The organism is Marinobacterium halophilum (assembly GCF_003014615.1).
Classification (GTDB): Bacteria; Pseudomonadota; Gammaproteobacteria; order Pseudomonadales; family Balneatricaceae; genus Marinobacterium; species Marinobacterium halophilum.
Genome location: NZ_PYGI01000002.1, coordinates 1 through 57671 on the forward strand (window position 1 = coordinate 1; position 57671 = coordinate 57671).

The window sequence follows — 57671 nt, forward strand, 5'->3', positions numbered from 1 at the left end:
TTTGATTAACGCGCGACCAAGAAAAGCGTTAGAGTATATTTCTCCGTTGGAATATCTGGCGGGCAGGCGTGTGTCACTTATGATGGCAATCTAGGAAATACTCCATTATTACGCTTATGCAATGCAACAGACTAAGTCTCAAAAAATAACTTTTATTAAAGTAGGAATGAATATTTTAACTTTATATATTAAAATTTCACCAACAGCAAATCGTTGTTTTTTTTTATTTTCGACCTAGTATTATATTTTTTCTCTCTCGCTTATCGGAAGAATAGATATTGATATGGTTTATTTCGTTTTTTTGGTGGTAATCATCCACCCTCCCCAAAATACGAGCAGGCACTCCCGCTAATATAACATCTGAAGGGTAGCAGCCCTTTAGTACACTACCGGCACCAATCACAACATTGCTACCAACTTTAGTCCCTGGCAACAATATACTATTTACGCCTATAAACACATTATCCCCAATTTCTATTTTCCCTAAAACCACTTTTTTCCCATATACATCATCAACATCTATTCCTTTTTTTATATAGCCAACTTGTATTCCACCGTCATGGTTTATAAATTTAACACCATTGGTTATAGTACAACAACTTCCTATCTTTATTAAATAAGGCTCCGTACCAAACTCGATTTCTCCAACAAACTTAGTCTTATCGCCAACAATCATTCCATCACTAACAGCTGTCAAAATTTTATATTTTCGCGCAGAGAAATTAAAAACCTTGTAGATTAAAGAAAGAAATATATATATGTATTTCAAACCCTTTTCCTTTTTACTTTTAACCTGAAAATAAAACTCCTAAAGAAAACACCACCCCCCACTAGAAAAACAAGCAGATACAATGCATTAAAAACATACCCCACCAATGAAAAAACAATAACAGAAAGACATATACAGGTTGTAACCAATGTCACATAATTATTAGAATCAGTCATCATCAAAAAGAAACCATTAGGTCCCATGCCAACAGATGCAGCATAAAATAAAACAAGCACAAGAACAAAAACAAAATATATAAATTCATATGATTTTACATATCCATATAAAACACCAAAAGTAGAAACAAAAACAAAACCAAACATCGAAATAAAGAAAGAAATTTTATCTAGTTTATTTTTAAACGACCAAACCTCATCTATTTTACCCGCAGCCCACATTTTAGAAAACCGTGGAGCTGAGTATGAATCTATAGTAATTCCAAAAAAACTAATAACGGTTGCTATCCTGTTTGCGACCGAGTAATAGACGATATAGTCCGAATTTTCATAGCCACCAAACAAAAAAATAGGAAACCACTGTGAAAGATAGCTTGATACTTGATTTAACAAATAAACCCATGACGAACCAAAAATTAATCGAATATTAAAAATAGCTTTATCTTTTTCTAAACTTAAAAAAATAATTAAAAAAGAAAAAACAAACGAAAACCAAGAAACAGTCGCAAAATACCATCCTATTTCAAGATCCACAACCAACCATCTTGGTATGATAAACAATACCACCGCAGTAACCAAGGAAACAATACCAACCTCAGTTATCGCCCCCCATAAATCCTTACCTTTTGATTTTAAAAGGTTAGATATAATACCCAAGCATGAAAAAGCAGGCAGCGATATTAAAACCCAATAATAATTATTCAACATCCCCATGAATACAAACGTATTCAATAAAAAAAATACTATAAAAAAAGAAAAAGACAAAAGAAGTGGAATTAATAAAAAAGCTCCTTCTTTACCGAAAATATAAAATTTTCCGTTACATTCTTCAGAAGAAGACTCCCTTAACAAATGAAGATCAATCCCTACCCTTGATAAAATTGACAGTAGATATAAAGCAGTAAAACCTTTTAGAAAAATTGCAGCCTCATATAGCCCAAACATTAGCGGGACTATTAATGTTAACAGGATGGTTCCAGAAGCAGAAAGGCATCTAAAAAAAAATATTAACGAAATATTTCTAAACATTTAAATAAATAAACCCGGTTTTTTTATAAAAAACAAATCGAATATTATATTTCAATCAAAAATATAGAATTTTAAATAACTCACGCGCGCGCACAATATTTATATTATTGTCCAATAAATTATATGACTGTACTGATAATAAGTATGCATCCAAAAAATTCAGGAGCCATTCATCTTGGTTGCTTACAAGACAACTATTGCAAAGCAAGTGTGCTTCACACACGCTACCGCCCGAAGGTTACTTAGGGTAATCCTCAACACCCTCGCACTCTCTATTTTCAACTTTGTTTCAATTGTTTTGTACACTACTTGCACGACTTCAATAGTATCAGTTTTCTCCAAGAATCGCCGCATAGCGGTAGTTACCAGAGGTTCGACGATCAATACCCTCCAAGTACAAAATTCAAGAAAATTTTAGCCTTGTGGCCTGTAGTATGATGATGGAACACTAAATTATGACGTTCGGCCACTGCTCTGCAATCAGCTATACTGGCCGCATTTCAATGCACAACCGGGACCTATTGATGACTGACCGCCTGACGATTACCCGCCCAGACGACTGGCACCTCCACCTGCGTGATGGCGAGGTGCTGCACCATGTCGTGCCTGCCACCGCCAATCAGATGCACCGCGCGATCGTAATGCCCAACCTGCGCCCGCCGGTAACCGATGCCGAGCAGGCATTGGCCTACCGCGAGCGTATTCTGGCCGCCGCACCTGAAGGCAGTGGGTTTGATCCGTTGATGACGCTGTATCTGACGGATAACACCACGCCAGAGATGATCACCGCCGCGAAAGCGACCGGCAAAGTGGCTGCCGTGAAGCTCTACCCCGCTGGCGCGACCACCAACTCGGACTCCGGTGTGACCGATCTGGGCAAGCTGGATGCAATTTGTGAGGCACTGACTGAAGCCGGTATGCCACTGCTGGTCCATGGCGAGGTGACCCATAACCATGTGGATATCTTCGACCGCGAAAAGCAGTTCCTGGACGAAATTTTGACCCCGCTGGCGGGCCGTCATCCGAACATGAAACTGATTGTGGAGCATATCACCACCCGTGATGCCGCTGAGTTCGTCAATGCACACGGCAATAATGTCGGCGCGACCATTACCGTGCAGCACCTGGCCTACAATCGTAATCATATGCTGGTCGGTGGTATCCGCCCACATCTGTTCTGCCTGCCGGTTCTGAAACGCAATGTACACCAACAGGCACTGCAGGATGCCGTTGTGAGCGGTAGCAAAAAGTTCTTCCTGGGAACCGATTCAGCCCCCCATGCCAAGGGTGCCAAGGAAAGTGCCTGCGGCTGCGCCGGTTGCTACAGCGCCTACGCGGCCATCGAACTGTATGCAGAGATCTTCGAAGACCTGGGCGTGTTGAACAAACTGGAAGGGTTCGCCAGCCATTATGGTGCGGACTTCTATGGCTTGGCGCGTAACACCGATACTATTACGCTGGTGAAAGAAGACTGGCAGGTGCCAGCAGAGATGCCATTTGGCAGCGATATTATCGTGCCATTGCGCGCCGGTGAAACCCTGCGCTGGAAACTGGAAGGTTAAAAACTTGCCGTAAATGATCCAGGAATCGAATGTTCACGTCGTCTACTGACGACGTGAACAGGCAACATAATATTTAATCCAGATCGTCTTCAGACACAACCAGATCATACTCATGCACGTTCACATCCCAGAAGGTGTAGGTATCACCATCTTCATCAGTCAAGCGAATATCGAATATCGGAGATGAGTATCCTTTAAGAGTCACTCGCTGCGTCTCGCCGTTGACCATTACATCATTACCCAGAACATCATCCTCCCAACTTTTTTTGTTGCCAGGACTAACATGCATGTAATTGATGATGTAACCGGTTTTATTGGTAATTTCGACATAGTAATCCGCCGCCATTGCAGGTAAGGAAAACAGTGCTGACAAAACAATAGGGAGCAAGAACTTGATTTGCATAAGAAAAATCTCTTCCTTAAGTTAAAAGTGCGCCACCTCCAGCCATAACAGGCTCTGCGTACACCCTGAAACGACACGCAGATGGCTTCCAAGTATTTGCTCCTGCCGGTATGCCGTCAAGTTAAATGTACCCACCATAATGAATGGCACGTGCCCCCCTACAAGAAGAGAACAAATACCAAATTATTATATGCACATGAACGGTAAATACTTCGGCATTTCATTGACCCAACTGCCTTCCCAAGCTTGGCGATTTTTTAGAAATCATACTGTTACACTTTACTCCGCCTCGCCAGCACCAGGCGATCAATCTTGCCCCGAACCTCATCAGGCTGACGCACGAAATCCAGACGTAGGGCATTATCCCCTCGCCCGGACACGATCAAGCTGGCATGACCACAAAGCCGCCCAAGCACTCCCTGCTCCAACGACACACCATCTACGCTGAGCAGGTAAAGCTGCTGTTCACTTCGCCCTAACAGCCCTTTGCAAGCCAGTACGCGCAATCCGCTTACTCGATAACGACTGCTCAGTTCATGCACCAACTGACGTACAGCGCCAAGACCGACCAATACCGCGACCAGCCCCAGCGCCATAGCAATCCAGCTGGCCGGAATACCCGCTCCCTCCCACAGGAATCGGGTGGCCAACGCACGATATTGTTCCATTAGCCACCAACTGTCCCAAAATGGCACCTCGGCAAGTGCATCCCAACATAGCCACGCCAAAGCCAGCGCAATAGCCAAATCACGCAACCCGTAACTCAGGGCCAGCGGTGAGCGTTTAATTTCAAACAGAATTTTTTCGTTCGGCAACATCTTTCATCCTTGTCAGCCATCCAGATAAAGCACGCTATTGTAACCGTTGGCGGGTGACAGTACTGACAAAAAAGAAAGACATTGATTCAGGGTGAGGTGCCGGCACTATGGCCGGCACGTACCGATCAGAAGGGAATGATGGTCTTGATCCAGAAAGCATCACCTTCCGGACGGTTCTCAACAGCAAGCTCTTTCTGGTACTTCAATGAGAAAAAGAATCCCCCGCCGTTGTCGTATTTAATGGATGGCCCGATGGCAAAAGCCTGGCCTTCATTGCCGATCTCAACACCATTCACCTTATCGGGTGTTGTCTGCTTGTAACCGTAGCCACCGACCCCCACCACCCAGTTCGGACTGACACCGTAACCAAGGGAGTAATCAAAATGCAGCTCCTGGCCCGATTGGTAGTCGGTATCATCATTTTCGAAGTTGTAGTCGTACATCACCTTGATATCAGCGTTCAGCCCCGTTGGGTTGACCCAAGAGGCAGCATAAGCTGCCTGCACGCCCCAATAGTTGCGTCCGATATTGGCCATTTCAGCCACATCATATTCGCCAATGGGAACGAACACGTCCATGCCTACGACCGAATGGAAATTGGGACTGTGATGGTAGGCCAGCGCAAACGCAGTCAAATCCAGGTCACCCACCCCCTGATTGCTGTCACTCATACCGTTCACCGACACATCCAGATCGACCAAGGGTAACAATGCGGCATGAAACAGCTGACCGCCGAGGATAGTCTTATCGGTCACCCATACCAGACGTGGAGCAACTACGCTGGCACGCAAACTAAAGTCGATCGGCAAGCTGTCACCGCCGTTGCCCTTGAAGTCATCTGCTTCATAGCGATTGGCGTAGATCAGCGAGTACACCCCTGGCGGCGGCAGAGCACCCATCAGGTAATTTTCGGCCCCCATCGCATAATTGGAGCCACCGCCTTCGGTCGCTTGAGCTTCCGTCGTGAGCATCAGTGCCGTTGCCATCGCGGCAAGCACACCGGGTTTGATCATGTATTTCATCATGTCGTCAGGTCCTTGTTATTATTGTTATCAGGGCGTCATCAAAAGCAACGCCCTGCGGAGGAGTTTAAGTTCCCAGCTGAGCAAACGCGCCGCGATAAAACAGCAGTGGCTCACTTGGCATGGTGTTCATCGCCTCCACCCGCCCAACGATCAACAGGTGATCACCCAGCACACGAGTGAATTCGACCGTACATTCCAGCTGTGCCTGTGCTCCTTCCAACAATGGCACCCTGTAACCGTTTAATGCATATTCCACATTCTTGAACTTGTCATCCGTCGGCCGGGCAAACTGTAACGCCAATGCTTCCTGCTCCCGTTGCAAGATATTAATGGCAAACGGCTGCCCTTCCGCAAAGGCATCGATGCTAGGCGAACGCAGCGCCAGACTCCAAAGTACCAGAGGCGGGTCCAGCGACAAGGACGAGAATGAATTGGCCGTGATCCCTATCGGTTGATCACCGCTGCCAGGAGCCGTCACAACCGTCACACCGGTGGCAAACAGACCCAGAGCATCGCGCAACTCTCGTGGATCGATTGCTGGCGCAAGATTCGCAGCTACAGTATCGCCTTCAACCGCGACATTTGTACTTACAGTGGTCATATCAGGCCGCTCCCGATTGCATGTGGGTCGTGATCACATCACGGGTGGCTTCATCGTCCATCCACCAGGGCATGTAGTCCGCCGGGTTATCGAATCCGTTTGCGATCCGCGAGGCCAGCGATGGCAACGCCTGTGCTGCGCCCAACAATTCAAGGATATGTTGCGGTGGCGGCAGCAGCATGCTGTTGGTCCATTCCACCACCTGCGATGCATAGGCCCAGTAGGTCTCGAAGGTCTGCTGCATCCAATCCTCGGTAAAGGGCTGATCGCCACGGGCCAGAATCAAATCTAGGTAGACACGGCTGCACTTGGCTCCGTTATTGGACCCCTGACCGGTGATCGGATCGTTGACAACCAGCGCATCAGCCATCCCCATCACCTTGCGACCGGACGGCAGCGTTGCCACCGGCATGCGCACGGTCGGCGCAAAACGTCCGGCCAACACACCACCATCATCGGTCAACTTAACATTATGACAGCGCTCAGCTTCCCAGGGCGCGTAGGTACGAATGATCTCGAGGCTCCGTTGCAGATGTTCCTGCGGTGTCGTGACATCACCCCAGCAGTCCATGGGTCCGCCCGGAATGCCCTCAAATACCATAATTTCGCAGGGTCCACTCAAGGTCAGGGCCGGGAAAACGAAATACTCGCCCACACCCGGGATCAGATTAAACGCCACGCGGGAGTAGGGTTTTTTCGGTGCCATACCGTGAACGTAAGTCAGTGCCAATGCCCGTTGCGGCTTGTCGAAGCGTGAGCGCTGTTCATCACGCTCGAACATGCTTACGATCTCACCCTTGCCAGCGGCTACCAGTACCAGCTCATACGTTGCTGCCAGTTCTTCCAATTCGGCTATACCCACATCACAGATTGTGAGGTTACCGCCCAAACGCTCGAATTCGTCCATCCAAACCGGCATTTTCAGGCGCTGGTCCACCGACTGCGCCTTGTGGTCAAGTGGTGCAGACCAGTCGATCAGCTTGTCACCCTGCTGTTCAAGATTGGGAACCGTTACCCCAATGCCTTCAACTGGCGGGCAGTCGTTCTCCCAAAAATTCAGCCCGAGGTCGCGTTCAGTCTGCAGCGCCTGATCGAACATGCATTGACTCGACATTACCTTGCCATTACGTATCTGCTCACCGGTGCGGTTGGACAGGATGGTAACTTCATAACCGGCTTTAAGCAGACCAATGCCGGTCTGCAGGCCCGACTGGCCCGCGCCTACAATTGCGATTTTGCGTGTCATAGAGAGACTCCGATCTTATTGTTATGGAACCGGTTGATGGTGGGAACAACCGGTTTTCAGGCATGTGCAGGGCTACACAACGTGTTATTCGGCAAGCTTAGGAATCGCAGGTTCTTGCTGCTCAGGCCCTAATGCCGAATAGCCGCCATCAACGGCATAGTCGGCACCAGTGACAAAGCTGGCTCTGGGCGAGCAGAGGAACAACGCCACTTCGGCGACTTCCTCGGGGCCACCCAGACGGCCCAGCATGTGGTAAGGAGCCGCCACACGGTCCGCCTTGGCGCGATCACCACCGCTGACTTCGTCGATGACTCGGGACCAGGTCCAGCCGGGCGACACCGAGTTGACACGGATACCATCACCAGCAAAATCCAATGCCATGCTGCGGGTCAAATGCTTGAGCGCAGCCTTGCTGGCCGGATAGATCCAACGCCCGGTTTGGGCAACCTGTGCCGAAATACTGGTGAAATTGACGATGGCACTACCCTCTTCCTTTGCCAACCAGGGGCGCACCGCTCGCGCAGCCATCACAGCACTGACCACATTGATATCCAGTGCCTTGAGCCAGTCACCCCGCTCGGATTCCGCGCCCTCATCAAGGTAACTACACGCGAGGTTAACCAGATAATGCAGACCACCAAAGTGGTCAGCCGTTGTCCGCACCGCTGCATTCAATTCAATGTCGTCGGTAATATCAGCCTCAATGAACAGAGCTGCCGGACCGAGCCGGTCAGCCAATCGGGCACCTGACTCGGCATCGATATCGAGAATCGCCACCCGGGCACCATTACGTACAAAAGCATCGGCCACAGCAGCACCGATCAGAGTCGCGCCACCTGTGATTAACGCGACTCGGTTGCTGAGTTCACTCATAACACAACCTCCTCAGTCTTTATCAGCACTGCTGGGCCAAGTCGGCATCAGTTCATTAGAGGGCAGGGTTTCATCCAACAGTTTGGCGGCTGTTTCACGACCGGCAACCGGCAATCCCGTTGGGTCAAGCACTCCAATCTGAACCAGCACAGAAGCCTGATCCCAGTAGATATGCTCGTGATAAAGCTTGTCGCCGCGGAACTTAACTACGGCTACGAAGGGAATTTCCACATGCTTTCCGGTTGGCGCTATACCTGGAAGCAGCCAGTCAATTTCACGGTCGTGGGTAAAACAGAACAACATCTCATCCACGATTTGGGTATCGCCGATGGTACGAGAGATCGGGATCAGCGTGGTATCAGCCGGGTTGGAGTCAACAAAGTGGTGTTTGTAGAAACGATACAAATCCTTATAGCCCACACCGCCCGTTAACGTCGGGATATGATTGACGTAGGGTTCAGCCACCATGGTCGCCATGGTGTCATCCACATTACGGGTATCGAATTCGTATTCGCAGTGTTTGTCCCAAAGGTAGGACAGGTTGTAGTGTGGCCCGATCGTTTTACGCAATACCGCCACTGAACGCTCATGAGCAACAAGAGCCGAAGGCTTGTGATAGTGCTCGGACCCTAGACGGGCAAAGGCATGCTCTACACCCGGATAGGTATAGAGTTCCACATTATCGCGCGCTTCGAGTGCCGCATGGATGTCATTACGTGCCGCTATCGGACAAAATTCGTCATCACCGGCAAAATGCAGCACCAGACGGCCGCGAATATTATCAGCCTCATCCAGGTGATTTTCGATGCCCATGCCATAGTAACCAATGGCAGCATCGACATCACAGCGACAGGCTGCCAGATAAGCCATACGCGCCCCAAGGCAGAAACCCAATACACCAGCACCGCTGGTGAACTCTTCACGCTGACGCAGCACACTCAGTGCCGCATCAATATCTTCGATTCCTTTGTCCTGGTCAAAGCCCTGAAAAAAGCCAAATGCTTTCTGCCAGGACTCATGGTCGTAGCCCAGCTCTACATTTGCCTCCTGTCGCCAGAACAGATCCGGCACCAAGACGACATAACCTTCTTCAGCATAGTAATCAGCGATTTGACGCATGGTGCTATTCACGCCGAAAATTTCCTGTAGCAGGATCAAACCTGGACCTTTACCCACTGCCGGTATTGCTAAATACCCGTTAAATGTACCGGAACCATCTTTTGCAGAAATTTCAATATGGATTCCCATGATGCACTCCTTTTTATTATTTTCATATCTTGGGACTCATACTATTTAAAACATACTTGGTGACGCGATCCGATTTCGGCAGTGACTATCCAAATAGTGCAAAAAAATAAAATCATTTATCCACTATGTGCAGCAAGCTTGTTTATACTGTTCACACCCCTGAGCAACCGCAGCTCCTAATGCGGACAGATAAAAATAACAAGGGAATTTCCCAATGCAATCAAGAATCCCACTTTCGCCTTTGCTGGCGAATGCTTTGCTGAACCAACCCAACATGCAGGTATTCAGCTCACACGACATGGACGAAGTACACAATAAAGTCGGTGAGGCCTTCAAGCCCCACCGTTTTGAGCCTTCAGGCAGTACTTCAACCCTGAATTCGCGAATGCATCAGTTCTCCATGGATCAGATTTCCTTCCACCGCCTCAAATACGGTGCTGCAGTCGAAGTCGACCCTGACTGTCTGGATGATTTTTTCCTGCTTCAAATGCCGGTTAGCGGTCAAGCCGAGATCGACTGCGGCGACTGCTCATTGATCTCTAACTGTCAGCAAGGTGTGGTGTTGAACCCTACCCAACGCCTGAGGATGCGTTACGACAATGAATGCGACCAATTGATGCTGCGCATAAGCCGTCAGGCGCTGGAGCAGGTCTGTAGTCGCTACCTTGGCCATAGCTTGAAACACCCCATCGAGTTTGATTGCCACTTGGACTGGCGGCGATCGCCGGTATGGTTGCATATGCTGGAATACATTACGCAACTGCAAAAAGACGCACCGACTTGCCTGCAACAACCCCTGATATCGCGACAATTGGAGGAGCTGATCATCAGCACACTGCTAAGCCAACAACCGAGTAATTACTCACAAGAACTGTCCCGAGACAGCCGCTCGCTGGCCCCGCGTCATGTCAAAAAGGTAGAAGAATATATCGAAGCACATGCGCAAAACCCACTGACTCCGGCCACCCTCGCCGAGCTGGCTGGCGTAAGCGTGCGCACACTTTATGCGGGCTTTCGTGAGTTCCGCCACATGACGCCAATGGAGTTTCTGCGCAACGTACGCCTGCAGCGTGTTCGTGAATCGCTCCAGCAGGCTCATATGACTCAGTCTGTCACTGACACCGCCATGTACTGGGGGTTTTCACACATGGGACGTTTCAGTCAAGAATACCAGCGGTTGTTCGGAGAAAAACCCAGCGAAACCAAACGCAGAGCGCAAGCGTAACCCCGCGCTCTGTTGTTTCTCAGAGTGGCTACATTACAGTAATACCAGCACTAACTCAGGTACGCCGCTTAACAACACCAGCGTGACCAACGTCGCCAGCAGAAATGGCAACAGCGCTCGGAATATCTGCATCGGTGGAATACCGGTCATGGACGATCCGATGAACAACCCAGCCCCTACCGGTGGCGTTAACAGGCCCATGACCAACGTCAGGCAAACCACAACGCCAAACTGATAGGCACTGATATCGAACTGCTGCTGCGCAATTGGCAACAGAATCGGCACCACCAGGATCAGCGCCGCAATGCCGTCAATCACCATTCCCACCAGAATCAGCACACCCACCACCATTAGCATGAACACGAAGGGATCTGATGTCTGGCTTGAGATCCAAGCCGCCGCAGCCTGGGGAATCTGCTCGTACACCACCACCCAGCCAAAGACACCGGCTGCTGAAATCAACATGATCACCATGCCGGAGTTCAGCGCTGTACGCCGCAGGATCTCAGGCATATGTGAGAATTTAAGATCCTTATAGATATACTTGCCGATCAGCAAGGCCGCCAGAGATGCCAGGGCTGCAGACTCTGTTGGCGTCGCCAGACCGGTCAGGATACCGCCGATAATGACCAGTGGAATAAGCCCCGCCGGTACCCCCATCAACACATATTCTTTCATCTTCTGTCTGTCTGGCCATTCACCTGGTGGATACTCCTGAACCAGTCCGACCAAGACGATCACAATGAAAAACAACCCCGCCATAATCAAGCCGGGCACTATTCCGGCAATGAACATCTCGGCAATCGGCACCTGAGCCAACACCCCAAAGAGGACGAACAGCATCGACGGTGGAATGATCGGTGACAATAGCCCGCCCGCAGCCGTAATGGCGGCAGCGTAAGCACCGGAGTAGCCCTCTTTTTCCATCGCCGGCACCATGGCACGAGACATGATGGCAATCTGTGACGCCGCCGACCCCATGATCGCTGCCATCATCATATTGGCTACCAGATTGATGTAAGCCAGTCCACCGCGGAAGCCACCCACAAAAATGCGCGCCATGTTAATCAACCGAGTGGTCAAGCCGCCTTCATTCATCAGCTCGCCGGTCAGCATGAATAGTGGAATTGCCAACAACCCATAATTTTCAATCGCCCCGAACAGCTGTTGAGGATAGGAATCAAAAAGAACGTTATTACCCGAAGTGGCGATATACCAGAGCGCAGTCAAAGCCAATACCAGCGCGATGGGCACGGCACAAAATAAAAGAATTGTGAAGAACAAAAAAGTCATTATGAGGCCCCCTTAAAATAGAAAGCCCTTTTTAAACTGATCAAGATATTGTTGGCAGCATGTACTGAAAGTGACAAAGAAAAAATAGGCAAGATAAACCATGGCCATATTTTCTTTATTCCCAAGGTGTTGGTCTTTTCCGAGTATACAAAATTGAATGTCTCCCCTTGAAAAACCTTGATATCAAAATCGGTTTTCGCCAGCGTCACGGGGTCAAGCCAGCGCCAGCAAAGCACTAATACTACCAGCGCAAATAATAAGATCATCAGATCAGCAAACAGCTGCATCCAAACCCGGGCACGTTTCCCCAGCAGATCTACCAAGAGGGTAACGGCAATCACCTGGCGCTTTTTCAACACTACTGAAGTCGCCAGAAAGGTGGTCCAGACCATCGCATAAATTGCCAATTCATCTACCCAGTAGATAGCCATACCCAACGTACGACTGACGATATTGAGCAATACCAGTAACGTAACTGCCGCCGCTAGAAGCGCTGCCAGTGCCATCTCAACGCGGACCAATCGATCGGAAATGAAATTCAACATCACAGTGTCCCCTACCCGCGGACGGAGGGCAGTCCGCGGGACTTATCGAGCGTGGATCAGCTGCCCTTGATTTCAGTCGCAGCCTGTCTCAAGTTTGGCAGAGATGTCGCCTTATTAGACCAGACTTTTTCCCAATCACTGATCGCGGTAGCAAAATCCTCTTTACTCGCCTCTTCAATGTTGATATCCAGTGCCCGCAACTGCCGCTCCTGCTGCCCTTCCTGCTGCTGGAAATGGTCGATCACCATGTCCAGCTGCTTACGCATGCTGGTCTGCAACAGCTTACGCTCATCCTGGCTCAAATCTTTCCAAACTCGACCCGAGACGACCCCCACCATGGGGAACATCATATGGTTGGAGATCAGCAAGTTGTCCGCTCGCTCATAAAACTTGAAGATCAGGATAGAGTCGAAATCCATATCGATGGCATCAATCTGACCGTTGGCCAACGCATCGTATACAGCCGGCAATGGCAGCGGTGTAGGGGCAGCACCCGTTGCCATGTAGAAATCCCGGATTGGTTCAAATGGCGTGATGCGCAATTTCTTGCCTGAAAGATCTTCCGGTCCCTTGGCAATTTCACGGCTCAATACCTGGCGCATCCCTGCCATGCCGTATCCCATTCCCACCAAACCGGCTTCCGCCGGTAGCTGGTTCAGCAGCTCGGTCGCCGCGTCCGAGCGCAGTAGCGCAGCAGCCTGATCAATATCCTCAACCAGATAAGGTGCGTACAGCGCACCGAAGTCGGGAACTCGGTTGGATATTTCTGCGATGGTCAGAAAAGCCATATCCAATGCCCCCGTCTGCAGCTGTTGTACCATCTGAGCTTCATTACCCAGCTGTTGAGCCGGAAAGACTGCAATACTGTGCTCACCGCCGGATTTTGCCTTCACTTCATCGGCGAAAGCATAAGCCGCCTGAGTCCATCTGTGTGGTGGCGGTGTAATCAGGCCTAGACGAAAATCGCGAGCCTGAGCCGGCAGGGCCATCATCAGCGCGAGCGCGCCAGTCATAACAGGTGTCAGTAAGCGTTTGATTGACATGGGCTAACTCCAACGTTTCTTATTTTTATCCAAGATAACCTATTGCATTCAACATCAGGCTCACGTCAAAACTGTCAAGAAACGCTCGTTGAGTTGACGGTCATGATAGAAAATCGCCTTGCCCAATTTGTCCGCATCCCAGGTGATCGGCTCATGATCCGGGTAGAAGCAGTCACCGCCGCAGAACACCTCGTTGCGGTTGCCGGACGGATCAAAGAAATAGATTGTCTGCCCGTGAGTGATACCATGACGAGTCGGACCGATATCGATGGAGGTATTGGTCATCGAGATCAAATCACCGGCACGCAGTACGTCCTCCCAGGTTTCCAGGAAGAAAGAGGCGTGATGGAAGCGATTCTTTTCCGGATGCTTAATGAAAGCCACGTCATGCGCCTTCATCGAACACGTCAAAAACTGGGCAACTCGGTTACCCTCAGAGTCCATGACTTGCTCGCACAAATCAAAGCCCAGCACGTCGCGAAACAAGCGATAGGTTTCGTCCAAGTCATCGCCATATAACAGGCAGTGATCGAAACGCTGTGCCTTCATACCTTTAAGGCCTCGTGGCCAGGCTTCTGGATTATGGTTGCCAACACCATAGCGGCCCGTCTGCACTTTGTCGGCAAAGAGTTCGAAGCTGTGTCCGGTCGGTGCAACAAAACGGATACGGCGACCACAGCCCTCCAGTTCCCCTGCCGGAATCCGTTCTACGTCACAGCCGAACGTAATCAAATCGCCATGAAGCTGCTCCAGCACGGCTTCGTTGAGTACCTTGAAACCCATGAAATCCATACCGGGCTGGTCCGCTTCACGCAGTACTACCGAGAACCGGTCGACCTCGGTCCAGCCTTTCAAATACACCCGCCCCTGAACATCGCGATCGACTTCAATCAAGCCCATCAAGTCACGGTAGTGGGCCAAAGCTTCATCTATATCCAGCACACGCAGCTGGACATGACCGGGACGCATTATGCCTTTCTTCATTGTGCATGCCTCATTGTTGTTATTGTGTTGGGTATCACGTTAGCTGGCGGAGAATTTCTCGAAGTAGATACTGGCGTTCTGCATCTGACGCTGGTCGAGCCAGCGTTTGACCGCCTCAACCATCGGCGGCGGACCACAGAGATAGGCATCCACCTCGCCATCGTTGAAATGTTGCTCCTCAAACAAGTCAGTCACTACGCCTTGCCGGCCCTGCCAGCCATCATCAGGCTGCATCACAATGCTGTGATAACTGAAACCGGGGATCGCCAGCTGATAGCGATCCAGTCGCTCCAATTCACACAGGTCCTGTGGCTTGGTCACGCCATAGAACAGGCTGACTGGCTGGTCGATGCGACTCGGACCGGACTCCATCTGATCCAGCATGCCGAGAAACGCCGCCAGACCAGTTCCACCCGCTACCATAATTAGAGGGCGCTTGACCTGCTGCAAATAGAACGCACCCAGTGGTGCTTTCAGACAGACACGGTCACCAGGCTGAGCATGGTTACGCAGGTAATTGCTCATCACACCATCCGGCAGCAGGCGGATCAGCAGCTGCAGCTGGTTGTTTTTGTTGGGTTCACAAGCAAAAGAGTAGGAGCGCCACGCGTCGGTGCCTGGCACCTGAACATGAGCGTACTGCCCCGGCAGGAAATCCAGCTGTCCTACACGAGAACTGGCGTCCAGATGCAGAGTCGCCGTCGAGTCGGACAGGATTTCAACCTGGGTGACCAGCGCGTCGACCTCTTCAGGCCCAGCGCTGGTGCAGAGCGAAGAGTCAAAATCGAAGCGCACTGCGCAGTCACTCTCGACCCGCATCTGGCAAGCCAGGATGCCACCGCGGGCCAGATCATCTTCGCTCAACGCATCTTCGTCAACGTAGTCCAGATCATATTTACCGGACTGGCAAGTGCCCTTACAGGAGGCACAGACACCTTCACGACAGTCTACCGGCAGGGTCAAACCATGGCGCATGGCCGCATCAATCAGGACTTCGCCAGGGTTGATGCCGATGAAATGGGTCCGTCCATCGCTGAAATTCAGTGCTACCTTATGCATACTACTCACCACTTCCATTAAACGTGTGCCAACACCTGTCGGTACTCAGACATGATAGAAATCCAACACGTGACGGATTTTGTCGTTCAGCACGATGGCGCGCTTGCTCGTGATTTTCCAGCTATCACCGTTCGCCCGCATCAAGTACTCGGACCAGCCAAAAAAGCTCTCACTCTCACCAAAGCGGAAGAAGTGGGTCACCCAATTAGCCTTAACCTTCCACAAGCCATCCTCCTGCTGCTCGGCCTGCACATTATCGATCAGATGCATGGTGCGCGGCATCGGCGTACAGGCCGCGCTCTTCCCTGTGCGGATACGAAATACGCGATCTTCAAGACCGGCGCGGGTCGGGTAATAGATCAGCGACATCTCGCGCTTGGGGTTGGTGGTATAAACATGTTCGGTATCCCATTGCGGGATGTGGAACATGGATTCTTCGTCAAACATATCGAGATATTCATCCCACTGCTGACGGTCGCAATACTCGGATACACGGTAGAGAAACTGCTCGATATTCTGGATGACATTACTCATGATTTACCCCTCCTTCTTCGCCTTGGCTGCCAGACCTTCAAGCAAATAACGCTGCCAGGTGGAGTGCTGGTTCACGTACAATCCTTCCTGGGTAAATTCGGTCCCGGTGATGACCGGCTCAATATCCAGAGCCCGGGTGTTCGCTGTCGGACCAAACGCCCAATGCTCACAACCGCGGGAGATATCATTCCAACGCTCGGCACGCCCTTCAAAACCCTTCTGTGCCTCACGAAATTCCACCAGATCATCCGGCGTGCCCATACCGGACACGTTGAAGAAGTCTTCAAATTGACGGATGCGGTTTTCGCGGTCGTCATCGGATTCGCCCTTCACCCCCAGACAGAAGCTGTGCACTTCTGTCTTATTCCAGGCAACCGGACGTACCACCCTCAGCTGCGAGCTGATTTGATCCATAAAGAACAGACTTGGGTAGACATTCAGGTTACGCAAGCGGTGCATCATCCACTCGGCACGGGCTTGACCATACTCTGCTATCAAACGCGGCATGACCGAGGCATAACCTGGACGCACCTCAGGGTTGGGCATATCACTGAAGAGGATGGTGTGGCCATTTTTAAACGCGAACCAGCCATCATCGGTTTCCTTATCACCTGCACCCAGCTTGCTGTAGTCCAGGGTTTTACTGCTCCCACCATGCTTGGCTGCTTCCTGCTGCTGCCGCTGCTGTACCGTCGCCACGTAATTGTAATGCACGGTACTGACATGATATCCATCAAGGCCGTTCTCGTTTTGTAGCTTCCAATTACCGTCAAACGTGTAGGAAGAGGAGCCCGGCAGCACTTCCAGCTCACCGGTAGATGACTGTGCTGCCATCATGTCGAAACCGATGCGGGCATCGCCGAGAAATTCTTCCAATGATTGCGTGCATTCGGTATTCAGGTTAATGAACACAAAGCCCTGATAGTTACTGACCAGTGCCTTGCGCAACCCTCGGGTCGATTTATCGAAATCCGCTGGGTATTCATCCGGGGCCTTGACCTTGACCAGCTTGCCGTCGGTCTTGTAACACCAGGCGTGGAACGGACAGGTGAACGTAGACTGGTTACCCTTGCAAACACGGGTTAAGGTCGCGCCACGGTGCTGGCAAGCATTCAGCAGCGCATGAATCTCTCCTTTGGCATCACGCGTAATAATCATCGGCTGACGGCCAGCCTGCATGGTGAAAAAGTCGTTGGGGTTAGCGATCTGACTTTCGTGACAGGCATAGATCCAGGTGCTCTCGAAGATGAACTCCATCTCGAGGTCGAACAGTTCACGATCAGTGAAAATTTCGCGAGCCACCTTGTAAGTCTTGTCATTGGGACGAAAGTCGAGAGCGGTCTCAACCTTCTCACGCCAACTTTCCAGAGTCTGTTTATTATTATTCACGATTAGGTCTCCATTGGTGGCAGGCCAGTCTCTGCCCACCTTTCTGTTCGTTGTATCCATAAGACCAGAACGAGACCTATGCCAGCTATCCGCTTTTTTCAGGAGTGCTATCCCCTTTTTCCTATTGAGTACGCAAAATGTTCCACAGATGGGAAAACGTTGACCAACAGCCTTATCTAGTGCTAATTTTAAGGGTGGTATTTAACTGCCAAGGCCCAACAAGCCAAAATCATATAATAATTAAAAAATGGTTATTCCATGCGGGAAAAAGAAATATTTCTCAGCGGCAAGCCGCCCAAGAAACTGATAGCCGACATCCATAACGCGGACGACGCCGAATCCTGGATGTCGAATATATGCGGACCTCATGACCTGACCGTATATGATGCCAAGAGAATGCATTTCAGACATATTGGTAATATATTAAACTCAACGACGACCGCAATTGGAAATATTGAATACGGCACAGATGTTACGATTAAAGTTGAGGACTTGAGCAATAGTTATAGCATAAGCTTACCCGTGAGCGGATTTCAGGAACTCAGCTGTAGTAACAGTAACAACGTACAGTCAAATATTACCAGCGGCGTCATCATCTCCCCCTCGGCCCCCTATGAACTGAATATCAGTGGCAACTGTCGTAAGACACTGGTGCGTATATCCCGCCAAGCCATGGAAATTGGACTGGAGGCCATGATAGGAAAGCCTGCTATCAGGCCCTTGATCTTCGAAGCAAAAATGGATGCAAAAGTGGGTGCGTCCAGCGCCTGGTGGCGTACTATTCGCTACATTGAAACCGAACTGAGCAGTGCTGACAGCCTTTACAACAGCCCCGCTTTTATCCGAGATATTGAACAAGCCCTGATTAAGGGAATTTTAACCTCACAGCCACATAATTATTCTGATGATGTCAAGAATTCACTCAGGAATCACCTGCCATCATATATGGTAAAAACCATTGACTATCTGAAAGAAAATGCTAAAAATGAAATTCATATGGATGATGTAGAATGGATTTCAGGCGTTTCAAGAAACAAACTTTACTCCGACTTCAAGCGTTATATCGGCATACCACCCACGGCCTATTTAAAGCGTATTCGTATGGATGGTGTCCGTACAGATATTATTAAAAGCTTAGGCGGAGAAAGCATATCAACCTTGGCCTTGAGCTGGGGCTTTAATCATTTGGGACGTTTTTCAACCGAATACAAGAAAATGTTCGGCGAAACACCATCGGAAACCCAAGCCCAAGCCAAGCTCAGTTTCTAATTGCCTACATAACTTTAAGAAGTAGAGCTTATGTTAAGCTCTACCATGCCATAAGCGGATACACCGGCTAATCCTTTAGCCGGGGATCGACTGCCACCAGCTCAGCCGGCATTTTGTAGTGCTGATGCCGATTGAGTCTTTTTTCCAGCAGACGGAAGCAACCGATCATCACCGCTGTAATCACCAGATAGAGCACACCGGCGGCAAAAAATATCTCCAGCGGCGTGTAGGTACGGGCGATGATGGTGCGTGCCGCACCGGTAATATCCAGCAGCGTAATGGTCGAGGCCAGTGAGCTGCTTTTCAGCATCAGGATCAGCTCGTTGCCATAAGCCGGCAACACGGTGCCGAACGCACGCGGCAGCACGATACGACGGATTTTCAGCATTCGGCTCATGCCAAAGGCATCTGCGGCTTCCAGTTCCCCTTTCGGAATCGCCTGAATGGCACCGCGGATCAACTCTGCCGTATAGGCCGCCGTATTCAGCGTAAAGGCGATAATGGCACACCAGTAAGGCTCCCGCAGGATCGGCCAGAGCGCCGACTCACGTACCACCTCGAACTGCGAAGCGCCGTAGTAGATCAGAAAGATCTGCACCAGCAGCGGCGTACCACGAAAGAAAAAGATATAACCGAACGGCAGCATCCGCAGCCAGCGGTTGTGCGATGCACGCATCAGTGCCACCGGCACCGCCAGCAGCAAACCCAGCAGCCCGGACAGAAATACCAGCTCAAGCGTTACCCAGACGCCATCAAGCAAACGCGGGTAATAGTCGATAATGACGTTCCAGTCCCAATTCATGTGACAGCCCTCGTTGAAGCTGGATCTGATCGGCGCTCAAGCCAGGAAGTCGTCGCCGTCGACAGCACCGTCAGGCCCAGATAAATCAGGGCGGCGGCCATGTAGAACGTGAAGGGCTGATTGGTGGAACCGGTGGCCACATACGCCTGGCGCATCAGGTCATCAAGACCGATCACCGAGACCAGTGCCGTATCCTTGAGTAACACCTGAAACAGGTTGCCAAGGCCCGGCAGCGCCAAACGCCATACCTGCGGCAAAATAATACGAAAAAAGGTTTTCAGCGGAGTCATGCCCAACGCTTGAGCCGACTCCCACTGCCCCTTAGGGATCGCCTGGATCGCTCCCCGCAATACCTCGGTTGAATAGGCACCAAAGGCGATTGACAAGGCGGCGACACCCGCCGCAAAGGCACTGATCTCGATATAGTCGGTATAGCCAAACTGTTCGGCAATCGCCATCAGGATGACCGAGCCACCAAAGTAGATCGTCAGCACCAACAACAACTCGGGAATGCCACGCACGAAGGTGGTGTAGAGTGTGGCCAGCGCACGCGCTGGCCAGAAACTGGACAATTTAGCTGCCGCGCCGATCAACCCGAAGAGCAAACCGAAGACAAGACTGGTCAGTGCCAGCTTGACCGTTACCCAGGCACCGGACAGCAGCAGGTCACCAAAACCAAGTAGATCCATGAACAGAGTATCCGCTAGCGGGGCCCGCCTGAGCTGACCCCAGGCTGTTGTCAGTAGATGGAGAACGGGAAGTAACGGGCGTTGATCTCTGCGTAGGTACCATTTTCAACAATGGCCTTGATCGCCGCGTTGAGTTTTTCCTTCAACGGATCACGTTTGCGTACGGCAATGGCCACTTGGTCACCCATATCAAGCTCTTCACCCCTGAACTCAAAGCCCTGGCCCTCTTCACTTTGCAGCCAGTTATACGCCGGAAACTTGTCAGACAACAATGCATCAAGACGGCCGCTGGCCAAATCCAGATAGGCGTTGCCCTGAGTCCCGTAGAGTTTGACGTTGACCTCGTCAGCCAGCTCGTCTTCCAGATACTGTCCCGCCCATGTCGCACGTTGCGCGCCGACGGTCAGCCCCTTAAGACCTTCCTTCGTGGTCTCCAGCGCCTTGTCCTTGGCCACCACGAACGCAAATACATTGGAATAGTAACGGTCGGTGAAATCAACCACACGCAGGCGCTCTTTGGTAATCGACATGGAGGCGATGATGGCATCGTATTTACGCCCCATCAGCCCCGGAATGATGCCATCCCAGTCTTGCGCCACGATCTCGCACTCGACCTGCATTTCGGCACACAAGGCTTTGGCGATATCGATATCGAAGCCAATCAGCTCGCCCTGCTCATTGATCATGTTGAACGGTGCGTAGGCACCTTCAGAGGCAATGCGGAGTTTATCCGCCGCCATGGCGGCCATGCTGGAAAAGGTCGTCAGTACTGCCAGCGCGGTCACTGTCAGGAGTTTGCTTATTTTCATAGCGTTTCAAGCCGATTCAGTTGTGTTGGACAATACCGGTGAAATCCTGGCGTTCAGCCTGCCATCAGGCATGGCTGGCCATGAAATCACGTACCCGCTGTGAACGCGGGCGGTCGAAAACTTCTTCCGGCGTACCGGACTCTTCGATCTGTCCCTGATGCAGGAACACCACCTGACTGGACACCTCACGCGCAAAGCGCATTTCGTGGGTCACAATCAACATGGTGCGGCCCTCCTCGGCCAACGAACGCATGACGGCCAGCACTTCATTGACCAGTTCCGGGTCCAATGCCGATGTCGGCTCATCGAACAACAACACTTGCGGGTCCATCGCCAATGCGCGAGCAATCGCTACACGCTGCTGCTGCCCACCCGACAGGTTAGCCGGATACGCGTCACGTTTGTTCAGCAAACCAACCCTGCCAAGCAGTTCTTCGGCGCGGCTGATCGCCTGGTCGCGAGGCTGCTTGAGGACTTGGGTTGGCGCCTCAATAATGTTTTCCAGGATGGATTTGTGCGGCCAGAGATTAAAGTTCTGGAACACGAAACCAATGCGCGAGCGCAAGCGTTCGAGCTGACGGGCGTTGGCGGCACGCAGATCACCACCTTTGCCCGACACCAGCTCCAACGTTTCACCGGCTATACGGATCTGACCCTGGCTAGGCTGTTCCAACAGGTTGATACAGCGCAGCAAGGTACTTTTGCCGGAACCGCTCGAACCCAGTATCGAGATCACTTCGCCATCACTGGCACGCAGGGAAACACCCTTGAGGACTTCCAGCGAACCATAGGACTTATGGATGTCGATCAGTTCTAGTGCGGTATTTTTTTCGGTCATAGGCTCAACGCTAGGAATGCGACCATCAATAAAGTAAACGATCAATTCTACTACCAAAGTATAAAATCGTCATCTTTTGGTCTATGACGGCAACTCAGAATGCCACTGCCAACATCCTGAGTACCTGACCTCAACGTTCCGCGAGCGCTTCCAGCGCGGCCCCACTCAAGCGATAAACCGTCCACCCGTCCATGGGCTTGGCACCAATGGACTGGTAAAACCCGATCGCCGGTTCGTTCCAGTCCAGCACCGACCACTCAAAACGACCACACCCCCTGGCCACAGCCAGTGCAGCGAGGTGTTTCAAAATCGCTTTCCCGGCACCAAACTTGCGATACTCCGGCGACACGTACAGGTCTTCAAGATACATGCCATTGCGGCCTACCCACGTGGAGTAGTTGTAAAAATACACGGCAAAGCCGATCGGTTCGCCATTCATCAGGCAGATAATCGCATCAACCGTTGAGTCCGCGCCAAAGATACTGCGGCGAATATCCGCTTCCGTTGCCACCACCGCTTCCGGCTCTTTCTCGTAGGTGGCCAACTCATTGATAAACCGAAGAATCAGAGCCGAATCATCAATTCTGGCTTCCCTTATTTCAATTGAGTGCATGTTTTCTCCACAACATTACAGCGTGATCGTGCGGCGCGATAATGCGGCATTTCAGATCATCTTGCCACTGCTAGCCTTAAACGTGCTGAACAGCTGCTCAATTGGTCATAAGCGTCAATAACTGACGTTGGTCCACAGGATCGATCTGTGCGGGACTCAAATAACGCTCGGCATAACGCAGGTAGATGCCTGACGTCAGAAACAACGTAAACAGTTCAGGATCGAGATGACCATTACGCGCCATCAAGGCCATAATGCGCAGAGATTCTGACAGAGGTTTGGCGGTTTTATACGGCCGATCAGCCGCTGTCAGCGCCTCAAACACATCGGCCAGCGCCATGATGCGTTCGGGAATACCGAGGTCAGCGGCGGACAGACGACGGGGATACCCGCCACCATCCATGCGTTCATGATGGTTGCCGGCAATATCGGGTACCCGTTTCAGATTTTCAGGCCAAGGCAGCTGGTTCAGCATGCGGATGGTTTGCACGATGTGATTGTTGATAGTGAAACGCTCCTCGGGTGTCAGCGTGCCATAACGCTGGGTCAGGTTATACAACTCACCGAGGTTCCATTCCGCTTCCGGCAATTGCATATCAAATCCCCAGCTGTTGGCCGGGTTACCCACTTCCACCGGAGGCCGCGCCCCATTCCACGGTTGATAATGTTCAGGCCTGTCCGCCAGCAGCGTTTCCTTGACCGGCAAGGTTGTGGTGTCGTCCTCCGGCATCCGCTCCAGCTCCTCATGCGACAACCCCGGGCGGTTGTCGAAGTGTCGCCACCATTCCTGAGCACCGATACGGCGAATCTCGGCCACCGCCTCATCACTGAGTGATTCACCGCCCATGTTGATGTGGGCTACGTATTCGAAGTCCTGCTGCAGCTGTTGCTGCCGCTGCCGTTTGCGTTCACGCAACAGCACTTCGTCACCGGTTTCGATCACCCCTTGCAGGTACTCGATTTCAGCATCACGCCACAACACCTCGAAGCGGGTACGCACCTCATGAATGCGGTTGTACAGGGCATCCAGCTTGGTCGCCTTGTCCAGTACATGCTCTGGCGTGGTGATTTTGCCGCAATCGTGCAGCCAGGCGGCCAGATGAAATTCGTACCGCTCCGCTCGGCTCATGGCAAAATCGGCAAACGGCCCCTGTCGGCTATCCACCGCCGCGTCGGCCAGCATCTGCGCCAGTTCGGGAACTCGCTCGCAATGGCCGCTGGTATGCGGTGATTTGGCGTCAATCGCATCCGCCAACAGACGGATAATCGCCTCCATCAGCCGCTTTTGGGCTTCAACCAGCTGACGGGTTTCGATCGCCACGGCCGCTGAGCCCGACAGTTCGGCAACAAAACGATCCAGCGTTGCGTCAGCCCACTTACCCGCTGCCAACCGCAACGCCATGACGCCTGCCGGATGCGTTTCGCGCCCCGTCAGCGGCGTCATCAGCCACTCGTCGGCCTGCTCGCCCAACATTGTGCGCACGGCATCGGTCTGAGCCGTTGCGCTGGCCTGAGGACAGTCCAGAGCCTGTGGCACCCCCTGCTCACCAGCGGTATGTACATCGGTATTCAGGTGAAGTTGATGTGTATCACCATCATAGAGATAGATCACACATTCACGTGCTTCGATACTGGCCTTGAGGTGCGACGCCACCGTAGGCAGCATCTGGCTGAGTTCCCGCTCACGCGCCAGGGTGTGACTGATCGCCTGGAAATGCACGATGGCCGACGCCATTCGGTCCAGCACCCGCGCCAACATATTGACCTCATACACCATGGAGCGGCTGCTGACCCGATGACGGAAATCGAACCGTGACAGCGCCCCGACCTGATCGGCCAGTTGATCCAGTGGCCGTGCCAGACGCACTGAACCCCACCACCCCAGCAGCAGCATCACCAGTGCAGCCAGCAGCGACCAATACAGCATTGCGATCCCTTGCTGCCGTGCTCCGGCCAGCAGTTCGGCCGAGGGCACTGTCACCAGCAGCTCCAGAGCCTCGCCGTTCATCGCCAGCAACGGCATTCGAATGCCATACCAATCACGTTCGTCGAACAGGTAATGCACCATCTCTCCGCCCGCAGGTGCCAGACGTTGCAATTCGCTCAGTTCGGGTGCATCCAGCTCGCTCAGTGTGGCCAATCGCACACTCTGTGCCTCGGTACGGATCATATTCTGGACATCGGGCCAGGCTACGACCTGCCCCTGTGGAGTCACCACCGCCATGCGGTAATGCGAATCCGGCTTGAGGCTCTCAAGCTGTACCGATATGTCCTGTACCGAAGCGTCGATCCCCACCACGGTACGCTCAGGACCGGCGACCGACAGGGTTACGCCAACCTCGGCAGTGGTAAAAAACAGATAGGGCGGGGTCAATACCGGCTCGTCGCTGGACAAGGCTTGCCGGTACCAGTCACGCTGGTGCGGGTCGAAGGCATACTCCGGAACGTCTCGTGCCTCCAGCAGCTGAAGGGTCTCACTGTAAAACAGCCATTGCCTGCTGGCTTTATTGATACTCTGCAACAGCCAGGCCGACCCGACGGGTGCCGCCAGTGTTTGCTGAAAGCGGGGGTGACGCAGTTTGCGCAGTAACAGAAAATCATGATCGGCATAGCCAACATAAACGGCGCTGATCATGGGGTTGGCATCAAGGGTTTCCGCCAGTACCGGCAGGCGTTGCAGGCGCTGTTCCAGCGTAGCGGTCCGCAGCAGCGGGTCGTGGGTCAGCAGGCGAAGACTGCTTTTGAGGGGATGCAGCAGGCGAGTACTGGCACTGTCCAGGCTACCTGCCATCTGGTGCGCCATCTGCTCCGAGGCCTGCACCAGTACCTCACGATGGCTGAAGTAGGCACTGCTGATCAGTATTGCACTGAGCAACAGTGTCCCTGCCATGACGGACAGGCTGATAATCCAGCGCAGCCGCATGCCCGCATTCAACGTCCTGTTCATTGCCACCGCCACCTGCAGAAAACTCTACAGGCAGCATAGACGAGTTTCAGGACTGTCCGATCAATTCCCCAACATGATGGCGACCCAGCGGGTTGACGGGTTCTGTTCCAGCGCTATTTTGGCAATCATGGTGAGCGGTATCGACAAGAACATGCCCGCAGGCCCGAACATCCAGCCCCAGATCATCAACGACAGGAACACCACCAACGGTGATAACCCCAGCCCCGTGCCCATATAACGCGGCTCCAGCACATTCCCCATCAGCACGTTGACGGCAATATAGCCCACCGCCACCAGTGCCGCATCCGGCAGGCCCAACTGCACCACCGAGAGCAGCACCGCAGGCACCGCCGCGATGATCGAGCCGACATTGGGGATGAAATTCATCAGCGCAGCGACCAGGCCCCACAACGGTGCAAAATCAACACCCAGAATCCAGAGCCACGTGGTAATCAGGAAGCCGGTCAGCAAACTGACTGTAGTCTTGATCACCAGATACTTGTTCACCTTGCGCACAAAGTCACCGGCCTGCTCCATCGACTTTTCGGCATTCGGCAGCGCCTTGTGCAGCTTGTCGCCCAACAGCGTGGCTTCCAGCAACAGGAAGATCACCACGAACACGATCAGCATCAGGTCGGTCAGCAGACCACCCAAATTGGTCAACGCATTACCCGCCAGCCGCATCAGCGAACCAGGGTTGAAATGGTTAAGGAACTGTTCACGGGTGACCGGCAGTCCCAGCCGCTCGAAAAACGGCAGCAACTTGACCGCTTCATCCTGAAGCCGGGCCTGGTAGGTCGGCAGACGCAGCGTAAAGGTGTCGATCGCTGAACCGACGAACAGCACCAGCGCCCAGCTGAACACCATCAAACCGAACACCAAAAGCATGACCGCCAGCCAGGGTGGAACCTTGTGTGACGTCATCCAGGCCAGCGGGGGCGCACAAATTATGGCGATAAAAATTGCCAGCAACATGGGCACGACCACTGCTTCGGCAATTTTCAGGGCACCGAGAATGACCACCAGGGAGGCCAGACCGATCAGCCATTTGAAACCGGCCGAAAGTGCAACGGGATTGGAGTCGGACATGGACACTCCTTGTGAGTTGAATACCGGAAGTTGAGTACCGGCTTATGCGTCGGCCTTGAAATGGACATCGAGCATGCCTTTCTGCTCGTCGGTCAGGCTGATCGCCCGGCCGTTGGCAAAGTCATAACGCACCATAAAAGCCTTACCGCGGGCATTCATCTTGTCGTCCTGCCACGCTTCCTGCAACACCGTGAATGAGCTGTTACCGATTTTGCAGACATACGTGCGGATCTCGACGTCACGGCCGTAGAACAGCTCACCAAGATAATCCACCTCGACACGGGCCAGAATCAGCTGCCATTTTTTCATATCCAGATCAGGGGTGAAAATGCGAAACAACTCGTTGCGGGCCGCCTCAAACCACTGTGGCACCCGCGTGTTGTTGATATGGCCAAGCCCATCGGTATCATAAAATGCGGGGGCGATCGTCGAGCTATACATCGGACACTCCTGTTTGTCACTGAAATAGGCCCCGAGTATAACAATGGACGCTCACCACTGGTCCACTTTTCATCGCAACGTCAGAGTGCCGGAACCTTGAACCGTGTCTGTCGGTATTGCAGCACCACCGCACGCGGAACAATCGCCTCGATCCGCAACCCCGGACGCACGAAATCACCTTCACGCAGCATCTTGCCTTCGTATTTGACCAATCGGGAACTCGGCTCTGCAGCATAGATATGCACGGAGAAACGGATATTCTGCAATTCCCGCTGCAGCTCTACCGGCAACTGCCGCAGGTAAGGGATACTGGCGTAAGGGTCCTCTGTGGTCACCTCAACCTGAGCGTCCACCGCGTCAGCCACCTCCGCTTGCTCGTCCTTTGTCGCCGTGGCGGGTGTCGATGGAGAAACACCCGGCGAGACCTCCGGCGTCTCCCGAATCGAAATTTTGACCCCACTGAGATCAGGTGCATCCCCGGCAGGGCTCGGTGTTGGCGTCGACACACGCTCCACGGCCAATGGCGGCTCGCTTTTGGCAGGCGGCGGGCGGTCATATATCCGCCAGCCCCAGAACAACAGCAGCGCCAACAGCACCATCAACAAGCTACGTCCGAGCCATCCGACCCAACCAACGCTTCGGGCGGGCACACCTCCCCCGCCAACCGGTGGCAAGGGATCACCCTGTGCATGCTTACGCTGCTCGGCCGAGGCCTTGAGGGCATCGTGGATATAAGACATGATCGCCTCCTAGCTGTTCAGGCGTGGCAAATCCGCCAGTACCAGACTATTAAGCCGAATCAGCGTCAACGGTCCCGCTACGCCATCCACGGTAAGCCCCTGCTGCTGCTGAAACGCTTTAACCTGCAGAAACAGCTCCGCATCATATCGGGACTTGAGCGGCACATCGGTCGCCACACCGCGCTGACGCGCCAACTGACGGTGGAGCCAGTCCACCTCAGCGCCCTGCGCTCCGGGCCAAAGCGGTTCACGATAGCCCGGTGGCTGACGCCACAACAACGTAAACGACCCACCCCACAGCTGCTGCAACAATGCTCTGGATAGCCGCCGGGGTTGCGCATTGAACAGCACCTCGGCAGAGTCGGCATCCAGCGCCGTCAGCATGACCGCATATGGCTGCTGCTGATAACGCAGGGTAATCACGGCCGGGCGATCCAGCTGCTCCAGCAAGCTCAACTCACCTGCCAGGGTCAGACATCCCAACCCCTGACGGGCGGCAAACGTACAGACAACCGGTTCACGACGCGGATCATAGTCTTGCTGCCAATGTTGGAACAGATCACGAAACGCCAGCACTTCAGCCAGATCGGTATCCTCCGGCGGCCGCCAACGCTGAATGTCCTCAAGCGTTTCCAGTTTCGGTGCCGGTGGTTCGATCGGCACCGCAGCTACAGCTTCCATCGACTCGGCGTAGACCGGCTGCAACTCGGGCAGTCCACTGACGTGGACAGGCGCTTGAGCATCGGGCGGTACAGACACGGCGGGCACGACCGGCAACATGAGTTCATCCGGCACCATTTTTTCCCACGGGAACAGCTTGGCACGCAGCGCCTGCTGCTCCGCCGCTGTCATCATCGGTGCTGCCGGCGGTGATGCCGCGGATGAGAACGGCTGGCCGCTCAGCTGCCCATTGAACAACAGCGACAGCCCCAGACCAGCCGCCCACCCAAGCAGCCCCACCAGCAACGCAACCAACAACCAGACATACAAGGGGCGACGACCACTGACGGTGGCTACTCCGTCCTGCCCCAATACTTCACGCGCCGCACGCTGCAGGGTTTCCACACTGACTTCGTTGCGCGTCTGCACATAGGTGCCCAGCAATGCACGGTCACAGATCTGATTGATCACCCGCGGCAAACCCGCCGATAAACGATACAGACACTTCAGGGTCGCCGGTGGAAACACTGGCCGGTTCAGCCCTGCCACCATGAGCCGGTGATAAATGTAATTGGGCAGATCCGACTCTGCCAACGGCCCCAGATGAAAGCGGGCACTGATCCGCTGGGACAGCTGCCGCAAATCATCCCGTGCCAGGCGCTCAAGCAATTCTGGCTGCCCCAGCAGCACAACCTTGAGCAGCTTGGCTTCACTGGTTTCCAGATTGGTCAACAGGCGCAACTGCTCCAGCGACGCGAAAGGCAATTGCTGGGCTTCATCAATGATCAACAGCGTATTGCGCCCCTGCGCATGCTGCTGCAGCAGAAAGTGATAAATTCTGTCGCAGAGTACTTTCATTGACCCCCGTGGAACCGGGCCCGGATCGAGCTTCAACTCATCGCAGACCGCCTGTAACAGCTCCAGCGGCTGCAGGTGCGGATTGAGGATCAAGGCAAAGTCAGTCGTCTCGGGCAACTGTTCTATCAGCCGACGTGACAGCGTCGTCTTGCCCGTTCCCACTTCACCGGTTAACAGAATGAAGCCCCCATCCGCCTCAATACCGTACAGTAGATGCGCCAACGCCTCTTCATGCTGCCCGCTCATATAGAGATAGCGCGGATTGGGTGCTATCGAAAAGGGGGGTTCATGCAAACCAAAATATTCACAGTACATATACATGTCCGCCTGATTGGCTGCCAACCTGGGTTAACTATCTTGATTCCCTGTCATGAATCTGACTATTTTTATGTATAAAACCTGAACCAACATGAATAAAAAGAAACCTTTTAAACATATTGTTGACTATTAATACGTCTACCGACCCATTTTTATGACTACAATTTTCCTTAGTGTAGTCCAACCACTGCACCCGGTTGTAAATCAACCAAGGTGATGCATATGAATACTCCAAGCTCACAGGAGCACAAACATCCAGAGACGGAACGGCCCCTTGTATTACTCGACCTGTCCAGCCGGCCCAGCCCGGAACTGACGCCTGCCACCTTTCCGGGGTGGAAATTGCACCGGGTCGGCAGCCTGGCCGAAGCAGAAAAACTGCTGCAAACAGAATCCTTTGTTGTCGGACTGGCCTGCTTCGACTGGCTTGAAGATGACAACAACCAGGCCTTGACCCAGTTTTTTCAACGCCACCATCAAATCGCCTGGGTTGCTGCGATATGGCCTGACCAGCTACAGGATGTGGGGCTGCGACGGCTACTGTTCGAAAACTTCTATGACTACTGTTCCCTGCCGCTGGGGAGCAGTCTCGACCACCTGTCGATCATTCTGGGCCACGCCTACGGCCTGTATCATCTGCAACATCTGGACACTGATGCACTGGAGAATGACAACCAGTTCCAGATGGTGGGTGCCAGCCCGCAGATGCTGAAGATTTTCGACCTGATCCGCAAAGTGGCACAAACCGATGCCACGGTGCTGATCATGGGTGAAAGCGGCACCGGGAAGGAGTTGATCGCCCGTGCGATCCATCAGCGTTCCAGCCGCCAGGCGTTCCCGTTCATCGCGGTCAATTGCGGAGCCCTGCCCGAGAGCCTGATTCAGTCCGAACTATTCGGCTGTGAAAAAGGCGCGTTCACCGGCGCTCATCAACGCCGCATCGGACGCATTGAATCGGCGCATCAGGGCTCTCTTTTTCTGGATGAGATCGGTGACCTGGCCTCCAATCTGCAGGCACACCTGCTGCGCTTTCTGCAGGAGGGAACGATCGAGCGTCTGGGTTCAAGCCAGAGTATCGAGATCAACACCCGCGTGATCGCAGCCACCAATATCGATCTGGAGCAAGCTGTAAAAGAGGGGCGTTTCCGGGAAGATCTGTTTTATCGCCTGAGCGTGCTCAACATAAAAGTGCCGCCACTGCGCGAGCGGGGTGAAGACAAGGAGTTGCTAGCGCGTTTCTTCTTCAACAAATTCTGCAATGACCACAGCGGCCAGCTTAAAGGTTTCACCCAAGAAGCACTCGACGCCATCAACCAGCACCTCTGGCCCGGCAATGTCCGCGAGATGATCAACCGCGTTCGACGCGGCATGATCATGAGTGATAACCGTCTGATTACGCCACAGGATCTGAATCTGGAGCCCAGCCTTATTCGTACGCATACACCGGAGACATTCAAAACCCTTGATGAAGCCCGTGCCGAAGCCGAGCGGGTCGTCATCGAACACACACTTTCACAGTGTCAGAACAACGTATCCAGAGCCGCGAAAATGCTGGAGGTTTCCCGTGTCACCCTGTATCGCATGATGGAAAAACACCACCTGCATCACCACAAGGCGTCAGCCCATCATTGAACCGCTGAGCGGCCCCCTCTCAGCTGTATTGTTGCTCTCAGGTTACATTCTCCCCCTACACTGCCCCCGCATTCACGCCCCCGACAACCATTAACCAATTGTAATGGTTGATGTAATAAATTTATGGCCCAAATTCTGCTAATTACTAAGGAATCGTCTGAGGCCGCTGCCATGAAGCATTTGCGCAAAGCACTGTCCAACCACCGTCTGATCCGGTCACAGCCGGACAGTCCTGCTGCAGCGCACTCGGATTCCGCCACCACCGCGCATGACGAACTTCCGCTCACCTGGCAGCGACGCAAACCCAGCTTCGACACTCTTGACGCGCCCCTGCCACCGCAGGTTATTACCCTATGGGACGAAATAGACAAGACATATGAAAAAAAGGTCTAAATAAAATCCCGCCTTCGCCTCTGCCCATAAGTGTTAATTTAATGTAACAACCCTATAGCCTCCTGTTCTTGTATACCAACAGTTACAGGACAAGTTCGCATTTTTTATCATATTATTAACACAGAAAATAATTAAAAATTCTTTTTTGTAAAATATATGAAACACATCGTAACAAATACATTACATATATGAACCGCTTCGAAAAAACCTGAATATTTAAATTACTTTTCTGTTCCTGTTATTATCATCCCCACTTCGTTCCTATACCGTTTATAAAACATTGCCGAGCGAAGCGGTGTAAAGAAATAGACGGGAATACATCTCGGGCACCCGGTATCTGTACAGAACTGACAAGAGTTCTGCCAAGCGGTGCCGCCCGACCTGAACACCCCGACCTCGGCACCCGAAATTGCGAGATCCTCTCCCGAAAAGGCACGACTCCCAAGAGTCACGCAAAGCCATGGAGTAGACATTCATGTCTACCCGCCAGGCTACCGAAGGAGGCCTCTCTGAGCCGCCCAATGCCCGCTCGCCAGAGGATCTGACTGAATGACTGTGTTTCAGGAGAGATCCATGACGTTATTACTGACCCCGCCCCTTGCCCGCCGCCTGACAACACTGGCAGTGGTAGCCGCGCTGTCATCGACTGTATTATCAGCACAGGCCGCTGACACTCCCCGCGTGCCACCGACTAAACAGCTGCACGAACAAGCCAACACCCAGTCGCAGGCACTGATGGCGCTGCACAAACGCTGGCAGAATGCTAAGGGACCGTCCCGCCAAACGCTGCAGGCCCAACTGCTGCGTCAGGCGGATATGCGTCGTGATCTGCTGCGCCAGCTGGTTAAACAGCAGCCCGGGGTTGCCCTGCAGTTGGCCATTCCCGATGCAAAACAGCTGGGCATGCCCGTAGACGTTGTCGAAAAGCTGGAACAGCGCCTGAACCTGAGCGGCCAGTTGGAAGTGTTTTACGAAGACCAGGAAGATGGCAAGCACCGTTTGCGCCACGTTCTGGCAACCCCGTTCGGCGAGCGCTTTGAGCTGCACTTTACCGATACCCCGCCCCGGCTGAAGCATGGCCATGCGGTTGAGCTGGAAGGCCTGCTGGTGACGGCAGCAGATGACAGCACATCGGATGGCGATATTGCACTGAACAGTGACGCGCTGGTGCTGGCGGCCGACGGTGGCGTTACCGGTGGCAGCAACGGCGGCACCGCTGCCGACAGCAGCGCCACCTTTGGTGCCCAGTCGACACTGGTCATCAACGTCAACTTCAGCGACAACACCAGCCAACCCTGGACTACTGAACAGGCGCGCAGCACGGTCTTCGACCAGGCCAGCAGCTTCCTGCATGAAAATTCATTCGGCCAGACCTGGCTGGAAGGCGAAACCACGCCCTGGCTGACCCTGCCGATCAACAGCAGCGGCTGTGACACCTCTGCCATCACCTCGGCCGCCCACGACGCTGCCACGGCTGCCGGCTATGACCTGAGCCAGTACAACCGTCTGATCTTTGCCATGCCTTACACCGCAGGTTGCGGTTTTTCCGGCGTCGGTTCCGTCGGCGGGACCACATCCACCATGTTGATCAACGGTTCCATGTACTGGTTTACCGTCGCCCACGAGATGGGACACAACCTGGGCCTGTATCACTCTCATGCACTGGAGTGCGGCAGCGATGTTACCGGCAGCAACTGCTCCAGTGACGAATACGGTGATGGCGTCGACATCATGGGCCGCGTCAACGGCCACTTCACCGCCTTCCAGAAAGAGCGTCTGGGCTGGCTCGACAGCCGTCATATCCAGACCGTTACCGGCAGCGGCATCCATGAACTGGAGCCCTATGCTACCCAGCCGGGCAGCGCACCAAAGGCACTCAAAATCGCCAAAGGCACCGATCCGGTTTCCGGCGAGAACAGCTGGTACTATGTCGAATACCGTCAGGCCAGCGGCTATGACAACATTCTGGCCAGCAACGCCAACGTACAGAACGGCGTGGTGGTACATACCGGCATCAGCAACAAGGGCAACAGCAGCTATCTGCTGGACATGACCCCGGCCAGCACACCGTCCAACTACACCGATACCCGCGACCCGGCACTGGAAGTCGGCCAGCAGTTTACCGACGCCGATGCAGGCATCACCCTGGCGACCGAATGGGTGGACGGCACCCGTGCCCGCGTTAACGTGCAACTGCCCGATGCCGTGAACAGCTGTACCCGCGCCAACCCGAGCCTGAGTGTCACCCCGGGCGAAAGCGTGTGGGCCGCCGCAGGCAGCAGTCAGGCGTATACCCTGACCCTGACCAACCAGGACAGCGCCGCCTGCAGCAGCAGTAACTACACCCTGAACACCGGCGTGCCCAGCGGCTGGAGCAGCGTACTGGCCAGTACAGCACTGACCCTGGCACCGGGCGAAAGCCGCTCCACCAGCTGGACCGTCACCTCTGCCGACAGCGCCGTTGACGGTTTCTACACCCTCACCGCCCAGGCCACCTCCGGCAGCCAGAGCGCCAGCAGCAGCCTGACCTATGTGGTCGATAACCCGGTGGTCAACAACCGGCCCGACGCGGTGAGCGATACCGCCCGTACCGATTTTGAAACAGCGGTTACCGTCGCCGTGCTGGCCAACGACTCCGACCCCGATGGCGACCGCCTGAGCGTTACCGCCGCTAATGCCGTCAACGGCCGCGCCGTCATCAATGCCGACCAGTCGATCACCTATACCCCGGCAGCCGGTTTCAGCGGCTTGGCCAGCTTCAGCTACAGCATCAGCGATGGCAAGGGCGGCACCGACAGCGCCAGCATCAGCATTGATGTAGCCGCAGCGCCCGAGCCGACACCGGAACCCAATGAGGCTCCGATCGCCGGCAACGACACCGCCGTGACCGCCTTTGAAACATCGGTCAGCATCGCCGTGCTCGCCAATGATCGCGACCCAGAAGGCGAACAGCTAACCCTGAGCGCTGTCAACGCCACCCGTGGTACGGCTCGCATCAATGCCGACGGCACGCTGATTTATACCCCGGCCACTGGCTTCAGCGGTCAGACCAGCCTGAGCTATACCGTGCGCGACCCTCAGGGCGCAACCGCAACGGCCAGCGTCACGATTACAGTCGAGGCAGAAGTACAGCCGGAACCGGAACCGAGCGTCAATGAAGCGCCCATCGCCAATGCCGACAGTGCCACACTGGCAACCAAGCAGAGTATCAAGATCCCGGTACTGGCCAATGACCGTGATCCTGAAGGCAGTACACTGCGCATTACCGGCTTCACTCAGGGCGGCAAGGGCAGCGTACGCCAGAATGCAGACGGCACCCTGACCTACACGCCGGGCAAGCCGTTCAAACAGGATGACCGCTTCAGTTACACCATCAGCGATGGCGAAAAAACCGCCACAGCAACTGTGCAGGTGAGCCTCGCGGCAGATGCCGGTGGCAGCAGCGGTGGTAGCAACAACGGCAAGGGCAACAACAAGTAGCAACTTGCCATACGCACGGTAGCCACAAAAAGCCGCGACGGGTTACCCCGCCGCGGCTTTTTCATGGCCCGCCCCTAGAGGCGGGGGTCAGGCTCTGTTACGGACAGAGCATATTGTTGTTGTAGCTATCCAGAATACCGGCCAAAGTCTTGGCTTCCTGCGCCAGAGTTTTGCTCGGACCTTTCGGTTTTTTCAGATAGTCACCTGTGCCGGTAAAGTCGATATCGGCCAACAGCTGCTCAGCAGCCACTTTGGCGTTTATCAATTCCGAACAAGTGCCCGCGTCAGCGGCTATGTTCAGCTGTACCGCCATCAGCTGGGCAGCCAGACCATACGCCGCATCACTGGCTTTTTTACTACCATCACCCACCAAAGACGGATCTTCAACATCACGCTTGTCGAGGAGATCCACACCTACAGCACACTGAGTGATTTCCAGTTCAGGATGCAGATAGATCGGCAGGAATTCATCCAGTACATCATAGAAGTCTGGATCGGTCAGCCAGCGATCATACTGGTTGCCCTTACCATCACAACTGGTCCAGTTTTTCCAGAAACCGATGGTACGTGCATTACCACCAGGAGGCGGTGTGTTATCCACGTTGAAGCTTTCGGTTTCGGCCACACTCAGCGTGAAGGCGGCACATTCACCGATGTAGTCCTCACCAATAATCAGTGAGTACCAGCTCAACGGCCCATCATTACTGCTACCGGTCAGCATCCAGCCAGGCTGAACATCCAGTTCGCAGAACTCATAGGCCCCCGGTACCAGTTTCGCCATGCCATCAACATCGACACAGACATCCGGGCTCACCCCAGCTTCACAGCTGAAGTAGGCAAAGCCGGTGATAACATCTGAAGTCGCTGAAGCCACAGCGCCACTGCCATCGCGGATCTGGAAGTCGAAGGCCGGATAGACGCCGTTCGGCGCGATGCCGGAGACGGTTTTCAGCACTTCAGCCATACCGCGCTTGGTGTTTTCGAACGTACAGGTCACGGTTTCACCCGGCTGCAGATCGATCGCATTCGGCGCACTGCCGTCATCACAGGTAGCACTGGTCAGATCCCAGCCAGCCGGTACGGTCTCACTCACGGAGTAAGTGCCGTTGACCAGAGGTTCGGACATGTGCGGTGTAGTGGCGTCAGCCAGCGCGAACGGACCTGCATAGCTCGGATCGAAATCGAACAGCTGCAGATCACCTGCCGGATCGGTCACCTTGTCGACGATGATGTAGCCACGCTTGGTGTTTTCGAACGTACAGGTCACGGTTTCACCCGGCTGCAGATCGATTGCACTCGGCAGACTGCCGTCATCACAGGTGGCACTGGTCAGATCCCAGCCGGCCGGTACGGTCTCACTCACAGAGTAAGTGCCGTTGACCAGAGGTTCGGACATGTGCGGCGTGGTGGCGTCAGCCAGCGCGAACGGACCTGCATAGCTCGGGTCGAAATCGAACAGCTGCAGATCACCTGCCGGATCGGTCACCTTGTCGACGATGATGTAGCCACGCTTGGTGTTTTCGAACGTACAGGTCACGGTTTCACCCGGCTGCAGATCGATTGCACTCGGCAGACTGCCGTCATCACAGGTGGCACTGGTCAGATCCCAGCCAGCCGGTACGGTCTCACTCACGGAGTAAGTGCCGTTGACCAGAGGTTCGGACATGTGCGGTGTGGTGGCGTCAGCCAGCGCGAACGGACCTGCATAGCTCGGATCGAAATCGAACAGCTGCAGATCTCCTGCCGGATCGGTCACCTTGTCGACGATGATGTAGCCGCGTTTGGTGTTTTCATAGAAACACTCAACGGTTTCGCCATCATCGATGCTTACACTGACTTCAGCCGTGGCCATGTTCACTTCGGTCTGGCTGCCATCAATGGAGACGGCATCGACACAGTACAGATCGGTCAGATCCCAACCGGCCGGTACCAGCTCATTGGCCTTGTAGATGCCCGGTTCCAGGTTGTTGAACGTCGCCAGCGGACTGGTGGTCGGGGTATTTTCACTCAACGTGGTCAGGCTGAACGGCGGCAATGTGCCATCGCTGCTGTCGTAGTTGAATGTACCCACATTACCAATGGTGGTTTTGTAGATGATCAGATTACCCGGTGCCGCCAGCTTGGTGTTGGTGAAGATACACTCAACGGTTTCGCCGGCTGCCAGCTCGATATTGGCGGTAAAGCCACCGGTCTGGCTGTCACCACTCGGGTCAATACAGGTAATGTCGGTCAGGCTGAACAGATCCAGGAACGGATCCGCCTCGGTGACATCGTAACTGCCCGGAGACAGGTTGGTGAACTCACGAGAGACGAAGTCGCCAGACAGTGCAGCAGCACCGAAGCTCCAGGTCTGCGCATCCAGCATAGCGTCAAACGTGGCGACGCTACTGTCGAAGTCGAAGTCGCCACTGAGGTTCAGCGCGTTGTTGCCTTCGATCACCTTGGTGACAATGATAGTCGCCAGTTTGGTGTTCTCGAAGGTGCACTGGAACTCGTAGTTGGCGCTTTCAGGCAGGTTGACGATGAAGGTACAGTTGGCGCTCTCAACACTATTGGTTTCGCCACCACTGACATCGGTCAGCTCCCAGCCTTCACGCGGCTGTTCGGTGATGGTGTACTCACCCTCTTCGAACAGTTCAACCGGGAAGACCGCATTACCGGCTCCGTCGGACACGGCTTGTACGCCGCCGTTCAGGCCCGGGCCGCTCAGCAGGAACTCGAAGCCGGACGGGTCATGCCCTGCCGGTACGGTAACCTTGATCGCTTTGGCTGATGCAGGCTCTACCTCATTGGCAAAGTAGACATCACCGCCACAGATCGGCAACAGAATGCTGGCCTGCTGCTCATCATCAAGCGTAAAGCCATCACTGCCGCTGACTTCGACCACACGGTAGGTTTCGTTCGGGTCAAGATTGCCGATTACGACCGACTTGTCGGTTTCACCGGAACCGAAGCTGATTTCGACGTTTTCAGCCACCATTTCATCAATGTCATCGACACGATAGACATCAAAGTAGAAGCTGGCGTTTTCGCCTTCATCCAGATCCAGGTCGATGGTTTTATGAATGGTCAGTTCCACCAGCGGATAATCCGCAAAGGTGACGCTGGCATTCTTGCTGATCTCGAAGTTATCCGAGGCCAGCAGGGTGGCGATATCCGGCAGCTCGCCGCTGCTGTCACGCGGCTCGTCCAGATAGATGGTTTTGACGAACTCGACAAAGCCATCACCACTCTGTTCAGTGGATGACCAGGCAACCGGGCCTGCGGTCATTTCGCCCAAGCTGTAGCCGTCGGTGAAGTCACCGCTGCCATTGACCGAGTCAACCGAGAACATGTAGCCGGCGCCGGTAATCGGGCCTTCCACATCCGAGATAACGGCGGTGGCATCCACTTCATTGCCACTGGGCTGTACTTCGGCCGATGCAAATGCGTCGGTCTGTCCCGGCACCTCAATGGTACCGATTTTGTAGGTGGCATGAGCCAAATCGTTCAGACCAAAGACCCCTTCATCCACATCGGGGATGCTGTGGGTCAACAGTTTGACGGTAGCACCGGCCGGAACCAGCACATCATCCGCTGATGCAGTACCCAGCAATACTTCGCCACCGCCCAGGTCACCATATATCATGTCGGTAACACTGACATGTACGTCCAGATGCGCGGGGTTGTAGGCGTAAATATTGGTCACCACGGTCACTTTTCCGGGGTCGCCAGGCAGACGCTGCCATTCGATCCGGATAGTGGTGGTTTCGGTCATCGGATCATCACGTTCACAGCTGTTCTGGAACGAGAGATTAGATGGCACAGCCGTTTTGGTCAGGTTCCACATGTAGACGGTGTCCTGCTGCGCATTCATATCCTTGTTCAGTTCCTGCGGCAGAATATCGGCCACCGGCAACTGGATACGCTTCTGACCAATACCGGAACTGGTCAAGAACTCGTTCCACAGGTTGGACTGCAGGGAAGAACCACTGAACTCACTGGCACCTAACGACAACCGCTGCGCGTAGTCATACACACAGGTTTCACCGGGTGCCATGGTGGCTTCGATTTCACGGTAGATGGTCTCATAAGCGCCACCGGCTCCGCTGCCCCCTGGGGTGATGCTCACGGGCCCTGATACAACGGCATTACAGCTGCCATCGGACAGGCTGGTGTTGAGCGTCAGCGCCGTGATGTCGTCCCAGCCGGTGGTGCTATTGCTGTTAGGCGTATAGTCACCCGCCACGATAAAATCAAACGTTTGGGGTCCATTACCGTTTTTCAGCGTAACCCGGTGTGGTACGTAATCCAGTTCGTTCCACTGTTTACCCAGGTTACCGGTTACATAGCCCTCGTCGGTACAGGTAAAGTTTGATTGGTCATAGGTTGCGCCCGTTTCCAGACGACACCCTTCGAGTGTGAAGCCGATCTGCACTGGCTCGGTTGCTTGTACTGCCCATGACATCAGCAATGTCACCACTGCCAAGGGCAGCCATAGCAGCTTGCGCCAGGCTACGACTCCTGTTGATAGGGACCGCATGGTCCACCTCCTTCGGTGCGGGCATTTATTGTTATGTACCCGTGCCGTATTAACTCCATCTCCCCTTGCGCTCGGTCGCTGACTACGACTCTGGCCTGTTGTGCTTATCAGCGTCCGACTGTTACCCCAGTTAGCAGTAACAGGTTCCACAATGGCTTGATGAGTGATGAGAACTGAGGCCGAAACCTCCCCCTCTTGTTCCTGGGCCTGGCCAGCGGACAACGTGATTCGATGGCCATCACTCAGGCATGCATAAACATGACAGAGCCGTATGGTGTCCTGATTAATACAAGGAACGTGCCACATCTATAACAGTATGTTTTAGAAGGATTTTATGGGGATTTCGGCGATAATGGACGTGCGCCTGGTGTCAGTACCAAGAGCCTGTCATTTGCGGGAATGGTTAATAACAATTTGAATTGAAAGGACTTATTGGCTTGAGACCCGGATGTAATGCAACCGTAACAGGGTACCAGCAATAGAACAGGCCCGGCATATACCGGGCCTGAGGGTGTGGCGGGTGCCAAAAACCGCGTGTCAGCGCCGATCAAGCGCCCGTGAGGGCAGCTCCAGCCCGCGCAGCTTGTTCTGGTATTCACGGGTTACGGCGCGGGCATCGGCCGTGTCGGTCACCGCCGTGGGCGTGATCATCACCACCAGCTCGGTACGGTTGATGCTTTTACCACGACTGCCGAAGGCCCAGCCCAGTACCGGCACATGGCGCAAGTAAGGCACGCCTTCCCCGCCGTTAGTCTTGTTCTCCTTGATCAGACCACCCAACACCAGCGTCTCACCGCTTTGTACCGCCACGCTGGTGTTGATGCGCCGCTGGATAATGGTCGGCGAATCGATACCCGAGCTGGTGGTTTCCTCGGCCACATCATTGACCTCTTGGGTGATATCCAGCACCACCATGCCGCCGGCGTTGACTCTGGGGGTAACCTCCAACAGCACCCCGGTATCCCGGTATTGAATGGTGCTGGTAGTGTTCAGGTCGTCACTGGCGGTATTGGTGGTCGCCGAGGTACGGATTGGCACCTGGTCACCGACCCTAATTTCGGCGGTATGGTTATCCAGCACCATCAGCGAGGGTGACGAGACCACATTCAGACGTGAATCCGAAGCCAGTATGTTGAGCAGCGCACGGGTTTCTCCCGACTTGAACACTTCAAAACTGGCGGTACCCAGCAGTTCAGAGGCACTGGGAAAGGCGTTGCTGCCGATGGTGCCGACGCCACTGCTGGAGTTGCCAAAGTGAGTTTTGAAGAACCAGTTGAGGCCGTAACGCAGCTCATCTTCCAGCGAGACTTCCACGATGGTGGCCTCAACCAGTACCTGTAGCGGCAATATGTCCAGTTTCTGGATGGCGCGGTAGACCTTGTCGTAATCGGTTGGTGACGCCATGATCAACAGCGCATTGTTCTCGTTGTCAGCGATGATCTCCACTTCGCCCACATCCAGGTTTGCCGGTGCGGTGCCGGTACTGGCGGTGGCACGGGGCTGGTCCGTATCAGCCTCGTCCTCGGCAGCCGGTGCTGTCACGACCGGGCGCGGGGTACTCTCGGCGCGGGCCTCACGCCGACGGCGCTGACCTTCAAACAAGCCACTGAGCATTTCCGCCAAGGCTTCAGCACGACCGTTCTGGACATAGTAGACATACATGCCCAGCCCTTGCGCGCCCTCGGTCCGGTCCAGACGACGAATCCAGGTGGCAGCGTCCGTCAGGTATTTTTTCTGTGGCGTAATCACCAACAGCGCGTTAAGCCGTTCAATCGGCAAAAAGCTGACGACCCCCGCCAGCGGACCTTCGGCCGCATCACCAAAGATCACTTCCAGTTCGCTCATCAGCAGCTCCGGGTCTACCGACTGCAGCCGGAACAGACCAACCGACATGCCCCGCAGCTGGTCGACATCGAACGCCTTGATCGTTTCCTTCAGGTTGATCAGTTCCGCCTGTGTGCCGGCCAGGGTCAACATGTTGCGACGTACATCGGCTTCCAGCAGCCCCAACCGCGGTTTCATCGGCTCCAGAATCTTGACCATTTCCTGAGCGCCGATGTACTGCAGCGGCACGACCAGCATCTGATAGCCACGGTCGGCACTGAGGTTGGTCTTGAGGCTGACCGTGCCACCGTTGATACTGTCGATCGGCAGTACCTCAAAGAAGTCTCCCTGATCAATCAGCGCGGCACCGTTCACCTGTAACAGTTTTTCCAGTGTGGGGATCAATGCATCACGGTTGATCGGACGTACCGTTTGCATGTTGGCGATGCCGCGCACACGGTCATCAAGGATGTAATTCACCTGCAGAATATCACCGAGGATGGTACGTACGATTTCGCTGATCTCCGCATCCTGGAAATTGAACGTGATATCGCCACTGATCGGCTCGCCCGTGGGTGGCGCACTCAAGTCGATAAAGTTGCCGGTGCCGGTGTAATACTCGGCACGCGGTGGCTGACCTTCAGCCGTCGCCGGGGGTTCCGCACCAAAACGGGTTTCAGTGGTGGCCGTCGACGTACGATTGGTAGACATCCGTGACGACACGGTTTCCATGCGTTCACCCGCCGCCCTGTTCTGACGCCATGGACTATCCAGTGCATTCGGATTCTGTGTGTCCTGCAGTGCGCAGGCACTGAGCCCGAACACCGTCAACAACAGCAACGCATGGTTTATCCCGGCCCTGAGCCAGACGCGGCCCTCCGGGGTTGTACCTAAGCGGTTATTCATTGGGCACCTCCTTGGTTTGCGGCGCATCCGGCTGTGATGCTGCAGCGCCGGTGCCATTCTCGGTACGGTTGGATGCAGTGGCCCGAGGCTCTGTATCCCGAGGTTCAAGCAGCTGCATCTGAACTTCGTTGTCGCCCGCCTGCAGCAGAATGCTGGTGCGGTGAATTTCGGTCAGCACCCAGGTGTCATCCAGCGGCATGCCAGTACTCAACACCCGGTGCAGACGGCCGTTACGCTGCCGCAACATGGCCTTGTATTCGGTACCGGCCAGTAAAATGCCGGTCAGGCGCCACTGTGCCTTTAGTTCTTCGGCCGAGGTCCCATTCAGGCCCGCATCGACCTCGTCAGCTGGAGCGCGACTGGCCGAAAACAGTGGCCGTTCAAGAATGGCATCAAAACGACTGAGTGGCGGGGACTCTGGGAGTTGCAGATCAGGCAGACGGGGAGACTCCACGTCGGGAGCCGGCTCGTCGGCACGTATTGGCAGGCATATCAGCAATAGCGCACATGCAACAGCGAAATGAGAGCACACGGAATTTAAGCTCATGGGGTTCATGGCGCGACCTCCCCGGGGGTATAGCCGATCAGGTTGAGGCGGATATCCAAGTGGTCGGTGCGCGCACCTGAGCGCGTTGACCGTGAGGTGCCAGTGGCAGCACGCGGATTGGCCAGCACCGCCAGACTGTCGATAAACAGCAGTGGCCGATCGGTTTCCAACTGATACAGCAGGGCAACCAGCTCACTCAGATCGGCACGTAACTGCGCCTGGATGGCAACCGGCTCTAATGTGCTGTCCTCCTCGATATTGATGATCTGGGTGCTGACCACCTGAACGCCCTTCTGCCCGGCTCGGCTATGCAGCAATTGCTGCAGGCGGGCAGCGGCCAGTGCCGGTGTGCTTTCATCCAGATACCATTGCGCCACCGGTGCATTGGCCTGCAGCTGGGCCAAACGTTCGCGCTCTTGCGGCAGCGCGGCAATCAGCCGCGTGTATACCGCCTGTCGGTTTTCCAGCGTATCGATCTGCGCGGCCGTACTGAACCAGTACTGCCACAGCGGCACCAACAGCAGTCGCAACAGCAGCAGGATCACCAGCAGTAACAGGCCCAGCGCCAGCCAGCGGCTGCGACGTGGCGTCAACGGGTTCATGGCTGTACCTCCTGACTAAAGCGGGCGCGTAAACTGAAACGTTCCTTGCGCGAACGCGGGTTGATGGTCACCGGTGACGTGAAACTGACATCCTGCAGCAGTGCCGAATCCTCAAGCTGACTGATCAGGTCGGAGGCGCTGGAGGATTCGCCCTGCACCTGCAGTTCACCGCCCTCCAGATCAAGACGGCTGAGCCAGGTATTGTCCGGCAGACGCCGGGTCAGTTCGTCCAGCAACTCAAGAGTTGAGGGCTGTGCCAGGCGACGGGCATACAGAAAGCGCCAGCTCTGCTCCAACGTGTCGGCTTCGCTGCGCACCGCCTGTGCCACTTCGGCTTGCTGTTGCAGCGGCTCCAATGCCACCTGTAAACGCTGCAAATGGCGCGACTGCAGATAGAAAGCAGCAACCAGCAGGATGCTCACGCCGACTAAAGCTGCCAGTGGCCAGCGGTAACGTGCCTGCCGGTGCGGCTGCACCGTTTCGGGCAGCAGGTTAAGTTGACTGCGCAGATGGGTGTCGTTTTCACCCCCGGCCGGCAGCACCCAGTCAGGGCGTAGCCCGGCCTCTGCCAGCGCCTGCAATAATCGCTGCCGCCGGGCATTGGGCAACACAAACAGTTCGACCTCGATCCGCCGCGCAGCGCGATCCCGGCGCAGCACTCGGTAACCGTAGCTGGCCTGCTCGGCACTGAACGGCGTGTGCCGGTCCAGTTCAAATCCCAACACCGCCTGCAGACGCGGCTCGGTGGCGGCGGGCAGCTGAATGACCTTGTGCAACAGTTCAGTCAACGGCAGGCTGATCAGCAGACGCCCCTGCCCCTTATCCTGTGTGTGCCAGGTTTTCAGCACCGGGTCGGTCGCCAACTGATCAATCCCGATCCGCAGCGTCCGCCCGCCGGCATCCACCTCGAACGTATCGCCGGTAAATGTCAGTCGCCGTTCACGCGACTGCAGCCGTCGCCGCCATCCCAGCGGGATCGAAGCTTCCAGTTCCGTCAGCCACCAGCGCCAAAACTGTCTGATTCGGCTGCTCAGCAGCAACGGCCAACCTGATTGCGCATTCATGTGCGTTCCCCCTCTGTTGGCTCGCCCAGCCGGCTGCCATCGGGCGGCCTCTGATCCGGTTCGAGCTGCAACTGCGCCCCTCTGCGCATCACCCGTGCCGCACGCCGGATGCGGGTCTGGCCCAGTCGGGCCTCCACTTCAACCCGGTAATGCACGCCACTGCGCCGATCACTGACATAAGGCGCGGCGTCGAACGGCAGTTCCGGCAACGGCAGTCCTTCGCGCCAGGCATCCCGTCGTTGTTCGATGTAGTCATTCACGAGACCGGCACTGGCATTGGGCAGCGTCATCAGCACCTCAAAGGAGGCCACGCGCGGATTTACCGTGCGGCTGCGGGTTACCAGCGTCAGATGCGGTGCCAGCTGGCGGTAGATCTCGGCGGTCATGCCCAGTACCTGATACAGCTCGGTCAGCGCTGCAAATGGCCGGTTGCCGGGCATGAAGTCAACGCCTGCATCCTGATACTGTTCACGCTCGGCACCATTGAGCCTGATCAGATCATCGGCATCACGCCAATCTTCGATCGCGGCAACCAATTCGGCCCGCTGTCGACTGTCTTCCACCACGGCCGCCAATAACCCATCCAGCAGTTCGGTCGGAACGGCATTGAGGTCCAGCTTGCCGCTTTCATCCTGCAGGGCAACGCCGATCCAGGCGTCATCAAGCGGCATCCAGTGCGGCTCTCCATCGGCCAGCCAACCTGCCGAGCCCGGCTGTTGCAGACTCCACAACGCCCAGCTGATCCCGGCATCGGCCGCGAGCCCGGCGCGACTGCCCAGCTCGGCATTCAATGTCTGGCGACTGAAGCTGCGGCCACCCAACGACAGGTTGGAGGCGATCAGGCTCAGCAGTACCAGTACCCACAGCACCGTGACCAGAATCACGCCGCCCGCTGCGCGGCCGTTAACGGTTCTGGCGCAGCGCATGGTTATACTCCTCCAGCGCCACCGCCAGCGGCGGCCAACGCGTACTGATCTGCTCGGCGGTATCAATCAAGCGCAGCTCGATGAGCCTGGGCAGCCGCGCCTGCTCAATCCAGTCCGGTTGAGCGAGCAACAGACTGCCGCTTGGCTGGTCCCAATAGGTCAGCTCAAGGCGGCGCGCCGGCAGCAACAGCAGTGAATAGTCGTACACGGGCCGTATCTCTCCCGTTTCCGCCACCACTTCGGTCGAGAACAGTTCGCCCCACTCCACCGCATCGCCCGTGTCGAAGGCTTTGGCCTGCAGTACCAGCTCAGCCTGCTGGCCGTTATCTCGCCGGTACAGGCGATACCAGTACAGGTCACCAGACAGGTCACCGGAACGCCCCGGTGCCACGAAGGTCAGCTCGGTGGCGGCGCCATTGAAGGCCGCCTGCACCCGCCCTTCGCTGTCTCGCACGCGCAGGTTGCGGGCCTGACTGAGCAAACGCCGCAGCACTTGCTGCAGTTGATACTGTTCGGACACCGTCTGCTGCTGCCGATCAACAGCCTCCCAACTGCGCGTACTCACGCGCAATCCGGTAAACAGCAACAACATCACCAGCCCCATCAACACCAGGGTGATGAGCAGTTCAAGCAGTGTAAACCCGCCAATACGTGTCACTCTCATGGTGCTACCCCCAGACGCAGCGTGGTCAGCTGCAACGAGCGGGATTCATCCAGAAAAACGTGCAAATCGATCCGGTACGGCACGATGCGGGTCTGTGTCTCGGCGTTGTCCTGTTGGGGAAAATAAAAGGGGCTGACATTGGCCTCCCAACGCATGCCATCGGTATCGAACACGCCCTGCGTCTGTCCCGGCACCAGTTCACGGTGCGCCAGAATTCGGTCCAGTTCGGACTGCGCCAACATCAAGGCACGCTGCCGATCACCGGCCCGCACAGTGCCATCCAGCGCCTGCGCATTGAGCTGCATCACCACCCCCAGCACACTGGATAGCAGGACGAAGGCGACCAGTACTTCCAGCAGGGTGAATCCGGCCATGGCCCGTGTGGTGTTAGTCATCGATATGCACCCTCCCGCTGAACGCGTCCACCATAATCCGGTAATGCCGGTTACCGGCCCCGCCAAGAGTGAGACTTCCACCGTTGCTGCTGCCATCGGGATAAAATACGAGCTGCGGTTGCACATCTGACGACACGGGTTGCCCCGGCAGGTTACCCGCGTTCAGTTCGACCGTAACAGCCTCCGGCCAGCTCAACTGCAAGGGGGGCGGCACCTGATAGCGCCGCTCTTCGGTCGCCAATGCCAGTGCCCGTGGTTCGGCACCGTTCAGCGCCTCGCTACGCAACTCTCTGAGTAGAGCTGCACTTTGCTGGGCAAACGCCTTGAGTTCACTGCCGGGAATAAGGTTAACCAGGTTGGGGGCCACCAGCGCCAGCATCAGTGCGGCAATCACCAGCACCACCAGCAGCTCCAGCAACGTGAAGCCGCGCTGGTCTGGCCTGCTACTCCCAGCTGACCACGTCACGATTTTCACCTTCGCCGCCCGTGCGGTCATCTGCACCCAGCGAATACAGGTCGAACGCCGCGTGCTTGCCGGGGAAGTCATAGTGATAGGGATTGCCCCAAGGGTCCTGACGCACCACGTTCTTCTTCAAGTACGGGCCATTCCAGTTGCTCACGCCGGAGGGCTGTTTAACCAGTGCTTCCAGCCCTTCCTGCTCGCTGGGGTAACGCCCGACTTCCAACCGGTACAGATCCAGGGCGGCACTGAGTTCCGCGATCTGCAAGGCCGCCGTCTGCGTCTTGGAACTGCCCACATGACGTAACACCTGGGGACCGACCAGACTGGCCAGCAGTCCCAGAATGACCAGCACGACCAACAGCTCCAGCAGGGTGAAGCCGTGGACATAACGAGATGGGTGTGCGCTGTTCGGGTCCATATTGACGTCCTCGGAGTTACAGGGGCAATTGGTTGATCGACATGATCGCCACCAGAATCGACATGATGATGCCGGCGATCAGGATGCCGAGTCCGACAATCAGAATCGGCTCCAGCAGGGTCAGCATGCGCTGGATGCTGAGGCTGACCTCGCGGTCATAGCGGTCGGCCACCTTGAGTAAGGTGTTGTCCAGCTGACCGGTCTCTTCGCCCACCTGGATCATCTGGATCGCCAACACCGGAAACAGGCGGACCTGTTGCAGCTGATCCCCCAGCCGCCGCCCCTCGCGGACCTGTTCGGTCACTTCCTCAATTGCCGTGCTGAAAGCCGCATTGCTCAGGGTGCCGCGTGCCAGTTGCAACGCGCTGACCAGGGTCACGCCGCCCCTTAACAGGGTGCCCAGACTGCGGCTGAAACGGGCGGTCTCGATACGCTGGAGCAAACCACCGAGCAACGGCCAGCGCAGCAGCTGGGTGTGCCAACCCAAGCGAAATTCCGCCTGCCGCAATTGGCGTTTGAACAGCAGATAACCAAGCACCCCCAACAACAGCGCCCAGGGGCCACCGGTACGCACCGCATCGGCAGCACCAATCACCACCCGGGTGGCGAAGGGCAAGGCTTCGCCCATATCGGCAAACAGCTGCTCGAACTGGGGAATGACGTAAACCAGAATGATGGTCAGCGACAGCAGTGCCACCACAAACAGAATCACCGGGTAAATCAGCGCCGACAGCAGCTTTTCCCGCAGTTCGCGGCTGCGTTCAAGATAGGCCGCCGCGTCACTCAGGCCTTCGGTCAGATTCCCGGCACTTTCGGCCGCCTGAATCATGCTCAGGTAAAAGGGCGAGAACAGGCCGTCCTGTTGCTGCAAGGCCGCCGACAGTGGCTGGCCCCGCTGCACACTGTCCTGGATGCGCTTGAGCAAGGCCTGCTGGGCCTCATCTTCAGTGGCCTTCAACATGATCTGCAATGCCCGATCGAGCGCAATACCCGCATGCATCAACTCGGCCAGCTCCCGGGAGAACTGTTGCACCTGCAACCCGCCCTGACGGCGTCCGACCAGGCTGCGCAATGCACCGGCGGGTGATACCGGGTCTACTGCCAGCGGGATCAGTCCACTTTGCTGCAGTTGACGCACCACAGCCTGTGGACTGGCGGCATCCAGTTCGCCCTCTCGCTCTTCGCCCTCGCCGGTCACGGCCTTGTACAGGTAGGTCGCCATTTATGAGCCCTCCTGGGTCACACGCAAGACCTCTTCGACATTGGTCAGCCCCTGCATCGCCTTGAGACAACCATCTTCGTACATGGTCTGCATACCGGCACTGCGCGCCGCTTTGTGGATCCGGCCGGAATCGGCATGATCCAGGATCAAGCGACGGATATCGTCATCGACAGGCAGCAGCTCATGGATGACCAGGCGCCCGCGGAAGCCACTGCCATCACACTGCTCACAGCCGTCGGCATGCCAGAGGCGGGGCGACGTTTCGGCAGGCAAACCCAATTCGCGTATCAGTTCAGGTAACGGCGCATAGCTCTGCCGACAATGCGGACACAGGCGGCGTACCAGCCGCTGTGCCAGCACGGCATGCAGCGTCGAGGTCAGCAGATAGTCTTCCACCCCCATTTCCAGCAGTCGGGTAACGCTGGTAGCGGCATCATTGGTATGCAGGGTCGACAGCACCAGATGGCCGGTCAATGCCGACTGCACACAGATTTTGGCCGTTTCCAGATCACGCATTTCGCCCACCATGATCACATCCGGATCCTGGCGCACAATGGAGCGCAGCGCACTGGCAAAACTGAGCCCGATGCTGCTTTTAACCTGTATCTGATTGATCCCGGCCAGCTGGTATTCCACCGGGTCTTCCACGGTGATCAGCTTGCGCACGGGAGTATTGAGCTGGTGCAGTGCGGTATAGAGGGTAGTCGTCTTGCCGCTGCCGGTGGGGCCGGTCACCAGAATCATGCCATTGGGAATGGTCAGCAGCCGGTCGAGTTGCTGGCGGCAGGTCTCGGTAAATCCGAGGCTGGCGAAGTCGAAACTGATGCTGTCCCGGTTGAGCAAGCGCAGCACCACACTTTCACCGTATAACGTCGGCACGGTCGAGACACGGATATCCAGTTCCTTGCCCTGTACCCTAAGTTCGATGCGACCATCCTGCGGCAGGCGGCGTTCGGCGATATTCATCCGCGCCATGATCTTGAGGCGGGAGATCACTGCCGGCGACAACTGCACCGGCGGTGCTTCTTCATCATGCAAGACGCCATCGACGCGGTAGCGCACCTTGAGCTGGTTTTCGAAGGGCTCGATATGGATGTCGGACGCACGCGCTTCCACCGCCCGCTGGATAATCAGGTTGACCAGACGAATCACCGGCGCGCCACTGGCCATGTCCATCAGCTCCTCGACGCTTTCTTCCGCTTCTTCTCCGGGGTTCACGTCCGCCAGAATATCCCCCATCTGACTCTGGCCCTCGCCATATTGCTGGTCGAGTACCTGTACAATCTCCGATCCGACCGCAACCCGTGGCTGTACCCGCAGGTCGCGCGCCATCGCGACGGCATTAATCAGAAACAGATTGAAGGGATCGGCCATCGCCAACAGCAGACCGTCATCGGTTACTTGCAACGGCAGTAGCTGATTTTCACGCATGAAACGTTGCGACAACCCCGGATCCGGGTCACAATCGGCCGCCAGCTCGGCGGGGGAAAGCAGGGGTATATGCAGATAAGCGGCCAGTGCATCGGCCATATCGCGCTCGGCGACCAAGCCCAAACGTACCAGCAGGGAGGGCCAGGAAACCGGCTCGGGCTGGGACTGGCGCATCTGATTGACCCGTTCCAGGTCAGATGGCGTGATCAGTCCGGCATTAACCAGTTCGGTTGCAAAAACCTCCTCAGGATCCAGTTGCTGCGAAGGTGATAATTCACTCATAGCATCCCTCCTCGCCTGCCGTTGCAGACTCAGAGCATGAAGCCAGTACCAACGTGCCTGTACAGTACCCCCTGAACGAGTGACCTTTGATTATCGGGCGCTGCGTCTAACAGACACTATAGACACTAATCGAACGGCTGTTGGCAGCTGACCTGTATATTTGCCGTTACGCCTGCCAAAAGCCTAATTGTGTACACACCGGTTAACAGATTTGTATATCTGGTATCTGCGTTGACGGGCTGCGTTTCACTCAAGGAAACGCCTGTGCTCACGACCGTCATTATCACCTTACCCTTGCAGTCCTCGTTCCCCCCTGCAAAAAGGCATAATAATGACAAAAACCTCTTCAACCGCTGCACTCGCCTCTGCCCTCACCTTGGTCATCTCCGGCGCAGCTCAAGCGGCTCCGGCCCTTGAAGCCCCCTTACCCAATTTCACTCTGTTCGCAAGCATGGGTGTACTCGATGTAGAGGATAAGGACTTTGACCCTGAAGCTTTTGAACTGGAGTTCGGTGTTAACGGCCTGATCAAGGCTGATGCGTTCAAGATGCGTTACCAGTTTGTGGCCGATGTGGCCGATGCGGTTAACAGCCGCGACACCGGTGGCAAGGAGGGTGAAGGTGACATTCACGTCAAGGAAGCCAAACTGATCTTCCCCTCGAACTACGGTGTATTCGTGCTGGCTCCCCGCTCAAGCAGCGGCGTTCAGCGCGACATGTATTCCAATATCAACCTGTTCGAATACAACGAAACTCACAATGGACGCACCACACCCACCGGCAACCCGATTTTCAACCAGGCAGATGAGGGCCAGGATGTACTGGCCTATGTCACTCCCAAGTGGAATAACATGCGCATGGTGTTCTCAACGCTCTCCTTGAGCGAAGACAACAGCGAAGATCTGGACGTTAAAACCGCCCGTCTGATCTACGACAACAAGGCACTGAACTTGGGCATCAGCCGCGTGCTGACCGAGAAAACTGTTGTCGGTGCAGATGAGGACTACGTGCGCACTGCCCTGACCGCCGGCTATAACTTCGGTCAACTACACATGGGTGCGACTTACGAAATCAACGAAGACACTTTTAACAGCAACGACTTCGACTCTTTCGGCATCGCCGCCCGTTATCAGTTCCAAGAAGGCCTGTCGGCCGCCTTGGGCTACTACGACAAGGATGCGGATAACGATGCGGCCGACAACAACGGTGTTGTCTTCCAAGTGAAGAAGCAGATCCATCCGAGCGTGTCCCTCTGGGCCGAAACAGGACAATATGACAACGGCGCCGATAACATCGCGCTGGGTGTGAACCTTAAGTTCTGATCCCCCACCCGGTGCTTCCTACCCCTTCGGGTGGCACCGGGTTCCTATCCAGCAAGCCCAACCATGTGTGCATCAGACGCTGACTAGGCCTTAACCGGCGGCGGACAGTCACCAAAAATCCGCTTGGTACAGGTCGCGCAGCGGTCCTGGTCCAGCCGTGGAATCAACTCGGCAATCGCCGATTGTGGAGTCTCGTGGAAGCGCTGTTCACCCAATATTTTGAGCGCACCAGTGCGCTTGAGTTCGTCCATAACCGTGCCCTTCAGCGAGCTGATCAGTATATCGCCGTTCATCATATACAGACGATTGATCTCCTGATGCAGCATTTCCACCCCGGCCACGTCGATGAAGTTGATCCCCTTACCGATCAGCAGGATATGGTTCACCCCGCTGCCAGGGGCCGTCAGCCGGCGAATTTCCTGCTGAACATGGTCCACCGCACCGAAGAACAGGGAACCGTCCACCCGGATGATCTTCATCTGTGGACACTCCTCCAGTTCGTAGCGCTGGATATTGCGGATATGACGGCGCTCACTCTGCTGCAAAGGTGCCACCTGGGTCACCCTCGGCTGGGAAGTACGGCGCAAATACAGCGCCAGTGACAGCATGACACCGATATAGATAGCGAACTCCAGCTCGACCAGTAGGGTGGAGAACAGGGTTACCAGCAGGATCGCCGCTTCTGCGCGGCTATTGGACAAAATGTGGCGAATGCTGCCGAAATCAATAAGGTTCCAGGCGATCAGCAGGATAGAGCCCGCCATCACCGCCAGCGGCAACCGGGCGGTGATCTGCGGTGCAATCACTACTACCACCGCGAGCATCAGGGCAGCAAACACTGCTGCCAGAGGCGTACGTGCGCCGGCATCATAATTGGCGCCCGAACGGGTGAAAGAACCAGTACTGGCATAGCAGGCAAAGAAGCTGCCCACCACGTTAGACAGCCCTTGTCCCAGAAACTCTTGGTTGCCGTCGATCTGCTGATGGGAACGCACAGCGATGGCGCGGGCAATGGAAACCGCTTCAATCAACCCCAGCAGCGCCACGGCTAACGCCCCCGGTGCCAATGCCTTGAGGGTAACAAAGGAAAACTCCGGCAGTACCGGAGTAGGCAGCTGACCAGGTAAGGCACCCACGTACGCCACCACCTCACCAGCCGGATCCAGAACATAACAGGCCAGGCTGCCGGCAACCATGCCGATCAGTAGATGGGGCAGCTTACGGTTGAGCCTGCGCACCAGCATCGCCACGACGAGTGTGACCAGCCCCGCCTCCAGTGCTACAGCATTAAACCCCGCGCCTTGCTCAAGCAGATGTTCAATCGTGGTGACCATGGACAGCCCGCTCGGTACATGGATACCGAGCAGATGCTTCAGCTGGCTTACAGCGATCAGTATCGCCGCCCCTGCGGTAAAACCAATTACCACCGTATGCGAGATAAAGTTGACCAGGCTACCCATGCGGAATAGCCCCAGTGCCAATTGCATCAACCCGGTCAGCAGGGTCAGACTGATGACAAGTCCTACATACTGCTCGGTAGAAAAGTCTCCAAGGCCGCTAATTACGCTCAGTACCACAATGGACAATGCCGCCGTCGGTCCCGAGATCAGATGCCAGGAAGAGCCGAACAGCGAAGCAATTACTGCCGACACCATGGCGGTATACAAGCCATACACCGGCGGTAAACCGGCGATAAAGGCATAGGCTACCGCTTGCGGCAACACCAGCACCATGCCGGTCAACCCCGCCATCAGGTCAGCTTTCAGGTTGTCGCGGGTGACCCGGTCACGCCAACGCAAAAAGGGAAACAGCTTGTGGGTACTGATCGACATCAGAAAACATCCGCACAGGTGATTATAAAAAGGAATGTTATACTGGCAGCTTAGCTGGCCGGAAACAAAACAAGGGGCAAAGCCCCCTGTTTAACACGCAGTCGCTTACTTTACCTCAGGCACATCCAGACCAATTTCCTGGAAGTAACGCATTGCGCCGGGGTGCATCGGCATGTTCATGTCAGCAAACACCCCATCCAGATTCAGGTTACGCAGCCAAGGCGTGCTGGCCTTCTGCGCTTCAATACCATCCCAGTAAGCCTTGGTCATATTGTAGATAGTCTCTTCGTCCAGGTCTTTGTGGGTGGCAATGCCGACGTTGATACCAATGGTGTAGACCGGATCGGTATTGACCTGGTTTTCGCCATATACGCCCGGTTCAAGGGTCTTCACGCTATATCCCGGAGTGTTAAGCAGTTTCTGTAACGCCGGATTGGCATTGAATGTGTCCATATCCACACCGATGAAGCGTACTTGGTTAGTCAGCGCAATTTGGCTGATCACCGGACTCGGTGCCACGGTGGCATTGAAGTAGACATCAATGTTGTGATCCTGGAACGCTTGGGACGCGGACTCATGGCCCAGCTTGACCGAAGTGTAATCCTCGCCCGGCTCGTAACCGGTAGCAGCACGGATCATGGTTTCCACCGTACGACGTGACACCCCGCCCGGAGGGCCAGCAAAAACACGCTTGCCCTTGAGATCCTTCAGGCTATGAATGTTGTCATCAGCATAGGTCACGCCTTGGTAGAGCCCCATGGGAAACATGAACACGGCGCGCAAGTTCTGCGCCAGCTCGGGGGCTTGTTTGATCTTACCGAACATGCCACCACCGGTCTTCATGTAACTGTGAATCGACGGCGACATCATGAAGAACTCACCGCGCCCCTTGGAGGTATCCAGCGCATGCTTAGGCGCGACACCGGTAGCATTGACGATGATGGAATACTCCGGCAACGCCTTATTGACGGTGTTGGCAAAGTGGGTCATCACCATGTAGGGGCTGCTGCCTGGCCCCAGCGTGGACATACGGAAGGTTTCCGCCGCCTGTACCTGAGCGGCACTGGCGCTGAGCAGTACAGCGGCACAGAGGGAAGTACTCAGAGTTTTGAGTGAACGCAATTTGATGTTGAGCATGATAGCTTCCTTTGGTGGATTCTTATAGTTGTGTACGTTGAATAAGTTATGACTGCTTGCAGAGCAGACGGCCACGGCGGCCGTGCTCAATCAGCAGCACCGGCAGCAAAGCCAGCGCCAGCAGCTGCAGCCACCAGAGCGGCGAGATCACGGCAAAGCCAGCAACCAGATAAAGCACACGCTTGATCCCTTGGGCAGAAAAAGACCCGGCCACCAACAGAATCGCGGCAGTGGTGGTCACTAGCGCCATGGCCAAACCTGCCCAACTGAAACTGTCATTGATCAACAGCATGGAGGGCTGGTAAACAAAGGCAAAGGGAATCAGGAAACCGATGACGGCCAGGCGCAGGGAGGTCACACTGACGCTCAGCGGGTTGGCCTGAGCGATCGGCGCGGCCGCAAAGGCTGCCAATGCGACCGGAGGGGTCACCGCCGAGAGTACCGCGTAGTAGACCACGAACAGGTGTGCCGCGATCAGTTCCACACCCAGCGACTGTACCGCCGGGCCCATGACCAGAATGATCACCAGGTAAGCCGGTACCGTGGGCATCCCCATGCCCAGCACCAGACAGCCACCGGCCATCAGCAGCAACGACACGAACAGGTTATCACCCGCCACCAACTGAATCGCTTCAGAGAAGCGCAGGCCCAGACCGGTCGCGTTCATCACTGCGATGATGATCCCCACGGCAGCCACAGCCACCATTATGGTGGAAGCTGATTTGGCACCATTAACCACCATCTGCCACAGCTGTGCCGGCTTTTTCAGCAGGCCAGGGTCGATCGCAACTCCGAGTAATCCCGCAGAGATCAATGCCCAGAAGCCTGCCTGTGCCGGGCTACTGCCCTGTACCATCAGCACAATGATCAAGCCCAGCGGCACTACAAAGGCCAGACCCTTGAGTTTCTCCTGTCGAGTCAGCGGCTCCACTGCTTCCTTGCCCTGAGCCTTCATCCCCAGGCGCTTGGCTTCGGTGGAGATAAAGGTAAACAGGCTGGCATAGTAGAAGATCGCCGGGATCAAAGCCGCCAAGGTAATGTTGAGATAACTGATGCCTGTCACGTCAGCCATGATGAACGCCACTGCGCCCATGATCGGCGGCATCAGCTGACCACCACTGGAGGCCGCCGCCTCCACCGCACCAGCGAAGCGACCGGAGAAGCCACTCTTCTTGATCATCGGGATGGTGATTACACCGGTGCCAACCACGTTAGCCACGGAGCTGCCGGATATGGTGCCAAACAGCCCACTGGCCAGCACCGCCGCATGAGCATCCCCGCCGGGCAGATGACGGGTCAGGCGGAAGGAGAGCTTGAGCAACACCACGCCAACGCCCAAAGCATCAAGCAATGCGCCAAAGAGGATGAAAATCAGGATCGTGGAAGTCACCACCCCCAGGGTGCTGCCGAAAACACCGTCAAAACTGTACCAGACGGTGGTCAACATCTGCGCCAGATCCATGCCCGCATGGGCCAGACCACCCGGCAGTTCACGTCCGAACAGGGCATAACAGGATGCCAGCGCACAGACTACCAGCAGGGTCATGCCGATCATGCGCCGCATCAGCTCGCCTAGCACCGCCAATCCGGCCAGTGCCATGAGGATATCCGGCACCTCCAACTCGTAGAGACCGGTTTCCAGCTCCTCGTAGACCCAGAAGTAGCGGTAGGCCGCAGCCAATGCTGCTGCAAGCAGCCCCAGATCGACCAGACGCTGCCACCAGTGGCGCCCCTGCCGGGTCATGCTGGCGTACAGCAGAATCACGCAAGACAGGGTGAAAGTCCCTACCCTGAGGATGGTGTCATCAAAAATCCCCCAGCCGGCAGTGTAGAAGATCGACAGCACCATGGTCAGAAACAGGGGCGCTCCGAGCAGCTTGGCCGGGTGGGCTTTGGCCCAGGCTGTTAAGTTAGTCAGCATAATCAGTTGCCTTTCTTATTAGTGTGTTCTGCCTGCGCCTTACCAAAGGCCAAACAGATAGCCGCGGGCGTGGGCCTTCCCGGTCATGTTGGCCACGGCTGCGTTACTGACAGTGGTGCGCATCTTGCGCTGCCGATACCAGTCATACAGTGCCTGTTCCAGGCGCTCGCATTGGTCAGCATGAGCCTCATCCTGCCCCAGATCCTGCTGCTCCTGCGGATCCTGCTGCAAGTCGAACAGCTGCGGGCGAAAATGCTCGTAATGCACGTATTTCCAGCGGCCGTCGGTAATCATGATGGCGCGGGTCTGATCCGGCGCCAGGTCCAGCGCGAAACGCGCCTTGCGCCAGGCGTAGTCCGCCTCGCTGATAGCAAATTCGCGCCACTGAGCGACCTCACCGGAGGTCAGCAGCGGCAACAGTGAGCGTCCTTCCAGAATGTGATTCGGCACATCGCCGCCCGCCAACTCCACGAAAGTGGGTACCAAATCGATCGCCTCAATCAGGCGGTCATCTTCACGGCCACGGGTGGTATCGGCTTGGGGGCGCGGGTCGTGAATGATCATCGGGATGCGGGCACTGGCTTCATGGAACAGTTCCTTCTCGCCCAGCCAGTGGTCGCCCAGGTAGTCGCCGTGATCGGCGGTGAGTACCACCAAGGTGTTGTCGTACTGGCCGATCTCCTTGAGGAAGGCGAACAGCCGCGCCAGATGGTCGTCCAGCTGGGTAATCAGGCCCATGTAGGCGGGAATGACGCGCTGGCGCACCTCCTCGCGGGAAAAGTTCATCGACTCGT

General features: G+C 55.2%; 49 protein-coding genes and 1 riboswitch (1 of these 50 running past the window's edge). Of the genes, 7 read left to right on the forward strand and 42 right to left on the reverse strand.

What is annotated here, in order from left to right; all coding sequences use genetic code 11:
- Positions 1-223: 223 nt before the first annotated feature.
- Positions 224-769, reverse strand: coding sequence for an acyltransferase (locus CLV44_RS01340; RefSeq protein WP_106590314.1), 546 nt, complete (start codon positions 767-769; stop codon positions 224-226).
- On the reverse strand, positions 766-1890 hold the full coding sequence (locus tag CLV44_RS01345; RefSeq protein ID WP_106590315.1) for a polysaccharide biosynthesis protein: 1125 nt from the start codon (positions 1888-1890) through the stop codon (positions 766-768). Before CLV44_RS01345 ends, CLV44_RS01340 begins: the two co-directional genes overlap by 4 nt.
- A 608-nt stretch (positions 1891-2498) precedes the next feature.
- Between CLV44_RS01345 and pyrC the strand changes: the two genes are divergently transcribed.
- Positions 2499-3536 (forward strand): dihydroorotase, encoded by a 1038-nt coding sequence (gene pyrC / locus CLV44_RS01350; RefSeq protein WP_106590536.1) that lies wholly within the window; start codon positions 2499-2501, stop codon positions 3534-3536.
- 73 nt (positions 3537-3609) lie between these two features.
- Here pyrC and CLV44_RS01355 read toward each other — a convergent pair whose 3' ends face one another.
- The 7 genes from CLV44_RS01355 to CLV44_RS01385 form a co-directional block, all read right to left on the reverse strand.
- Positions 3610-3939: a hypothetical protein gene (locus tag CLV44_RS01355; protein WP_106590316.1), complete on the reverse strand. Its 330-nt coding sequence runs from the start codon at positions 3937-3939 to the stop codon at positions 3610-3612.
- A gap of 272 nt (positions 3940-4211) precedes the next feature.
- Positions 4212-4757, reverse strand: a complete 546-nt coding sequence (locus CLV44_RS01360; protein ID WP_106590317.1) for a PH domain-containing protein — start codon at positions 4755-4757, stop codon at positions 4212-4214.
- A gap of 125 nt (positions 4758-4882) precedes the next feature.
- Positions 4883-5782: a SphA family protein gene (locus CLV44_RS01365; protein ID WP_106590318.1), complete on the reverse strand. Its 900-nt coding sequence runs from the start codon at positions 5780-5782 to the stop codon at positions 4883-4885.
- A 64-nt stretch (positions 5783-5846) separates the two neighbouring features.
- A complete protein-coding gene (locus CLV44_RS01370) occupies positions 5847-6383 on the reverse strand; it encodes a flavin reductase family protein (protein ID WP_106590319.1) in 537 nt (178 codons plus the stop codon).
- A gap of 1 nt (position 6384) precedes the next feature.
- Positions 6385-7629, reverse strand: coding sequence for a styrene monooxygenase/indole monooxygenase family protein (locus CLV44_RS01375; RefSeq protein WP_106590320.1), 1245 nt, complete (start codon positions 7627-7629; stop codon positions 6385-6387).
- An 84-nt stretch (positions 7630-7713) separates the two neighbouring features.
- Positions 7714-8502 carry an SDR family oxidoreductase gene (locus CLV44_RS01380; protein ID WP_106590321.1) on the reverse strand — a complete coding sequence of 263 codons (789 nt, stop codon included), beginning with the start codon at positions 8500-8502 and terminating at the stop codon, positions 7714-7716.
- Positions 8503-8514: 12 nt separating this feature from the next.
- Positions 8515-9750, reverse strand: a complete 1236-nt coding sequence (locus tag CLV44_RS01385; RefSeq protein WP_106590322.1) for a dienelactone hydrolase family protein — start codon at positions 9748-9750, stop codon at positions 8515-8517.
- Between the two features lie 214 nt (positions 9751-9964).
- On the opposite strand from CLV44_RS01385, the gene CLV44_RS01390 reads away from it, so the two are divergent.
- Entirely contained in the window at positions 9965-10975 is a 1011-nt protein-coding gene (locus tag CLV44_RS01390; protein ID WP_106590323.1) for an AraC family transcriptional regulator, read from the forward strand.
- Positions 10976-11008: 33 nt separating this feature from the next.
- Here the strand turns inward: CLV44_RS01390 and CLV44_RS01395 are convergent, their stop codons facing one another.
- From CLV44_RS01395 to antA, 7 genes are read right to left on the reverse strand one after another with little or no spacing between them, the layout of a single operon-like run.
- Positions 11009-12268: a TRAP transporter large permease gene (locus tag CLV44_RS01395; RefSeq protein WP_106590324.1), complete on the reverse strand. Its 1260-nt coding sequence runs from the start codon at positions 12266-12268 to the stop codon at positions 11009-11011.
- Positions 12268-12813 (reverse strand): TRAP transporter small permease, encoded by a 546-nt coding sequence (locus tag CLV44_RS01400; RefSeq protein ID WP_106590325.1) that lies wholly within the window; start codon positions 12811-12813, stop codon positions 12268-12270. Before CLV44_RS01400 ends, CLV44_RS01395 begins: the two co-directional genes overlap by 1 nt.
- 56 nt (positions 12814-12869) lie before the next feature.
- Entirely contained in the window at positions 12870-13856 is a 987-nt protein-coding gene (locus tag CLV44_RS01405; protein ID WP_170069229.1) for a TRAP transporter substrate-binding protein, read from the reverse strand.
- Between the two features lie 60 nt (positions 13857-13916).
- Positions 13917-14840 carry a catechol 2,3-dioxygenase gene (locus CLV44_RS01410; RefSeq protein ID WP_106590326.1) on the reverse strand — a complete coding sequence of 308 codons (924 nt, stop codon included), beginning with the start codon at positions 14838-14840 and terminating at the stop codon, positions 13917-13919.
- 39 nt (positions 14841-14879) lie between these two features.
- Entirely contained in the window at positions 14880-15899 is a 1020-nt protein-coding gene (antC, locus tag CLV44_RS01415; protein WP_106590538.1) for an anthranilate 1,2-dioxygenase electron transfer component AntC, read from the reverse strand.
- A 45-nt stretch (positions 15900-15944) separates the two neighbouring features.
- A complete protein-coding gene (gene antB, locus CLV44_RS01420) occupies positions 15945-16433 on the reverse strand; it encodes an anthranilate 1,2-dioxygenase small subunit (protein WP_106590327.1) in 489 nt (162 codons plus the stop codon).
- A 3-nt stretch (positions 16434-16436) separates the two neighbouring features.
- Positions 16437-17822: an anthranilate 1,2-dioxygenase large subunit gene (gene antA, locus CLV44_RS01425; RefSeq protein WP_106590328.1), complete on the reverse strand. Its 1386-nt coding sequence runs from the start codon at positions 17820-17822 to the stop codon at positions 16437-16439.
- Between the two features lie 258 nt (positions 17823-18080).
- Between antA and CLV44_RS01430 the strand changes: the two genes are divergently transcribed.
- Entirely contained in the window at positions 18081-19091 is a 1011-nt protein-coding gene (locus CLV44_RS01430) for an AraC family transcriptional regulator (protein WP_106590329.1), read from the forward strand.
- Positions 19092-19158: 67 nt separating this feature from the next.
- Here the strand turns inward: CLV44_RS01430 and CLV44_RS01435 are convergent, their stop codons facing one another.
- From CLV44_RS01435 to CLV44_RS01480, 10 genes are all read right to left on the reverse strand, one after another.
- On the reverse strand, positions 19159-19893 hold the full coding sequence (locus CLV44_RS01435; RefSeq protein ID WP_106590330.1) for an ABC transporter permease: 735 nt from the start codon (positions 19891-19893) through the stop codon (positions 19159-19161).
- Complete coding sequence (locus CLV44_RS01440) at positions 19890-20582, reverse strand: ABC transporter permease (RefSeq protein ID WP_106590331.1); 693 nt, start codon at positions 20580-20582, stop codon at positions 19890-19892. Before CLV44_RS01440 ends, CLV44_RS01435 begins: the two co-directional genes overlap by 4 nt.
- A 50-nt stretch (positions 20583-20632) precedes the next feature.
- The gene (locus CLV44_RS01445) at positions 20633-21391 is read right to left on the reverse strand and encodes an ABC transporter substrate-binding protein (RefSeq protein WP_106590332.1); all 759 of its coding nucleotides are present in this window, start codon (positions 21389-21391) and stop codon (positions 20633-20635) included.
- A gap of 64 nt (positions 21392-21455) precedes the next feature.
- Positions 21456-22229, reverse strand: coding sequence for an ABC transporter ATP-binding protein (locus CLV44_RS01450; RefSeq protein ID WP_106590333.1), 774 nt, complete (start codon positions 22227-22229; stop codon positions 21456-21458).
- A 130-nt stretch (positions 22230-22359) separates the two neighbouring features.
- On the reverse strand, positions 22360-22842 hold the full coding sequence (locus CLV44_RS01455; RefSeq protein ID WP_106590334.1) for a GNAT family N-acetyltransferase: 483 nt from the start codon (positions 22840-22842) through the stop codon (positions 22360-22362).
- Positions 22843-22939: 97 nt separating this feature from the next.
- A complete protein-coding gene (locus CLV44_RS17470; protein WP_106590335.1) occupies positions 22940-25789 on the reverse strand; it encodes an HD domain-containing phosphohydrolase in 2850 nt (949 codons plus the stop codon).
- A gap of 60 nt (positions 25790-25849) precedes the next feature.
- Positions 25850-26878, reverse strand: a complete 1029-nt coding sequence (locus tag CLV44_RS01465; RefSeq protein ID WP_106590336.1) for an AI-2E family transporter — start codon at positions 26876-26878, stop codon at positions 25850-25852.
- Between the two features lie 42 nt (positions 26879-26920).
- Positions 26921-27319: an acyl-CoA thioesterase gene (locus CLV44_RS01470; protein WP_106590337.1), complete on the reverse strand. Its 399-nt coding sequence runs from the start codon at positions 27317-27319 to the stop codon at positions 26921-26923.
- 80 nt (positions 27320-27399) lie between these two features.
- Positions 27400-28059, reverse strand: coding sequence for a general secretion pathway protein GspB (locus tag CLV44_RS01475; protein WP_106590338.1), 660 nt, complete (start codon positions 28057-28059; stop codon positions 27400-27402).
- Between the two features lie 9 nt (positions 28060-28068).
- Positions 28069-29892: an ExeA family protein gene (locus tag CLV44_RS01480; RefSeq protein WP_170069230.1), complete on the reverse strand. Its 1824-nt coding sequence runs from the start codon at positions 29890-29892 to the stop codon at positions 28069-28071.
- A 225-nt stretch (positions 29893-30117) separates the two neighbouring features.
- Here CLV44_RS01480 and CLV44_RS01485 point away from each other — a divergent pair, with 225 nt between their 5' ends.
- From CLV44_RS01485 to CLV44_RS01495, 3 genes are all read left to right on the forward strand, one after another.
- Positions 30118-31527 carry a sigma-54 dependent transcriptional regulator gene (locus CLV44_RS01485; protein WP_106590340.1) on the forward strand — a complete coding sequence of 470 codons (1410 nt, stop codon included), beginning with the start codon at positions 30118-30120 and terminating at the stop codon, positions 31525-31527.
- A 171-nt stretch (positions 31528-31698) separates the two neighbouring features.
- Entirely contained in the window at positions 31699-31920 is a 222-nt protein-coding gene (locus tag CLV44_RS01490; protein WP_106590341.1) for a hypothetical protein, read from the forward strand.
- Positions 31921-32341: 421 nt separating this feature from the next.
- Positions 32342-32419: riboswitch (cyclic di-GMP riboswitch) on the forward strand.
- A gap of 74 nt (positions 32420-32493) precedes the next feature.
- On the forward strand, positions 32494-35400 hold the full coding sequence (locus CLV44_RS01495) for an Ig-like domain-containing protein (protein WP_170069231.1): 2907 nt from the start codon (positions 32494-32496) through the stop codon (positions 35398-35400).
- A 97-nt stretch (positions 35401-35497) separates the two neighbouring features.
- Here CLV44_RS01495 and CLV44_RS01500 read toward each other — a convergent pair whose 3' ends face one another.
- The 12 genes from CLV44_RS01500 to gspE all read right to left on the reverse strand — a co-directional run bounded on the left by CLV44_RS01500 (position 35498) and on the right by gspE (position 50666).
- Positions 35498-39922: a prealbumin-like fold domain-containing protein gene (locus CLV44_RS01500; protein WP_106590343.1), complete on the reverse strand. Its 4425-nt coding sequence runs from the start codon at positions 39920-39922 to the stop codon at positions 35498-35500.
- A gap of 537 nt (positions 39923-40459) precedes the next feature.
- On the reverse strand, positions 40460-42652 hold the full coding sequence (gene gspD, locus CLV44_RS01505; protein WP_106590344.1) for a type II secretion system secretin GspD: 2193 nt from the start codon (positions 42650-42652) through the stop codon (positions 40460-40462).
- Positions 42645-43208 (reverse strand): hypothetical protein, encoded by a 564-nt coding sequence (locus CLV44_RS01510; RefSeq protein ID WP_146139970.1) that lies wholly within the window; start codon positions 43206-43208, stop codon positions 42645-42647. The genes gspD and CLV44_RS01510 overlap by 8 nt, the downstream gene beginning before the upstream one ends.
- Positions 43205-43801, reverse strand: a complete 597-nt coding sequence (gene gspM, locus CLV44_RS01515; RefSeq protein WP_106590346.1) for a type II secretion system protein GspM — start codon at positions 43799-43801, stop codon at positions 43205-43207. Before gspM ends, CLV44_RS01510 begins: the two co-directional genes overlap by 4 nt.
- Entirely contained in the window at positions 43798-44865 is a 1068-nt protein-coding gene (locus tag CLV44_RS01520) for a PilN domain-containing protein (RefSeq protein ID WP_106590347.1), read from the reverse strand. The genes gspM and CLV44_RS01520 overlap by 4 nt, the downstream gene beginning before the upstream one ends.
- Positions 44862-45791: a type II secretion system minor pseudopilin gene (locus CLV44_RS01525; RefSeq protein ID WP_106590348.1), complete on the reverse strand. Its 930-nt coding sequence runs from the start codon at positions 45789-45791 to the stop codon at positions 44862-44864. Before CLV44_RS01525 ends, CLV44_RS01520 begins: the two co-directional genes overlap by 4 nt.
- The gene (locus CLV44_RS01530) at positions 45769-46455 is read right to left on the reverse strand and encodes a prepilin-type N-terminal cleavage/methylation domain-containing protein (protein ID WP_106590349.1); all 687 of its coding nucleotides are present in this window, start codon (positions 46453-46455) and stop codon (positions 45769-45771) included. Before CLV44_RS01530 ends, CLV44_RS01525 begins: the two co-directional genes overlap by 23 nt.
- Positions 46452-46850, reverse strand: a complete 399-nt coding sequence (locus CLV44_RS01535) for a type IV pilus modification PilV family protein (protein ID WP_170069232.1) — start codon at positions 46848-46850, stop codon at positions 46452-46454. Before CLV44_RS01535 ends, CLV44_RS01530 begins: the two co-directional genes overlap by 4 nt.
- Positions 46843-47316 (reverse strand): GspH/FimT family pseudopilin, encoded by a 474-nt coding sequence (locus CLV44_RS01540; RefSeq protein WP_170069233.1) that lies wholly within the window; start codon positions 47314-47316, stop codon positions 46843-46845. Before CLV44_RS01540 ends, CLV44_RS01535 begins: the two co-directional genes overlap by 8 nt.
- Positions 47294-47731: a type II secretion system major pseudopilin GspG gene (gene gspG / locus CLV44_RS01545; protein ID WP_106590352.1), complete on the reverse strand. Its 438-nt coding sequence runs from the start codon at positions 47729-47731 to the stop codon at positions 47294-47296. Before gspG ends, CLV44_RS01540 begins: the two co-directional genes overlap by 23 nt.
- Positions 47732-47747: 16 nt before the next feature.
- Positions 47748-48953, reverse strand: a complete 1206-nt coding sequence (locus CLV44_RS01550; protein WP_106590353.1) for a type II secretion system F family protein — start codon at positions 48951-48953, stop codon at positions 47748-47750.
- Entirely contained in the window at positions 48954-50666 is a 1713-nt protein-coding gene (gspE, locus tag CLV44_RS01555; RefSeq protein WP_106590354.1) for a type II secretion system ATPase GspE, read from the reverse strand.
- Between the two features lie 331 nt (positions 50667-50997).
- On the opposite strand from gspE, the gene CLV44_RS01560 reads away from it, so the two are divergent.
- Positions 50998-51987: a porin gene (locus tag CLV44_RS01560; RefSeq protein WP_106590355.1), complete on the forward strand. Its 990-nt coding sequence runs from the start codon at positions 50998-51000 to the stop codon at positions 51985-51987.
- 83 nt (positions 51988-52070) lie between these two features.
- Here CLV44_RS01560 and CLV44_RS01565 read toward each other — a convergent pair whose 3' ends face one another.
- The 4 genes from CLV44_RS01565 to CLV44_RS01580 form a co-directional block, all read right to left on the reverse strand.
- Positions 52071-53819 carry a SulP family inorganic anion transporter gene (locus tag CLV44_RS01565; protein ID WP_106590356.1) on the reverse strand — a complete coding sequence of 583 codons (1749 nt, stop codon included), beginning with the start codon at positions 53817-53819 and terminating at the stop codon, positions 52071-52073.
- A 105-nt stretch (positions 53820-53924) separates the two neighbouring features.
- Positions 53925-54956 carry a TAXI family TRAP transporter solute-binding subunit gene (locus CLV44_RS01570; protein ID WP_106590357.1) on the reverse strand — a complete coding sequence of 344 codons (1032 nt, stop codon included), beginning with the start codon at positions 54954-54956 and terminating at the stop codon, positions 53925-53927.
- Between the two features lie 46 nt (positions 54957-55002).
- Positions 55003-56877 (reverse strand): TRAP transporter permease, encoded by a 1875-nt coding sequence (locus CLV44_RS01575; protein WP_106590358.1) that lies wholly within the window; start codon positions 56875-56877, stop codon positions 55003-55005.
- Between the two features lie 39 nt (positions 56878-56916).
- Positions 56917-57671: the 3' portion of an alkaline phosphatase family protein gene (locus tag CLV44_RS01580; RefSeq protein WP_106590359.1), read on the reverse strand. Its footprint extends 820 nt past the window's final position; the window shows 755 of its 1575 coding nt (coding positions 821-1575); its start codon lies beyond the right edge, outside the window; its stop codon occupies positions 56917-56919.

Coding starts and splice junctions, on each gene's coding strand:
- CLV44_RS01560 (WP_106590355.1), top strand. CDS start 50,998: ATGACAAAAACCTCTTCAACCGCTGCACTCGCCTCTGCCCTCACCTTG.
- CLV44_RS01500 (WP_106590343.1), bottom strand. CDS start 39,922: ATGCGGTCCCTATCAACAGGAGTCGTAGCCTGGCGCAAGCTGCTATGG.
- CLV44_RS01400 (WP_106590325.1), bottom strand. CDS start 12,813: ATGTTGAATTTCATTTCCGATCGATTGGTCCGCGTTGAGATGGCACTG.
- CLV44_RS01410 (WP_106590326.1), bottom strand. CDS start 14,840: ATGAAGAAAGGCATAATGCGTCCCGGTCATGTCCAGCTGCGTGTGCTG.
- CLV44_RS01435 (WP_106590330.1), bottom strand. CDS start 19,893: ATGAATTGGGACTGGAACGTCATTATCGACTATTACCCGCGTTTGCTT.
- CLV44_RS01465 (WP_106590336.1), bottom strand. CDS start 26,878: ATGTCCGACTCCAATCCCGTTGCACTTTCGGCCGGTTTCAAATGGCTG.
- CLV44_RS01390 (WP_106590323.1), top strand. CDS start 9,965: ATGCAATCAAGAATCCCACTTTCGCCTTTGCTGGCGAATGCTTTGCTG.
- CLV44_RS01360 (WP_106590317.1), bottom strand. CDS start 4,757: ATGTTGCCGAACGAAAAAATTCTGTTTGAAATTAAACGCTCACCGCTG.
- CLV44_RS01490 (WP_106590341.1), top strand. CDS start 31,699: ATGAAGCATTTGCGCAAAGCACTGTCCAACCACCGTCTGATCCGGTCA.
- CLV44_RS01345 (WP_106590315.1), bottom strand. CDS start 1,890: ATGTTTGGGCTATATGAGGCTGCAATTTTTCTAAAAGGTTTTACTGCT.
- gspD (WP_106590344.1), bottom strand. CDS start 42,652: ATGAATAACCGCTTAGGTACAACCCCGGAGGGCCGCGTCTGGCTCAGG.
- CLV44_RS01475 (WP_106590338.1), bottom strand. CDS start 28,059: ATGTCTTATATCCACGATGCCCTCAAGGCCTCGGCCGAGCAGCGTAAG.
- CLV44_RS01440 (WP_106590331.1), bottom strand. CDS start 20,582: ATGGATCTACTTGGTTTTGGTGACCTGCTGCTGTCCGGTGCCTGGGTA.
- CLV44_RS01550 (WP_106590353.1), bottom strand. CDS start 48,953: ATGGCGACCTACCTGTACAAGGCCGTGACCGGCGAGGGCGAAGAGCGA.
- CLV44_RS01355 (WP_106590316.1), bottom strand. CDS start 3,939: ATGCAAATCAAGTTCTTGCTCCCTATTGTTTTGTCAGCACTGTTTTCC.
- CLV44_RS01445 (WP_106590332.1), bottom strand. CDS start 21,391: ATGAAAATAAGCAAACTCCTGACAGTGACCGCGCTGGCAGTACTGACG.
- CLV44_RS01405 (WP_170069229.1), bottom strand. CDS start 13,856: ATGTCAATCAAACGCTTACTGACACCTGTTATGACTGGCGCGCTCGCG.
- CLV44_RS01570 (WP_106590357.1), bottom strand. CDS start 54,956: ATGCTCAACATCAAATTGCGTTCACTCAAAACTCTGAGTACTTCCCTC.
- pyrC (WP_106590536.1), top strand. CDS start 2,499: ATGACTGACCGCCTGACGATTACCCGCCCAGACGACTGGCACCTCCAC.
- CLV44_RS01485 (WP_106590340.1), top strand. CDS start 30,118: ATGAATACTCCAAGCTCACAGGAGCACAAACATCCAGAGACGGAACGG.
- CLV44_RS17470 (WP_106590335.1), bottom strand. CDS start 25,789: ATGAACAGGACGTTGAATGCGGGCATGCGGCTGCGCTGGATTATCAGC.
- antB (WP_106590327.1), bottom strand. CDS start 16,433: ATGAGTAATGTCATCCAGAATATCGAGCAGTTTCTCTACCGTGTATCC.
- CLV44_RS01530 (WP_106590349.1), bottom strand. CDS start 46,455: ATGAGAGTGACACGTATTGGCGGGTTTACACTGCTTGAACTGCTCATC.
- CLV44_RS01455 (WP_106590334.1), bottom strand. CDS start 22,842: ATGCACTCAATTGAAATAAGGGAAGCCAGAATTGATGATTCGGCTCTG.
- gspM (WP_106590346.1), bottom strand. CDS start 43,801: ATGAACCCGTTGACGCCACGTCGCAGCCGCTGGCTGGCGCTGGGCCTG.
- CLV44_RS01375 (WP_106590320.1), bottom strand. CDS start 7,629: ATGACACGCAAAATCGCAATTGTAGGCGCGGGCCAGTCGGGCCTGCAG.
- CLV44_RS01510 (WP_146139970.1), bottom strand. CDS start 43,208: ATGAACCCCATGAGCTTAAATTCCGTGTGCTCTCATTTCGCTGTTGCA.
- CLV44_RS01575 (WP_106590358.1), bottom strand. CDS start 56,877: ATGCTGACTAACTTAACAGCCTGGGCCAAAGCCCACCCGGCCAAGCTG.
- CLV44_RS01380 (WP_106590321.1), bottom strand. CDS start 8,502: ATGAGTGAACTCAGCAACCGAGTCGCGTTAATCACAGGTGGCGCGACT.
- CLV44_RS01495 (WP_170069231.1), top strand. CDS start 32,494: ATGACGTTATTACTGACCCCGCCCCTTGCCCGCCGCCTGACAACACTG.
- CLV44_RS01525 (WP_106590348.1), bottom strand. CDS start 45,791: ATGCGCTGCGCCAGAACCGTTAACGGCCGCGCAGCGGGCGGCGTGATT.
- CLV44_RS01365 (WP_106590318.1), bottom strand. CDS start 5,782: ATGATGAAATACATGATCAAACCCGGTGTGCTTGCCGCGATGGCAACG.
- CLV44_RS01520 (WP_106590347.1), bottom strand. CDS start 44,865: ATGAATGCGCAATCAGGTTGGCCGTTGCTGCTGAGCAGCCGAATCAGA.
- gspG (WP_106590352.1), bottom strand. CDS start 47,731: ATGGACCCGAACAGCGCACACCCATCTCGTTATGTCCACGGCTTCACC.
- CLV44_RS01385 (WP_106590322.1), bottom strand. CDS start 9,750: ATGGGAATCCATATTGAAATTTCTGCAAAAGATGGTTCCGGTACATTT.
- CLV44_RS01450 (WP_106590333.1), bottom strand. CDS start 22,229: ATGACCGAAAAAAATACCGCACTAGAACTGATCGACATCCATAAGTCC.
- CLV44_RS01470 (WP_106590337.1), bottom strand. CDS start 27,319: ATGTATAGCTCGACGATCGCCCCCGCATTTTATGATACCGATGGGCTT.
- antC (WP_106590538.1), bottom strand. CDS start 15,899: ATGCATAAGGTAGCACTGAATTTCAGCGATGGACGGACCCATTTCATC.
- gspE (WP_106590354.1), bottom strand. CDS start 50,666: ATGAGTGAATTATCACCTTCGCAGCAACTGGATCCTGAGGAGGTTTTT.
- CLV44_RS01480 (WP_170069230.1), bottom strand. CDS start 29,892: ATGTACTGTGAATATTTTGGTTTGCATGAACCCCCCTTTTCGATAGCA.
- CLV44_RS01565 (WP_106590356.1), bottom strand. CDS start 53,819: ATGTCGATCAGTACCCACAAGCTGTTTCCCTTTTTGCGTTGGCGTGAC.
- CLV44_RS01395 (WP_106590324.1), bottom strand. CDS start 12,268: ATGACTTTTTTGTTCTTCACAATTCTTTTATTTTGTGCCGTGCCCATC.
- CLV44_RS01370 (WP_106590319.1), bottom strand. CDS start 6,383: ATGACCACTGTAAGTACAAATGTCGCGGTTGAAGGCGATACTGTAGCT.
- CLV44_RS01535 (WP_170069232.1), bottom strand. CDS start 46,850: ATGACTAACACCACACGGGCCATGGCCGGATTCACCCTGCTGGAAGTA.
- CLV44_RS01430 (WP_106590329.1), top strand. CDS start 18,081: ATGCGGGAAAAAGAAATATTTCTCAGCGGCAAGCCGCCCAAGAAACTG.